We start from the raw sequence: 56249 nt of genomic DNA, 5'->3' as shown, positions 1-56249 counted from the left end.
CGCCTCGCCGAGCAGGAACCAGCCCGGGGCGTAATGGCCGGCGCAGGCCACCGCCTCGGCCAGCAGTTCCGCCGCATCGGCGGCGTTGCCCTCCTCCATCAGCGCGCGCGCCCAGTCGATCCGGCGATCGACCGTCGGGTCGCCGGAGGAGAGAATAAGCCGGCCGTTGGCCATGGCGGGAAACTCGCGAAAAATGGGCAGCGGCGCCCTATATAGGTTCCACGATGCGCCCGGAAGAGCTTCTCCACACCACCCCACAGGGGCTTTACTCGCCGGCCGGCGATTTCTTCATCGACCCGACGCGGCCAGTGGCGCGGGCGCTCATCACCCATGGCCATTCCGACCATGCCCGCGCCGGCCATGGCCGCGTGCTGGCGACGCAGCAGACGCTCGACATCATGGCCATCCGCTATGGCGAAGCCTTCGCCGGCACGACGCAAGCGGCGGCCTATGGAACGCGCGTCGAGGTGAACGGCGTCGGCGTCACCTTCCACCCCGCCGGACATATTCTGGGCAGCGCGCAGATCGCGCTCGACTGGCGCGGCTGCACCATCGTCGCCTCCGGCGACTACAAGCCCGGCGCCGACCCCACCGCCCTGCCCTTCGCGCCGGTGCCCTGCCATGTCTTCATCTCGGAGGCGACCTTCGGCCTGCCGGTGTTCCGCCATCCCGCCCCGGCGGTGGAGATTGGCAAGCTGATGGATTCGCTGGCGCTGTTTCCCGAGCGGGCGCATCTGGTCGGCGCCTATGCGCTCGGCAAGGCGCAGCGTGTGATGGCGCTGCTGCGCGCCGCCGGGCACGACCGGCCGATCCTGCTGCACGGCGCGATGGAAAAGCTGACCGCCTATTACCGCACCCAGGGCATCGACCTCGGCGACACCCGCCCCGCACGGGACGCCACGCCGGCCGAACGCGCGGGCGCCGTGGTGCTGTGCCCGCCCGGCGCGCTGGCCGATGTGTGGTCGCGGCGCTTTCCCGATCCCGTCACCGCCTTCGCCTCGGGCTGGATGCGCATCCGCGCCCGCGCCCGGCAGAACGGCGTCGAACTGCCGCTGATCCTCTCCGACCATGCCGACTGGGACGAATTGGAGGTCGCCATCCGCGCCACCGGCTGCGAGGAACTCTGGGTCACCCACGGTCAGGAAGACGCGCTGGTGCATTGGGCGACGCAGCAAGGGCTGCGCGCCCGGCCGCTGCACATGGTCGGCTATGGCGAGGAGGAGGGCGAGGGCGGCGCCGCGCCCGATGCCCCCGCTACGGAAGCGGCGCCAGCACCGGAGGCGGCGCCGTGAACCGCTTCGCCGCCTTGCTCGACCGCCTCGCCTATGAGCCGCGCCGCAACGGCAAGATAAGGCTCATCGCCGATTATTTCCGCCACACGCCCGACCCGGAGCGCGGCTGGGCGCTGGCGGCGCTCACCGGCGCGCTGTCCTTCCGCAACGCCAAGCCCGGCCTCATCCGCCAGCTCATCGGCGAGCGCACCGACCCGGTGCTGTTCGCGCTTTCCTATGATTATGTCGGGGACCTCTCGGAGACGGTGGCGCTGATGTGGCCGGCGCCGCATGGGCTCAACGACACCGAGCCGCCGCCGCTTTCCGCCATCGTCCACGCCTTCACCCATATGGGCCGCGCCGAGATGCCGGCGGTGCTCGCCGCGCTGCTCGACCGGCTGGACGAGACCGGGCGCTGGGCGCTGTTGAAGCTCATCACCGGCGGGCTGCGCATCGGCGTGTCCGCCCGCCTCGCCAAGACCGCCGTGGCGGCGCTGGGCGAGCACGCACCCGACGCGATCGAGCTGGTCTGGCCGGGACTGGCACCGCCCTATGAAGAGCTGTTCGCCTGGGCGGAAGGGCGCGGGCCGAAGCCGGAAACCGAAGACCCCGCCCCGTTCCGCCCGGTGATGTTGTCCCATCCGCTGGAAGAGGCGGATGTCGAGAAGCTCGCCCCCGCCGAGTTCCGCGCCGAGTGGAAATGGGACGGCATCCGAGTGCAGGCGGCCCGCGCCGCCGGACCGGACGGGCGGCATGTCACAAGGCTCTACAGCCGCACCGGCGAGGATATTTCCGGCGCCTTCCCCGATCTTGCCGAGGCCCTCGCCTTTGACGGGGTGGTGGACGGCGAATTGCTGATCCTGCGCGAGGGGCGGGTGCAGTCCTTCAACGTGCTGCAGCAGCGGCTGAACCGCAAAGCGGTCTCGGCCAAGCTCATGCTGGAGTTCCCCGCCCATATCCGCGCCTATGACCTCTTGGTCGAAGCGGGCGAAGACCTGCGCCATCTTTCCTTCGAGGCCCGCCGCGCGCGGCTGGAGGCGCTCATCGCCGCCCATCCGGCGGAGGGGCGGCTGGACCTTTCCCCGCTGGTGCCGTTCCCAAGCTGGGAAGCGCTGACGGCGGCCCGCGCCGACCCCGCCGCCCATGGCGCGGGCGAGGATGCGGAAGCGGTGGAAGGGGTGATGCTCAAGCGCGCCGACAGTGCCTATCTGCCCGGCCGCCCCAAGGGCCCGTGGTGGAAATGGAAGCGCGACCCGCACAGCGTCGATGCGGTGCTGATGTATGCCCAGCGCGGCCATGGCAAGCGCTCCTCCTATTATTCCGACTACACCTTCGGCGTTTGGACGGAAGCGGGCGAGTTGGTGCCGGTCGGCAAGGCCTATTTCGGCTTCACCGACGCCGAGCTGATCGAGATCGACCGCTTCGTGCGCCGCCACACGGTGAACCGTTTCGGCCCGGTGCGCGAGGTGGTGCACACGCCGACGGAAGGGCTGGTGGTGGAGGTCGCCTTTGAGGGGCTGGCGCGCTCCACCCGCCACCGCTCCGGCCTCGCCATGCGCTTTCCCCGCATCGCCCGGCTGCGCTGGGACAAGCCGCCGGGCGAGGCCGACCGGCTGGAAACGCTGGAGGCGATGATCGGCGATGAAAGCCACGCTCCCCGCCGGCCCACCGCCGTGCTAGGGAAGCAGCGTTCGCCTGCCGGGGAAAAGTGAGTCATGGCCGATAATCAGCTTGCCCGCTGGATGGGCGGTTCGCCCTTCTGGGTTCTCATGCGGCTCGTGCTGCTCTCGGTGGTGGTCGGCGTCATCCTCGCCGCGCTGGGGCTCGATCCGCTCAACATCCTCGCCAGCCTGGAAAGCCTGGTGCGGCATCTGTTCAATTTCAGCTTCGAGGCGATCGAGCGGCTGTGGCGCTATTTCGTGCTCGGCGCGGTGATCGTCATCCCGCTCTGGCTCATCCTGCGCATCGCCAATCGCGGACGCTGAGGCCGTGAGCCTCGCGGCCGCCGGCCGGGTGGAGGTCACCTCCCGGCGCTTTCTCGCCATTGCACTGCCGGCGACGCTGGCGCAGATGACGACGCCCGTGCTCGGGCTGGTGGCCACCGGCGCCATCGGCCGGCTGGGCGACGCGGTGCTGCTCGGCGCGGTGGCGGTGGGCGCGCTGCTGTTCGATTTCGCCTTCTGGATCTTCGGCTCGATCCGCATGGGCACGGCCGGGCTGACCGCGCAGGCGCTGGGCCGCGGCGAGCGGGTAGAACTGCGCGCGGTGCTGATCCGGGCGCTGCTGATCTCGGCCGTCATCGGGCTCGTGCTGATCGCCGTGCATGGGCCGCTGGCCGACCTCGCCTTTCTCGCCATGGGCGCGAGCGAGGGCGTGCACGCGGCGGCTACGCTGTATTTCTCCGTCCGCATCCTTTCCGCCCCGTTTGCCATCGGCAATTTCGCCCTGCTCGGCTGGCTGGTCGGCATCGCCCGCACCGATATCGGGCTCGGGCTGCAGATCCTCATCGCGGCGGTAAACGCGCTCGCGACGGTGCTGCTGGTGCTGTGGTGGGATTTCGGCATTGCTGGCGCGGCGAGCGCCAATGTGCTGGCGGAAATCACCGGCACGCTGTTCGGCCTCATTGCCGCCGCCCGGCTGGTCGGGCGCGACTGGCATGTGCCGTGGCGAGCCCTGCTCGCCCGCACGCGGCTGATCGAGACGCTGGCGGTCAATCGCGACATCATGATCCGGACCGCGCTGTTGATGAGCGTGCTGCTGTTCTTCACCGCGCAGGGCGCCCGGCAGGACGACGTGACGCTCGCCGCCAATGCGGTGCTCTACAACATCGTCATGGTCTCGACCTTCTTCCTCGACGGTTTCTCCACCGCCGCCGAACAGATGTGCGGGCAGAGCATCGGGGCGAGGGACCGGGCGGGCTTCCGCCGCGCGGTGCGGCTGGTGCTGGGCTGGGGCGTCGGCTTCGCCGCCCCGGCCAGCGCCCTGCTGATGCTGGGCGGCGGGCCGCTGATCGACCTTCTGTCGGCTAACGAACAGGTGCGCGAGGTCGGCCGCGCCTTCCTGCCGCTGGCGGCGCTCACCCCGCTGCTGGGCGTCGCCGCCTTCGCCTATGACGGCATCTATGCCGGCTCGACCTGGGCCCGCGACATGCGCAACATGATGATGCCGGCGGTGGCGCTGTTCTTCCTCGCCTGGTGGCTGACCCTGCCGCTGGGCAATACCGGCCTGTGGCTCGCCTATCTCGCCTTCATGGGCGGGCGCGGCGTGTTCCTGGCGCTGCGGATGCCAGGGCTGGAACGGGCGACGTTCAATTAGCCGGGAAACGGCTCGGCCACCTTTACCGCCGCCTTGCGGCCGGTGAGCGCGGCGAGCGTCGTGTTCTCGCGCGCAAGCTCGGCGACCAGCCCCTGCTTGATCCGCTCCACCAGCCCTAGCCCCTCATAGACGAGAGCGGAATAGAGCTGGATGAGGCTCGCCCCGGCCTCGATCTTGGCCCGAGCGGCGGCGGGGCTGTCGATGCCGCCGACGCCGATCAGCGGAAAGGCGCCTTCCGCCCGCACATAGGTTTCCGCCAACATGCGGGTGGAGAGGGCGAAGAGCGGCCGGCCGGAGAGCCCGCCAGTCTCGCTCTTGTGCGGCGAGCGCAGGCCGGGCGGGCGGGAGATGGTGGTGTTGGAGACGATCAGCCCGTCGATCCTGCGCCGGCGTGCCACCGCGACCACCCCATCGAGATGCGGCAGAGCGAGATCGGGCGCGATCTTCAGCAGCAGCGGCACGCCGGGCGCCGCCTCGTCGCGCGCCGCGATCACCCGCGCCAGCAATTCGTCGAGCGCGCGCTCCTCCTGCAAATCGCGCAGGCCCGGCGTGTTGGGCGAGGAGACATTGGCGGTGAAATAGCCGGCCACCCCGGCAAAGGCGCGGATGCCGGCGACATAGTCGGCAGCGCGGTCGGTGCTGTCCTTGTTCGCCCCGACATTGACCCCGACGATGCCCGGCGCCCGGCGCTTTGTCCGGGCGGAAAGCCGCGCCAGCGCCGGGCCATGGCCGCCGCTGTTGAAGCCATAGCGGTTGATCACCGCCCGGTCCTCGACGAGGCGGAAATTGCGCGGGCGCGGATTGCCCGGCTGCGGGCGCGGCGTGATCGTCCCGACCTCGACAAAGCCGAAGCCGGCGCCGAGCATCGCGTCCGGCACCTCCGCCTCCTTGTCGAACCCCGCCGCCAGCCCCACCGGGTTCGGGAAGGTGAGGCCGAAGGCGGAGACCTTGAGGCGGGAATCGTCCACGGGCGCGGCGCGCGGCGGCAGGCAGGCGAGCGCGCGAATGGAGAGTCCATGCGCGGTCTCCGGGTCCATCAGCCGGGCGAAAGGAAGGGCGAGGTCGAGCAGGCGGCTCATGAGATCACCCTTCCAGGGCCGGGAACAGATGCCGCCCATGCGGGCCGAGCGGCAGTTCGCGCACATAGGCTACCGCCTCAAGGGCGAGCGGGCCGTAGAGATGCGGGAACAGATCGCCCCCGCGCGAGGGCTCCCAGCGCAGCAGCTCCGCCGGCAGATGCTCCACCCGCACCGCCACCAGCAGCAGGTCGTCCTGCCCGGCGAAATGCTTGGCCGCCGTTTCCGCCACCTGCCCGGCGGTGGAGAAATGGATGAAGCCGTCCGCCACATCCACCGGCGCGCCAATGAACCGCCCGGCGGCCTCCGCCGCCTGCCACAGCGCGCGCGGCGCGATCTTGTAGATGAGCCTCGCCTGCGCCGCCGCCATGTCCGTTTCCCGCCTTGTATCGTCGGCCCGTCCTACAGGGCCCCGGCCGCCGAGGCAACGCGGCGCCAGGCGCGGAGGATGGCGTCGGCCGAGAGATGGATGTCTTCCTCGGTGGTGGAAGCGCCAATCACCGAGAGCCGCATGATCCAGCGCCCGCGCCATGCCGCGCCGGCGGCAAAACAGGTGCCCTCTTCCTGCACCGCCGCGATGGTGGCGCGCGTCAGCGCGTCGCCCTCCGCCCCCTCCGCCGCGCCGCCGAAGCGCACCGCCACCTGGTTCAGCACCACCTCGTTCAGCACGGCTATGCCGGGCTCCGCCGCAAGACGGCCCGCCAGAGCCCGCGCCAGCGCGCAATGGCGCTCCACCATGGCGGCGATCCCGTCGCGGCCGAAATGGCGCAGCAGCGCCCAGGTGGAAAATCCCCGCGCGCGGCGCGACAGTTCGGGCACGTAATGCGAGGGGTCGCGCTCATGCTCGCTCACCGGCGGCAGATAGCTCGCCGCGATGGTCATCGCCCGGCGGTGGGCGTCGGCGTCGCGCACGATGGCATAGCCGCAATCGAACGGCGTCTGCAGCCATTTATGCCCGTCGGTCGCCCAGGAATCGGCCGCTTCGACACCGGCGGCACGATGCGCGCGCGTCGGGCAGGCGCGCGCCCACAGGCCGAAGGCGCCGTCCACATGCACCCATCCCGCCCGCGCCCGCGCGAGCGGCACGAGCCGCTCATGCGCGTCGGTGGCGCCGCTATGTATATGCCCGGCCTGCGTCACTACAATCAGCGGCGCGCCCTCGGGCACGGCCCGCGCCAGCAGATCCTCGAAAGCGTCGGGCCGCATCACGCCCTGCGCGTCGGCCGGCACGCGGATCAGGCTCGCCTTGCCGAAGCCGAGATAATGCAGCGCCGAGAACACGCTGGCATGGGCCTCCTCGCCGATCAGCACCCGCACCGGTGGGGCGCCGAACAGGCCCTGCGCCTCCACATCCCAGCCCGCGCGCCGCAGCACCTCGCCGCGCGCGGCGGCGAGGGCGACAAAGCTTGCCATGGTGGCGCCGGTGACGAAGCCGACCCCGCTCTCCGGCGGCAGGCCCAGCACCTCCAGCAGCCAGCGCGCCGCGACCGTCTCGGCGGCGGCGGCGGCGGGCGCGGCGAAGTGGTTGGCGGTGTTCTGGCCCCAGGCGGCGGTCAGCCAGTCGGCGGCGACACCGACCGGGTGGGAATTGCCGATCACCCAGCCGAAGAAACGCGGCCCGACGGAAGCGCGCAGCCCCGGCTCAGCCCGCGTCACCAGCGCGTCGAGCACGTCCGCGCCCGGCACGCCGGCCTCGGGCAGCGGGCCGTCAAAGGCGGCGAGGCAGGCGGCATAATCCGTCGCCGGCGGGTGCGCCGTGGGGTCCGCACGGTAGGCGATGGCCCGGCGCGCCGCCGCCAGCAGCAGGGCCTCGGTGTCGTCCTGTGGCGTCTCGTCCCTGTGCATGTCGGCCCCTGCCCGAAAGGGCGGCCATCCTAGGCGGGGCGGGCGCTCTGTCCAGCCACGGGTGCGGCGGGCGCGCCACGCCGGGCAAAGCGGCTGGACAGCGGCGACATTAGGGTATAATTCCTAACTATCTGACAAAAATCCGGGCACGAATCATGCTCAGCCATGCCCAGATCTGGCGTGCTTTGGACAGGCTGGCGGAGCGGCTGGACCTTAGCCCCTCGGCCCTCGCCCGCCGCGCCGGGCTGGACGCCACAACCTTCAATCGCTCCAAGCGCGAGGCGGCGGACGGGCGTCCGCGCTGGCCCTCCACCGAGAGCATCGCCAAGGTGCTGGCCGCCACCGGCACCAGCCTCGACGATTTCATGGGGCTGGTGAATGGCGGCACCGGCGGGCGCCGCGCCATTCCGCTCATCGGCTTCGCGCAGGCGGGAGAGGGTGGTTATTTCGACGATGCCGGCTTTCCCGTCGGCGGCGCCTGGGATGAGATCGCCTTTCCCAATGTCGGCGACGAGCACGCCTATGCGCTGGAAATCTCCGGCGATTCCATGCTGCCGCTCTACCGCGACGGCGATGTTGTCGTCGTTTCGCCGGCGGCACCGATCCGGCGCGGCGACCGGGTGGTGGTGAAGACCCGCGAGGGCGAGGTGCTGGCCAAGGAACTGAAGCGCCAGACCAATCGCACGGTGGAACTGCGCTCGCTCAACCCCGACCACCCCGACCGCCTGCTGCAGGAGGCGGACATCGCCTGGATCGCCCGCGTACTGTGGGCAAGCCAGTAGCCACACACGAAAACGGCCCCCGCCGGGGGCCGCCTCGTTCGGCCGTTCGCTTAAGGCGCTGCGGTCAGCAGCGCGCCGGCACGCGCCGGCCATAGCGGTCATAGGCCCAGCAGTCGCCCGGCGAGGTCGCCGCGCCGATCAGCGCGCCGGTGCCCGCGCCCACGCCCGCGCCGATCGCCGCGCCAGTGCCGCCGCCGGCAATGCCGCCGATCACCGCGCCAGTGCCGCCGCCGATGAGCGCGCCGCCGGTGGCACGGCGCTCCGTGGTGGTGCAGGCGGCAATGCTGAGCGTGGCCAGCGTGAGCACAACGATCTTGAGCATGATCCCTCTCCTTTTGAGCGTGCCGGACCTGCCCGGCAGATCGTGACGGAAAATCTGACAGGCGCTCGCCGCGTCGGCGGGCGCGGCGCCCGTCGGGTAACGTGCGCTCGGGCCACGGGTTCCACCGTCAGGGGAGAGTGCGGATTCGCCGCCGACTTCCGCGCGGGCGCATCGGCGCCAAGGCGGAGACGCGAGCCTTGTCTCGCATGCGCGACACGCCCGGCCAGGGCGCAGCGGCTCAGGGGGTCAGCGGCTTGCGGTACTGGATGAAGCCGGTGCGCTCGGCGAGGCTGTTATAGAGCCGCTGCGCCGTGAGATTGGTCTCGTGGGTCAGCCAGTAGACCTTCGGGCTGCCCTTGGCCGCCGCATCGGCCGCCACATGGTCGATCAGCCGGCGGCCGAGGCCCTGGCCGCGCTGGCTGGCGTCGACATAGAGGTCGTTGAGATAGCACACATCGCCCACCCACCAGGTGGAACGGTGGAACAGCCAGTGGGTGAGGCCCACCGCCTGCCCGGCGGCATCGAAGGCAAGCGCGCCATGCACCGGCTCGGCGGGATCGAGCAGGCGCTGCCAGGTGGTCGCCGTCACCTCGTCCGGCAACGTCGCCTCGTAGAAGGTGAGATAGGCCTGCCAGAGCGGCAGCCAGTGGGCGTGGTCGTCGGCGTTCAGCGCGCGTATGTCCGTCATGTCACCACCCTGCCTGCGGTCAGATCGCTGCCGCGCAAGAACTCGTCCGCCGGCATCGCCCGGCTACCGGCCTTCTGCACCTCGACAAGCCGTACCGCGCCGTCTCCGCAGGCGATGGTGAGCGCGTCGTCGAGCACCGTACCGGGCGCGCCGGCACCCGCGCCCCGCGTCGAGCGCAGCACCTTCACCCGCGCGCCGTCGAGCTCGAACCAGGCGCCGGGAAAGGGCGAGAGACCGCGAATATGGTCGTGCACCGCCTGCGCCGGCCGGGTCCAGTCGATGCGGGTCTCGTTCTTGTCGATCTTGGCGGCATAGGTCACGCCCTCGATCGGCTGCGGTGTGAAGCCGAGCGCGCCGCGCTCCAGCGCCGCCAGCGCCCGGCCCATCAGGTCGCCGCCGACGATCATCAGCCGGTCGTGCAACTCGCCCGCCGTCATGTCCGGCCCGATGGCGACGCGCTCCACCAGCCCCACCGGCCCGGTGTCGAGCCCGGCCTCCATCTTCATGACAGCGACGCCCGTCTCCGTGTCGCCGGCCATGATCGCGCGCTGGATCGGCGCCGCGCCGCGCCAGCGCGGCAGCAGCGAAGCGTGCAGGTTGAGGCAGCCGAGCGGGGGAAGATCGAGGATCGCCTGCGGGAGAATGCGCCCATAGGCTACCACCACGGCGGCGTCGGCTTCATGCGCGGCGAAGGTCGCGGCCGCGTCCTCGTCGCGCAGGCTGGACGGGGTCAGCACGGGAATGCCCAGCCGTTCCGCCGCGCGGTGCACCGGCGAGGGCACGAGATCGAGCCCGCGCCGCCCGGCCGGCGCCGGGGCGCGCGTATAGGCCGCGACCACCTCGTGGCCGGCACCGACAATCTCCACCAGCGTGGAAACCGCGAAATCGGGCGTGCCCATGAAGACAATGCGCATGTGGCTCCCCGCGAGAATGTGGAAGACGAGGCGTCGGGCGGCGGGGTCAGGCCCGCTCCTTCTTCGCCAGCTTGGTGAACTTGGTGATCACCCGGTCGCGCTTGAGCTTGGAGATGTGGTCGATGAACAGCACGCCGTTGAGATGGTCGATCTCGTGCTGCACGCAGGTGGCGAGCAGGCCGTCGGCGTCCATTTCCTGCGTCTCGCCATTGAGGTCCATATAGCGGACCCTCACCCGCGCCGGGCGCTCGACATCGGCGTAATATTCCGGGATCGACAGGCAGCCCTCGGCATAGACCGACATCTCCTCCGACGAGGCGATGATCTCCGGGTTGATCAGCGCCAGCGGGTGCTTCTCGCGCTCCGCCTCCTCGTCCTCGGCGCCGTCCGCCTGCGCCTGGCGCGGGCCGACATCGACGGTGACGATGCGCTCGGGAATGCCGACCTGGATCGCCGCCAGCCCGATGCCAGGGGCGTCATACATGGTCTCGAACATGTCCTCGACGATGGCGCGCACGCGCGCATCCACGCGCAGCACGGGATCGGAGAGCTGGCGCAGGCGGGTATCGGGGAGGATCACGAGCGGACGTATCGACATGCCGTCCAGATAAGCGCCACGCCGGATTCCGTCAACGCGGGGTTTACCCTGACAGCGACGGATGTTCACTCTCCGTTCGCGCCAACGCCAGAATCTGTTAGAAGACGGCGATGGATCAGATCGTGTTCACGCTTGGCACCCAGCCGGTGACGCTGGCGCAGACGCTGGCCGGTGCCGCTGCGCTCGTCTTTTTGCTGCTGCTCGCGGTACTGCGCGCCGTCTCGCGCAGCGCCCGGCAGAACGCCTTCGAGGCCGACGAGCAGGCCCGCCGCGCCGATGAACTGGAAGAGCGCCTCGCCGATCTCGCCCGCACCCAGGCGGAAACCATCGGCCGGGTGCAGTCCATGACAGAGGTACTGGCCCAGCGCCAGGGCGACCTCGCCCGCGCCGTGGCCGAGCGGCTCGACGCCTCCTCGCACCGCATGGGCGAGAGCCTGGCAAGGGCGAGCGAAGCCACGCACGAAAATCTCGTGCGGCTGAATGAGCGCCTCGCCCTTGTCGATCAGGCGCGGGCGAGCCTGGGCGAACTCTCCGGCCAGGTGATGAGCCTGCGCGAGACGCTGGCCAACAAGCAGGCGCGTGGCGCCTTCGGCGAGGGGCGGCTGCAGGCGATCGTCGCCGACGCCCTGCCGCGCGACAGCTTCGCCTTCCAGCACACGCTGAGCAATGGCCGCCGCGCCGATTGCGCCATCTTCCTGCCCGGCGACCGGCGCCCGCTGCTGGTCGATTCCAAATTCCCGCTGGAGGCGATCACCGCCTGTCGCGAGGCGCAGACGGCGGAGGCGCGCAAGCCGGCCGAGGCGCGGCTGCGCACCGATGTCGGCCGGCATGTGAAGGACATCGCCGAGCGCTATCTCGTCAGCGGCGAGACGCAGGATGTGGCGCTGATGTTTGTGCCTTCCGAATCCGTCTATGGCGAGTTGCACGAGCATTTCGACGACCTCATCCAGCAGGCGTTCCGCGCCCGCGTCATTCTCGTCTCGCCCTCGCTGCTGATGCTGGCGGTGCAGGTGGTACAGGCCATCTGCAAGGATGCGCGCATGCGCGAGCAGGCCGACCTCATCCGCACCGAGTGCGGCAAGCTGGTCGCCGATGTGGTGCGCCTGCGCGACCGGGTGGGCAATCTGCAGCGGCATTTCGGCCAGCTCAACGAGGATGTGGCGCAGGCGCTGACCTCCGCCGACAAGATCGCCCGGCGCGGGGAGCGCATCGAGCAGCTCGAATTCGAGGCGGACGGCCCGGCGGGCGCGCCCGCGCCGTCCGATCTCTTTGCGGCGGATACGCTGCCCACACCGCCGCTGCGGGGGGCGGCCGAGTGAGCGAGGGCGACGGGAGCGGCGTCTTTAATCCGTCCAATTCGCAGGATGATGCTTTGCTGATAGTTTGATAGAACGTTTCTATCGTTGCCTCTCAGGAATCGTCCCGCGTGATCGACCGCTTCGAACTTCTGCTTGCCCTCGCCAAGGAGCGCCATTTCGGCCGCGCGGCCGAGGCCTGCGGCGTCACCCAGCCCACGCTGTCAGCCGGCCTCAAGCAGTTGGAGGAACAGCTCGGCGTGCGGCTGGTGGAACGCGGCTCGCGCTTCATCGGCTTCACCCCGGAAGGGGAGCGCGCGCTGCAATGGGCGCGTCGGGTCATCGGCGATGTGCGTGCCATGCGCCAGGAAATCGCCGGCATGCGCAAGGGGCTTTCCGGCCATCTGCGCATCGCCGCGATTCCCACCGCCATGCCGATGCTCTCCGAGCTGACAACGCCTTTTCACAGCAAGCACGCCGATGTGCGCTTCACGCTGATTTCCGCCTCATCCAACGAGGTGCTGCGGCTGATCGAGAATCTGGAAGCCGACGCCGGCATCACCTATCTCGACAATGATCCGCTCGGCCGCGTGCAGACCGTGCCGCTCTACCGCGAGGGCTACCGCTTTCTCACCTCCGTCGATTCGCCGCTCGGCGACAGTGCCAAGGTGACATGGGAGGAAATCGGCCAGGTGCCGCTGTGCCTGCTGACCCCGGACATGCAGAACCGCCGCATCGTCGACAAGCAGCTCGCCGAGGCGGGCCATGCGGTGACGCCGAAGCTGGAGGCCAACTCCACCCTCGCTCTGTTGTCGCATGTTCGCACCGGCCAATGGGCGAGCGTGGTGGCCAACACCCTGGCGGATGTGTTCGCCTTTCCCGCCAGCATCCGCTCCATCCCCATCGAGGGGCCGGAAGTGCTGCACCAGATGGGCCTTGTGGTGCTCGACCGCGAGCCGATGACCCCGATCGTCACCGCCCTGCTGGCGGAAGCCCGCGCCGTCGCGCCCCTGCTCGCCGCGCGGATGTGAACGGCCACGAACGCTTCAGTTCGGGGAGGCGGGCGCCTCCGTACCGACTTGGGACGAAACCGGCGGGTAGACCGGCCCCTTTTCGAGGATCACCATCGAATCATGGATGTGGATGCCCGTGCAGCGCGCGCTGACGGCGGGGTGCACCAGCTTGTGGCGGTGATACCAGCGATGCATGTCGGCGATGATGCCGTCGACATAGCGGAAGAAATTGCGCCGGCTGCCATAGCCGCCGCCATATTCGCGCCAATAGGCGGTGTGCAGATCCTCGACCATGTAGAGGCCGCCATCCGACAGCCGGCCGAATAGCGCCTCCAGCGTCACCGGAAGATGCTCCATGAGATGGCTGCCATCGTCGAGGACGATATCCACGCCGCCCATTTCATCCACCACGCGGTGGAGGAACGCCACATCGACCTGCGAGCCGATCCGAACCTGACCGGCCACGCCATCATAGGCTGCGCAGGCCGGGTCGATATCAATGCCGTAAATGACCGCGTCCGGGCCGAAATAGCGGCGCCACATCCACAGGCTGCCGCCCTTGCTGACGCCGATCTCCAGCAGCCGCACCGGCCGGCCGCGATAGGGCGCGAAATAGCGCTCATAGAGCGGGATGTAATGGTGCCATTTGTGGACGACACCCACATCGTGGCCGGCGAAATAAGTGAGCATGTCGCCCACCTCACCATATTTGCGGGCGATATCCTCGCGCACCTCGCGCGCATCGCTGTAGACGAACGCCTGGATCGGATGCGGCGGCGCGAAGCGCGCGCGGATGGCGCGCAGGCGCGCCAGCACAGCCGGCGGCACACAAGATTTTACCCAGTTTCGCAGGCTCATGCGCCCCAATACCCCGCCAGCACCCTGCCCATCCTAGCTGCCCCCCATCGGACGGCAAGTCGGCGCCGGCCATCCCCCCGGTGCCGGGGGAACCCTCGCCCGCCTCAGCGGTTGTCCCGCCACACGGCCACGGCCGTTTCGCCGGGTCGAGTCAAGTGGAGGCTTACATGCTGGGTTGGGCGCTGACCTTTCTCGTGGTGGCACTGATCGCCGCCGTGCTCGGTTTCGGCGGCATCGCCGGGACCGCGATCGAAATCGCCAAGATCATCTTCTTTGTCGCCATCATCCTGTTCCTCGTGTCGGCGGTGGTCGGCTTCATGCGCCGGGGGCGGGCGCCCTGACGGGCGACGCCCGCCAGCCGAACCGCGCAAAACGCCCCCGGCGCAAACCGGGGGCGTTCCCGCGTGAGGGCACGGGGCTGAAAAGGCGCGAGTGAAGGGGGGATAGGTCGTCCGGCCGGCGCCGGTTCAGGTGCGCTCGGCGGCGAGAACCGCCCGCGTGGTCTTGTCGGGACCGAAATCGCTGGCATCGTCCAACGCCAGCATCTCGCCGAGCCGCTTGCGCGCCCGGTTCACCCGGCTCTTGATGGTGCCCACCGCGCACTCGCAGATATCGGCGGCTTCCTCATAGGAAAAACCGGACGCGCCGACGAGCACCAGCGCCTCGCGCTGATCCGGCGGAAGCTGGTCGAGCGCGGCGCGGAAATCCTCGAAATCCAGATGCGTGTTCTGGTCGGGATTGCTGGTCAGCGTCGCCGCGAAGGCGCCATCGGAATCCGGCACCTCCCGCCGCCGCTTGCGATATTCCGAGCGGAACAGGTTGCGCAGGATGGTGAACAGCCAGGCCGGCAAATTGGTGCCGGGCCGGAAGCTCGAAATATTGGCGAAGGCCCGCAGCAGCGTTTCCTGCACCAGGTCGTCGGCACGGTCGACGCTGCCCGAGAGCGAGATGGCGAAAGCTCGCAGATTGGGGATGGCGGCGATGATCTCGTCGCGCAGGGTCGGGTCAAATCGGCTCACTGGCGCCCCCCGCCCCCATCGGACGAGGTGTCCGCCTTGTCGAGCTTGGACAGCAGGTCCATGAACCGGTCGGGCACGCCCTGGCGCACCACATCGTCATACATGGCGCGCAGATGCTGGCCGATCTTGGCCTGGATCTCGTTGCCGAGCGCGGTGTCCTTGCCGCCTCCGAGAGGCGAGGAGGACAAACCGTCCGCTGCGGCGGCGGCGCCCTCCGAATGATCGTCACTCATAATTTTCTTTCCCGACATTGAGCCCCCGAAAGGTCGAGAGGGAAGACGGCTCCGTCGCTGCATACGAGGTCACAACGAGCCAAAGCCAAAACGGTTCCGGGAATTGTAGTGCGTGCAAGAAATTTTTGACCTACTCCGGAACCGGGCGGTCCATGATGCGTTAACAGCCGCTTCACAATTTGCAGCTTCGGGGAGACGCGAGTGAGCACTTCTCAACTTGTCGCGCAGCACCTGCCCTTTCTGCGCCGCTATGCGCGCGCGCTGAGCGGCAGCCAGTCGGCCGGCGACGCCTATGTTACGGCCCTGCTCGAAACGTTGATCGCCGACCCCTCGACGCTCGACCGTTCGATTGATCCTCGCGTCGCGCTCTATACCCTGCTCACGCGCCTGTGGGATTCGGTGACACTGAACGCCCAGGTCGACGCGACGCCCGCGCCGCTCCAGGGCGAGCGGCGTCTCGGCCATATCACCCCTGTGGTGCGCCAGGCGTTTCTGCTGGTGTCGCTGGAAGGTTTCTCGGAGGAAGAGGCGGCCAGCATCCTCTCCATCGACGTTCCAACACTGCGCAATCTGGTCGAGGATGCCGGGCGGGAACTGGCGGCGGAAATCGCCACCGACGTGCTGATCATCGAGGACGAACCCTTCATCGCGCTGGATCTCGAAGGCCTCGTCGAGGGTCTCGGCCACCGCGTCACCGGCATCGCCCGCACGCATACGGAAGCGGTGGATCTCGCCCGCCGCAAGGCGCCCGGCCTCATCCTCGCCGACATCCAGCTGGCGGACGGCTCCTCCGGCCTCGATGCGGTGAACGAGCTGATCGAGAACACCGAGGTGCCGGTGATCTTCATCACCGCCTATCCCGAGCGCTTCCTCACCGGCGTGCGCCCCGAGCCGGCCTTCCTGATCGCCAAGCCGTTCCAGCCCTCGACGGTCGCCGCCGTCATCAGCCAGGCGCTGTTCTTCGAACGACGCGCCCGCCCGCGGGAGCAGCGCGCCACTGCCTGAGCGCCCCTAAATGCTCGACATCGCTCTCGTCGACAACGCCGCGCGCTGGACCACCGTTCTGGCGTCGCTGGCGATTTTCGTCGCTCTGGTGCGCCTGCTCTACCTCAGGCCCAATCTGTCGCTGCGCACCCGGCTGCTGGGCCTGCTGCTCGCGACGCTGGTGCTGCTGTTCGGCGTGCTGTCCCTGCTGGTGATCTTCGACTTCGGCAGCACCTTTCCGCTGCTGCCGATGGGGGTGCGCATCGGCATCGCCCTGCTCAACCTCACCGGCGCGGTGGCGCTGTGGTCGAATTTCGCCGCGCTGATCGACATGCCGGCGCCGCGCCATGTGATCAGCGAGCAGCGCCGGCTGACGTTGGAACTGGCTACGGCACTGCAGCGCTACGAGATGGCGCTGCGCGGCTCCAATGTGGCGATCTTCACCCAGGATCGCGACCTTCGCTACACCTCGGTGAGCAAGCCCCTGTTCGGCTTTCCCGTGGAGCGGGTGCTCGGCTCGACTGATGCCGAACTTCTCGGTGAAGGCCACGCCCAGGCGCTCACCTTGCTCAAGCGCGACGCCGTCGCCACCTCCGCCTCGCGCAAGGGCGAGATCGAGATCGAGGAAGCCGGACGCAAATGCTGGTACGACATCCATATCGACCCGCTGCGCGACCTCGCCGGCACGACGGTCGGGCTCACCGGCGCTGCCGTCGATGTGACCGAGCGCAAGGAGAATGAGCAGCATCTGCGCCTGCTGATGCGCGAACTCACCCACCGCTCGAAGAATCTTCTGGCGGTGATCCAGGCGATGGCGCGCCAGACCGCCCGCCACGCTGGCTCGATCGACAATTTCGTCGAGATTTTCAGCGCGCGGCTGCAGGCGCTGTCGAAGTCGCACGACCTGCTGGTGCAGGAAAGCTGGTACGGCGCCTCGCTCAACGACATGGTCCGCTCCCAGCTCGGCCATCATCTCGACCGCGAGAACAGCCAGTTCACCATTGACGGCCCGAGCCTCTTCCTGAAGCCCGAGGCGGCGCAGAATATCGGCCTCGCCATCCACGAGCTTTCCACCAACGCCGCCAAATATGGGGCGCTGTCGGTGCCGGGCGGCCATGTCGACATCACCTGGATGAGGCGCACGCCGGAAGCCGGCGGCGGTTTCGAACTCACTTGGCGCGAGCGCGGCGGCCCGCCCGTGTCGAAGCCAGCCGGGCGCGGCTTCGGCTCTCTGGTGATTGAGCGCAACCTCGCCCGCGCGCTCGACGGCAAGGTCGAACTCGACTTCGCCCCCACCGGCCTTGTCTGCACCGTCAGCGTGCCCGAAAGCCACCTGACGCCCGAGCGCTGAGCGCGCCCTCCGCTCATTGTCGCGAACATGGTCCGGCCCGCCGCGCACGAAAACGTGAATGCGCGCGGGAACGGGAAACCCTTTACCCGCGTTAACCCTGCGATCGCGGCGACAGCGCTCGCCGCACCAGGTTCACCGAAACAAATCGTCTGCGGAAAAGCTCCGGCAGCGGCGTGAGGCGCCGCGCGAGCGAGGGCGGCTGCCTGCGGACGGGCTGGAAGGGGAGACAGTGATGCCGGGCACCGACAGCGTTTTCAAAACCTCCGCCTATCTGTTCGGCGCCGCCACCGGCGTCGCCCTGATGGTGCCGCTCACCGCCGGCGCGCTGGCCACCGGCTCGATGACGCGCGCGGCGCCGCAGCCCGTGGCGATCGAGAGCTTCGGGCCAGAGCCGGGTGCGCGGCAGGCGCATCTCGTCAACCGCACCGGCAAGGGCGCGCGCCTCGACATCGCCGCTCCGGCCCACGCCGCCACCGCAGCGGACACGCCTCTCGCCACCTCGGACCGGACGCCGACCCCCGCCATCGTCAACAGCCAGCCGGAACCGGCTCCCATCGCGCCGAGCCGCGCGACACGCACTCCCAAGGGATGCCTGTCGGCCCTCGGAGTGACCAAGTCCAGTCTCTCCACCGAAGAACTCACCGTTTGCGTCGCCGACGCCTCGATGATCGGCCGAAGCTGACGCAGTCATAAGCCATTACCATTGGCGAAAAACCTGGTCCGCTTGGAACTTCTTCCACTCTACTTCGTTTTTTCTGCGGACGGCCGAGAGATCGGTCCGATTTCAGAAATTCCAAACCTGACGGAGAAGACGATGACCAGCAAGCTTGCGACACTCACCGCCGCCGCTGCCCTGGCGCTCGCCCCGGCGGTCGCCTTCGCCCAGAGCCCGGCTCCCGAGACCACCACCCCGCCGGCCGCCAGCCCGGTGCAGCCGGATGCCGGCAACCCGCAGGCTCCGGCCGCCGAAATGCCGGCGACCACCCCGACGCCGGGCACCGCCGGCTCGACCGACAGCGCCGCTCCGGCCGCGTCGGCCGCCGCGACCCCGGCCGCGCCGAAGTTCATCAGCGCGCAGAGCGCCGGCCAGTGGCTCGGCTCCGATCTGATGGGCACCGAAGTCGTCACCGCCAATGACGAGAAGCTCGGCTCGATCAGCGACGTGATCGTCGAGCGCGAAGGCGAAATCATCGCCGTGGTGATCGACGTGGGTGGTTTCCTCGGCATCGGCGCCAAGCCGGTCGCGGTCTCCTTCGAGTCGCTGACCGCCACCCCGACCGATGACGGCGAGAAGGTCGTCGTGTCGCTGACCAAGGAAGAGCTGAACTCGGCCCCGGAATTCAAGAGCCTTGAGCAGGCTCGTTCGGAGACCCCGAGCACCGGCACCGCGCCGGCCACCACCACTAACTGATCACGACCTCACGGTTCGGCCGCCTTGCGCGGCCCTCTTGTAGCGACCGCCGGCGTCAGCCGTGCCGTCAGGATGGACATGCCCGCCCCTCGTGGCGGGCATGTCTTGTTTGAACCCCTTGCCCGCCCCTCGTGGCGGGGCGGGCATGTCTTGTTTGAACCCCTTGCCCGCCCCTCGCGGCGGGGCGGGCATGTCTTGTTTGACCCCCTTGCCCGCGCGGCAGCGCACGATGACGCGGGGCGGCGGATCGGGTAAAGCGGATATCCGACCAGCCGGACCCTGCCATGACCGAACCCCGCCGCCGCCCCGACCATCCCTTCAAGGAACTGTTCGACATCGACGCCATGCGGGCCGAACTCGGCACGCTGGCGCGCGAGGTGCTGGGCACCAGCCGCTCTGGCCGCGAGATCGAACTGCGCACGCAGATGGCCCGCCGCCTGAAAGCCGCCTATCAGCACGGCCATATGGTCGCCGAGCGCTGGCTGATGGAGGACGGTTCCGGCCGGCGCTGTGCCGAACGGCTCTCGCGCCTGCAGGACGAGATCATCGCGCTGGTGCACGAACTGGCGGTGAAGACGCTCTACCCCTCGGACAACCCCTCCACCTCCGAGCGCATGGCGATCGTCGCCGTCGGCGGCTATGGCCGCGGCCTGATGGCGCCGGGCTCGGACACCGACATTCTGTTCCTGCTGCCCTACAAGCAGACCGCCTGGGGCGAGAGCGTCGCCGAAGCCATTCTCTATGTGCTGTGGGACATGGGGCTGAAGGTCGGCCACTCCACCCGCTCGGTCGATGAGTGCATCCGCCAGGCGCGCGGCGACATGACCATCCGCACCGCGCTGCTGGAAGCCCGCCTGCTGATCGGCGACAAAAACCTGTTCGACGAGTTGACCGCACGCTTCGACAAGGAGGTGGTGCAGGGCACGGCCGCCGAATTCGTCGCCGCCAAGCTCGGCGAGCGCGAGGAGCGGCTGAAGCGCGCCGGCCAGTCGCGCTATGTCGTCGAGCCGAATGTGAAGGACGGCAAGGGCGGCCTGCGCGACCTGCACACGCTGTTCTGGATCGCCAAATATGTCTATCGCGTCCACGAGACGCGCGAACTCGTCGCCAAGGGCGTCTTCACGGCGGAGGAAGCCAAGATCTTCCGCCGCTGCGAGAATTTCCTCTGGTCGGTGCGCTGCCACCTGCATTTCCTCGCCGGCAAGGCGGAGGAGCGCCTGTCCTTCGACCTGCAGCGCGAAATGGCCGAGCGGCTCGGCTATGTCTCCCATCCCGGGCTGAAGGATGTGGAGCGCTTCATGAAGCACTATTTCCTCGTGGCCAAGGATGTCGGCGACCTCACCGCCATCGTCTCCGCCGCGCTGGAAGAGCGCCACGACAAGCCGGTGCCGCGGCTCGACCGGATGATCGCGCGGCTGCGCCGCTCCGGCCGGCGCACGCTGAAGGAAAGCGCCGACTTCATCGTCGACAATGACCGCATCAATGTCGCCGATTCCAGCGCCTTCGGCCGCGACCCGCTGAACCTCATCCGCATCTTCCATCTCGCCGGCAAGCACGGGCTGAACTTCCACCCGGACGCGATGCGTCTCGCCACGCGCTCGCTCAAGCTGATCGACCACAATCTGCGCGAGAACCCGGAAGCCAACCGGCTGTTCGTCGAGATCCTCACCTCGAAGGAAAGCCCGGAAATCGTGCTGCGGCGGATGAACGAGACCGGCGTGCTCGGCCGCTTCATCCCCGAATTCGGCCGCATCGTCGCGATGATGCAGTTCAACATGTACCATTCCTACACGGTGGACGAGCACCTCATCCGCTCCATCGGCGCGCTCTCGCGCATCGAGCGCGGCGACCGGCCCGATTACGGCCTCGCCAACGAACTGATGCCGACCATCAAGAACCGGCAATTGCTCTACATCGCGGTGCTGCTGCACGACATCGCCAAGGGCCGGCCGGAGGACCATTCCATCGCCGGCGCCCGCGTCGCCCGCCGCCTGTGCCCGCGCTTCGGCCTCAGCCCGGTGGACACCGACACGGTGGCCTGGCTGATCGAACAGCACCTCACCATGTCCACCATCGCCCAGTCGCGCGACCTCTCCGACCGCAAGACGATCGAGAATTTCGCGAGCGTGGTGCAGAATCTGGAGCGGATGAAGCTTCTGCTCATCCTCACCACCGCCGACATCCGCGCCGTGGGGCCGGGCGTGTGGAACAATTGGAAGTCGCAGCTTCTGCGCACGCTCTATCACGAGACCGAGCCGGTCATCACCGGCGGCTTTTCCGAGAGCAACCGCAACCAGCGCGTCGCCCGCGCCCAGCAGGAGCTGCGCGGCGCGCTCGGCGACTGGGACAGCGCCGAGCTCGATGCCTATCTCGGCCGCCACTACCCCACCTACTGGCTGCAGACCGACCGCGAGCACCAGATGGAGCATGCCCGCTTCATCCGCGAGACCGAGGCGCAGGGCAAGGCGCTCGCCACCCGCGCCGTCACCGATCCCAGCCGCGGCATCACCGAGCTCACCGTCTTCGCCCCCGACCACCCCAAGCTGCTGGCAGTGATCGCCGGCGCCTGCGCCAGCGCCGGGGCGCATATCGTCGACGCCCAGATCAGCACCACCACCGACGGGCGCGCGCTCGACACCATCTCGCTGACCCGCGCCTTCGAGCAGGACGAGGACGAGCTGCGCCGCGCCGACCGCATCGCCGCCGCCATCGAGAAATCGCTTTCCGGCGAGATCAAGCTGCCGGAGGTGGTCGCCCGCCGCATCCCGAAGCGCCCGCGCGCCTTCACCGTCGAGCCGGAAGTGACGCTCAACAATTCCTGGTCGAACCGCCATACCGTGATCGAGGTGTCGGGGCTCGACCGGCCCGGCCTGCTCTACGGCCTCACCCAGACGCTGTCGCGGCTCAATCTCAACATCGCCTCCGCCCACATCGCCACCTTCGGCGAGCGGGCGGTGGACGTGTTCTACGTCACCGATCTGATGGGGGCGAAGATCATGGGCGCGGCGCGCCATTCCGCCATCCGCCGCGCGCTGCTGCAGGTGCTCGACGCCGATGACGAGGCCAATGCCGCCTGAACGGCCGCGGCGCCTTGCGCCGGCGGCACGCGGTCAGGACACTCGCGCCCCGCGCAGGCTTGGAAGCAGGAAAGCCAGCAGGCCGAAGGCGGGCAGGAAGGCGCAGGCCTGATAGACCGCGTCGATGCCATGGCGGTCGGCGAACACGCCCAGCGCCGCCGCCGCCAGCCCGCCAAGGCCGAACACCAGCCCGTAGAAGAACCCGCCCACCAGCCCGATGCGGTGCGGCATCAGCTCGATCGCATAGACCAGGATGGCGGCGAAGGCGCTCGACATGATGAGATTGATGACGACGGTGAGCACGGCGGTCCCGGCGAGCCCGGCATAGGGCAGCGCCAGGGTGAAGGGCAGCGCGCCGAGGATCGAGAACCAGATGATCTTGTTGCGCCCGATCCGGTCGCCCAGCATGCCGCCGAACAACACCCCCGCCGCCGAGGAGACGAGGAACAGGAACAGCATGAGCTGCGAGGCCTGAACCGACACGCCGAAACGCTCGATCAGGTAGAAGGTGTAGAAGGAGGTGAAGCTCGCGGTATAGGCGGTCTTCGAGCACAGCAGCACGATCAGCACCGCCAGCGGAAACGCCACGTCGCGGAACGGACGGTGCGCCACGTCCGGCTCACCCCGATGCCCGGCCGGCCGCGTCGGCACGGCGAGCGCGCTGTGGCGGGCGGTCCAGGTGAGCAGCGGCATGGCGATGAGCGCGGCGGCGCAGAACCAGGCGAGACTCGACTGGCCGTTCGGCACGATGATGAAGGCGGCGAGCAGCGGCCCGATGGCGCCGCCGGTCTGCCCGCCGACCTGAAACAGCCCCTGCGCGAAGCCGTGCCGCCCGCCCGAGGCCTTGCGCGCCATGCGCGTCGCCTCCGGATGGAAGATCGACGAGCCGATGCCGACAAGGGCGGCCGAGACCAGCAGCAGCGGATAGGTGCCGGCATGGGCGAGGCCGATGAGCCCGACCAGCGTGAACCCCATTCCCGCCACGGTGGAATAGGGCAGCGGGTGCCGGTCGGTATAGAGCCCGATCAGCGGCTGCAGCAGCGAGGCGGAAATCTGGAAGGTCAGGGTGATGATGCCGATCTGCGCGAAATCGAGCGCATAGGCGTTCTTGATCAGCGGGTAGATCGCCGGGATCAGCGACTGGATCATGTCGTTGAGGAAATGGGCGGCGCTGAGCGCCACCAGCACCGGCATGGCGGTGCGGCGCAAGGAATCGGCGGGCACGGAAAGGGTCATGGCACGCTGCTTGGGCGGGGGACGCGGCATCCTCTCTAGGACAAAATGCCGCGCACGACAAATGCCGCCAGAGTGGGGGAGGCCCCGCCTTTTTACAACCCTCCGGCCCATGGCACGGCGCCGCGCGCGGCGCTATAGCTGGCCCGCGCCCGCGAGCCCGGCGCGCAAGGGAGCCCGCAGCATGAACGATGCCTCGACCTTCGTTCTCGATCCGCGCCTTGAGGGCGACAGTTTCCCGGTGATCGACCTCGCCCTCGCCAGCGTGCGGCTGATGGACGACGCGCGGTTTCCATGGGCAATCCTGGTGCCGCGCCGGCCGGGCCTCGCCGAACTGGTCGACCTCGACGACGCGGCCCGCGCCACGCTGTGGGGCGAGATCGACGCGGTGAGCCGGGCACTGAAAGCGCTCACGCAATGCGACAAGCTCAATGTCGCCGCACTCGGCAATATGGTGCGCCAGTTGCACATCCACGTCATCGCCCGCTTCGAGCGGGATACCGCCTGGCCCGGCGCGGTGTGGGGCGCGGGCGGCGAGCGCCAGACCTATGCGGCGCCGCAGGCGATGCAACTTGTGGCGCGGCTGCGCGGGGCGCTGACGGCATGAGCGGCCTTGCCCCCGCCGACGACGCGCTCGGCCTGTGGCCGCATCTCGGCTATACCGGCTCCCGGCTCGACCGCGCCGGGCTGCGGCGCGGCGAGATGGAGAGCTTCCGCGCTGATCCCCGTGCCCACGCCTGCCTGATGTCAGGCGAAAGCGTCGTGCTGCGCCGCCTGCCCGGCTTCATCACCGGCATGGAAGAAGGGCCCGGCTCCTGCACCGCTCTGTTCCCGCTGGCAGAAGCCGTCTCGATGGGCGGGCGGCTGGATGAGGCCTGCCTGCTCGGGCTCGACGGCGAGGTTCCACATATCGCCCTGCCCCTGCCCGCCGCCGCGCTTGGCGCCCTCACCGAGCGGCCCGAGGCACGCCCGGACCTTCTCGTCATCGACCTGCGCGCCATCGCGGTGCGCGAACTCACCAGCGTCGAGGAGACCGGGCAGCTCGCCACCGCCAAGGCGATGCTCGCCTGGCATGCGCGGCGCAGCTTCTGCTCCAATTGCGGCGGCCGGCTCGCCATGGCCGAGGCCGGCTGGCGGCGCGACTGCCCGGCCTGCGGCGCGCAGCATTTTCCGCGCACCGATCCTGTCGTGATCATGCTCACGGTGGATGGCGACGAGTGTTTGCTCGGCCGCTCCGCCCGCTTCGCGCCCGGCATGTGGTCCTGCCTCGCCGGTTTCGTCGAGCCCGGCGAGACCTTCGAGGACGCGGTGCGGCGCGAGACGCTGGAAGAGGCCGGCATCGCCACCGGCGCGGTGCGCTATCTCTGTTCTCAGCCCTGGCCGTTCCCGATGTCTGTCATGACCGGCTTTCACGCGCAGGCGGCGTCGCGGGAGATCGCGATCGACCCGAACGAGCTGGAAGCCGCGCGCTGGTTCTCGCGCGAGGAAGCGCGGCTGCTGCTCACCCGCACCCACCCGAACGGTTTGATCGCCCCGCCCCGCATGGCGATCGCCCATCATCTGCTGCGGGCGTTCGTCGAGGGGAAAGACCCGCCGGCGGGGTGAGGCCGAAAGGCTGCCACGCCGGCGTGGGACGGCCATGGATGAACGCTGGTGAGAAAGCGCTTGACCTGGAGTGCGCTCCAGCACCTAGACCCATGTGCGTCGTAACCTTTCAGGACAGAGATGAAGATCGGCGAACTGGCCCGGCGCACGGGATTGAGCCTCGACACCATCCGCTACTATGAGCGCATCGGCCTGCTCCCGCCCGCCGACCGGAACGCGGCGGGCCAGCGCGATTATGACCCGTCCATCCTCACCTGGATCGCCTTTCTCCGACGGCTGAAAACCACGGGAATGCCGATCCGCGACATGGTGCGCTATGCCGCGCTTCGGGCGCAGGGGGAGGAAACGGCTGCGGAACGCGGCGCCCTGCTCCGGCATCACCGCGAAGCGGTGCAGGCGCATGTCGACGAACTTCACGCCTGCCTGGCTGTCCTCGACACCAAGATCGCCGGCTATGCCGGCACCACCCATGAGGACGTGAACCATGACCCCGACGATGAACAACCCGGCCCCGCGCACGGCGCCAGACCCCGCCGGTAATACCGATACGCGCTATGCAGCCGGATGGGCAGCGCTGGCACGGATCGACGGCGAGGCCGGCACGCGGGTGGTCGACCAGCTCAGCGACATCGCTCCGGATTTCGGCCGGCTGCTGATCGAGTTTCCCTTCGGCGACATCTACACCCGCCCAGGGCTGGATCTGCGCCTGCGCGAGGTGGCGACCATCGCCGCGCTCGCCGCGCTGGGCAATGCCGCGCCGCAGCTAAAGGTGCATATCGAGGCCGGTCTCAATGTCGGCCTCAGCCGCGAGGAAATCGTCGAAATCCTCATGCAGATGGCCGTCTATGCCGGCTTCCCCGCCGCTCTCAACGGGCTGTTCGCCGCCCGCGAGGTGTTTGCCGCGCGTCCCGCCTGACGGCGCTCACTCCCGCGTCCAGGCCTTGAAATGCTTGGAGAGCTTCAGCCCCTGCGCCTGATAATTGGAGCCGAGGCCCTCGCCATAGAGGGTGCGGGGGCGCTCCAGCATGGTCTCATAGACCAGCCGGCCGACGATCTGCCCGTCTTCGAGAATGAACGGCACCTCGCGCGAGCGCACTTCCAGCACCGCGCGCGCCCCTCGGCCGCCGGCGGCGTCATGGCCGAAGCCGGGGTCGAAGAAGCCGGCATAATGCACGCGGAACTCGCCCACCAGCGGGTCGAACGGCACCATCTCCGCCGCATGGCCGGGCGGCACATGCACCGCTTCCTTGGAGGCGAGAATGTAGAAAGCGTCGGGGTCCAGCACCAGTTCGCGCCGGCCGCGCGTGACCAGCGGCTCCCAGAAATCCTCGACCTCGCAGGCGGCGCGGCGGTCGACATCAATGACGCCGGTATGGCGCTTGGCGCGGAAGCCGAGCAGCCCGCCAAAGCCCTCGCCGGAGAGATCGACGCTGACCGCGATGCCGCCGCCCGCCACATCCGCCTCGGCGCTGTCGACCAGTCGCTCGGCGGCGTTCAGCGCCGCGATGCCCGCTTCATCAAGCCGCGCATCGCCGCGGCGGAAGCGGATCTGCGACAGGCGCGAGCCCTGCCGCACCAGAATGGGGAAGGTGCGCGGGCTGATTTCCAGATAGAGCTTGCCGGCATAGCCGGCGGGCACGATGTCGAAGGCGCGCGAACGGTCGGCGATGACGCGGGTGAACACGTCGAGCCGGCCGGTGGAGCTTTTCGGGTTGGCCGAGGCGGCGATGTCGGCGGGCAGCGCCAGCGCTTCCTCCAGTTCGACGAGATAGACGCAACCCGTCTCCAGCACCTCGCCGCCGGTGAGGTCGAGCTGGTGCAGGCCGAGCCGGGTCAGGCGATCCGCCACCGTCTCGCCGGGGCCGGGCAGGAAGCTGGCGCGGATGCGCCACGCCACCGGGCCGAGCCGCAGATCGAGGCTCGCCGGCTGCACCTGATCGGCATCGAAGGGGCGGGCGCTGCGGATGGCGCCGCCCGCGGCCAGCGCCTCGATGGCGTGGCCGGGCAGAATGCCCTCGCCGCTCAGACCTGACTCCGCCACTCTGCCGCTCCGTCGCTGCGCGCTAACCGTGCCATGGCTTTAGCGGACGCGCCCGACGGCGCCAAGCCGCATGTGGAGTCCGCTTGACGCGCCGCCCGGCACGGGAGTAAGCGAAAGGCATCGACGTGGTCATTTGAGCCGGCCGGCTTGCCGCCACGCTAAACAAGGTTGCTAAAAAGGCCGGGGCCGCGCGTGAGCGCGAGCGACCCCGGTTCACTGCACGAGACCGGAGCCGCAGATGACCGACACGCCCAAACTCTCCCCCGCCGACATCGCCGCGCTGCGGCCCGAGACGCGCCTCGTGCAGGGCGGCATTCTGCGCTCGCCCTTCGGCGAGACGGCGGAAGCGCTCTACCTCACCCAGGGCTATGTCTATGAGAGCGCCGAGCAGGCCGAAGCCCGCTTCAAGGGCGAGGATCCCGGCTTCATCTACACCCGCTATTCCAACCCGACGGCGGCGATGTTCGAGAGCCGCCTCGCGCTGCTGGAAGGGGCGGAAGTCGCCCGCGCCACCGCCTCCGGCATGGCCGCCGTCACCGCCTCGCTGCTGTGCCAGCTCAAGGCCGGCGACCATGTGGTGGCGGCGCGGGCGCTGTTCGGCTCCTGCCGCTATGTGATCGAGGAATTGCTGCCGCGCTTCGGCATCGCCTCCACCCTGGTCGACGGCACCGACCTCGCCGCCTGGAAGGCGGCGGTGCGGCCGGAAACCAAGGTCTTCTTCCTGGAAAGCCCGACCAACCCGACGCTGGAACTGGTCGACATCGCGGCGGTGGCGGACATCTCCAAGGCCGCCGGCGCCTGCCTCATCGTCGATAACGTCTTCGCCACGCCGATGCTGCAGAGCCCGCTCAGCCTCGGCGCGGATGTGGTGGTCTATTCCGCCACCAAGCATATTGACGGTCAGGGCCGCTGCCTCGCCGGCGTGGTGCTGTGTTCGGAGAAATTCCTCACCGACCATCTGCAGACCTTCCTGCGCCAGACCGGGCCCTCCGTCTCGCCCTTCAATGCCTGGGTGATGCTGAAGGGGCTGGAGACGCTGCCGCTGCGGGTCGAGCGTGCGCAGGCGAGCGCCGCCACGCTGGCCGACCGGCTGGCGGGGCTCGCGGGCATAAGCCGCGTGCTCTATCCCTGGCGCGCCGATCATCCCCAGCACGCGCTGGCGACGCGGCAGATGCGCGGCGGCGGCACGCTGGTGACCTTCGAGGTGGAGGGCGGCAAGGCCGGCGCGTTCCGTTTCCTCAACCAGCTCAAGGTGGTGCGCATCTCCAACAATCTCGGCGACGCCAAGAGCCTCGTCACCCATCCCGCCACCACCACACATCAGCGTTTCACGCCCGAGGCGCGCGCCGAAATGGGCATTCTCGACGGCATGGTGCGGCTTTCGGTCGGCCTCGAACATGTGGACGACCTCACCGACGACATCGCCCGGGCGCTGAAGGCAGTGTGAAACGGTAAGCGGCGGCGGCACAAAACGCAGGCGTTACCCGCCGCCGCCTTGCCCTCCGGCACCGAAGGCCTTTCATTAGTGGGACTTGGGCGATTCGGGGGGCCGGGAGAGCGGGCATGTATCGGGCGACGACGAAAGGCGTGCAGGTGACGGTGACGCCGCGCTTTGCGCCCGAACGCTCCGATCCCGAGCGTAGCCAGTATTTCTGGGCCTATACGATCGAGATCGTCAATCTCGGCCTCGACACGGTGCGCCTGCTCACCCGGCACTGGATCATCACCGACGCGCTGGGCCGCGTGCAGGAAGTGCGCGGCGCCGGCGTGGTGGGCGAACAGCCGGTGCTGCCGCCGGGCGCGCATTTCGAATATACCAGCGGCGTGCCGCTGCCGACCTCCACCGGCATCATGGAAGGCCGCTACGGGCTGCAGACCGCCACGGGCGAGAGCTTCGAGGCCGAGGTGCCGGCCTTCTCGCTCGACGTGCCGGGCGAGGCGCGGACGCTGAACTGACGGGATGGCCCGCGCGGGCGGCTTCCGGCCCTGCGTTGAAGCGGCTATGCTGGCGCCAGCTTTCCTTGGCGGGTCCCCCGCCGCGCCGAACGGTCTCCTGATCCCGTGATCGACTTCCGCCCGATCGCCGCCATTCTCGGCGTCCTCCTCGCCGTTCTCGGCACGACGATGATGATTCCGGCGATGGTCGATCTCGTCGCCGGCGGCGGCGATGTCCTCGCCTATGCCGCCTCCTCCGTGATCACCGTCTTTGTCGGGCTGTCGCTGTGGCTGGCCGGCCGCTCCAGCGAGGTTCAGAAACTGTCGCTGCGCCAGGCCTTCGTGCTCACCGCGCTGAGCTGGGTGCTGCTATCGGCCTTCGCCGCCATTCCTTTCATGTGGGCGGAAACCGACCTGTCGCTGGCCGACGCCTATTTCGAGGCGATGAGCGGGCTCACCACCACAGGCGCCACCGTCATTGGCGGGCTCGACCACCGCCCGCCGGGGCTGCTGATCTGGCGTGCCTTCCTGCACTGGTATGGCGGCATCGGCATCATTGTCATGGCCATTGCGCTGCTGCCGATGATGCGGATCGGCGGCATGCAGCTTTTCCGCGCCGAATCCTCCGACAAGTCAGAGAAGCTGCTGCCGCGCGCGGCGCAGATGGCCAAGGGCATTCTCGCCTCCTATCTGTTCCTCACCTTCGCCTGCGCCCTCACCTATGGCTTTTGCGGCATGAGCGTGTTCGACGCCGTCGCCCATGCCATGGCGACGATCTCGACCGGCGGCTTCTCCACCCACGACGCCTCGATCGGCTATTTCAACAGCCCGGCCATCGACTATGCGGCGATCGTGTTCATGCTCTCGGGCTCGCTGCCCTTCGTGCTCTATGTCCGCGTGCTGGCCGGCGATTTCAGCCGGCTGTTCGCCAATGCCGAGGTGCGGCTTTTCCTGTCGCTGGTGGCGCTGTTCGCCGTCGTCTCCACGATCCAGCAGGTCAGCGGCGGCATCAACCAGGGCGAGACGGCGCTGCGCTTCGCGCTGTTCAACGTGGTGTCGCTGATGTCCACCACCGGCTTCGTCACGGTGGACTTCACCCATTGGGGCCCGCCGACCGAGGCGCTCTATTTCGTGGTGATGTTCCTCGGCGCCTGCACCGGCTCCACCGCCGGCGGCATGAAGAGCTTCCGCATCGCCATTCTCGGCTCGTCGCTGAAGCAGCACCTCAAGCGGGTCATCTATCCCCATGGCGTTTTCCCAGTGCTCTATGGCGGCAAGCCGATCGGCGACGATGTGGTGGCCTCGGTGCTGTCCTTCGCCTTTCTCTATCTCGCCAGCTTCCTGCTGGTCGCCATCGCCATCAATCTGCTGGGCTTCGATCTCATCACCGCTTTTTCCGCCGCCATCACCGCGCTGGCCAATGTCGGTCCCGGCCTCGGCCCGGTGGTGGGGCCGGCGCAGAATTTCGCCAGCCTGCCCGATCATGTGATCTGGCTGCTGTCCTTCGCCATGCTGCTGGGGCGGCTGGAATTGTTCACCGTGCTGGTGCTGTTCCTGCCGAGTTTCTGGCGGCGCTAGTTTGGCGGCGCAGCATAAGCCTCTATGCTGGCGGCCTATCGAGACGAGGATTCCCCCATGCTTGCCGTACGGACGACGACCGAGGAATTGCTGGCCTATCTGGTCGCCTTCGACACGACGAGCCGCAACTCCAATCTCGACCTCATCGCCTTCGTGCGCGACTACCTCGCCGCCTTCGGCATTGAGGGCACGATCATCCCCAGCGAGGCCGGCGACAAGGCGAGCCTGTTCGCCACCATCGGCCCGTCCGGCGTCGGCGGGGTCTGCCTCTCCGGCCATTCCGACGTGGTGCCGGTGGACGGCCAGCCCTGGAGCACCGACCCGTTCACCCTGACGCCGCTCGACGACAAGGTCTATGGGCGCGGCTCCTGCGACATGAAGGGCTTTCTCGCCTGCTGCCTCGCCATGGTGCCGGATATGGTGGCGCGCCCGCTGGCGACTCCCATCCATCTTCTCGTCTCCTATGACGAGGAAGTCGGCTGCACCGGCGTGGTGCCGGCGGTGCGCCGGCTGGGGGTGGATCTGCCGCTGCCGCGCGCGTGCATCGTCGGCGAGCCCACCTCGATGCGGGTGGTGGACGCGCATAAATCCGGCATCGCCTATGTCACGACCGTCACCGGGCGCGAGGCGCATTCCTCCATGCCCCAGCTCGGTGCCAATGCCATCTTCGCCGCCGCCGAACTGATCGGCGAACTCGACCGCGCGCGCGCCGAACTGGTCGCGGCGGGCGATGCTTCCAGCCGCTTCGACCCGCCCTCCACCACGGTGCAGGTGACGGTGGTGGGCGGCGGCACCGCCGGCAACATCGTGCCGCGCGAATGCCACCTGCGCTGGAATGTGCGCGGCCTGCCCGGCTTTGACGAGGACGCGCTGCTGGACCGCTTCACCCGCTTCGCGGAAAGCGTGGTGCTGCCGAAGCTGCGCGAGACGGCGCCGGAATCCTCGATCACCACTGATTTCATCTACAAGGTGCCGCCGCTCAGCCCCCAGCCGGGCTCGCCGGCGGAAACGCTGGCGCTGCGCCTCGCCGGGCAGAATCGCACCCATACCGTCTCCTACGGCACCGAGGGCGGGCATTTCCAGGCGCAGGGTATCCCGACCATCATCTGCGGGCCGGGCTCGATCGACCAGGCGCACAAGCCGGACGAATATATCGAGATCGCCCAGCTTCGCGCCTGCGAGCGGTTTCTCGCCGGGCTCATCGCGGAATGCGCGGGGTAGGCGGCGTGCGCTGAAGCGCCATGGTGCCCGGCCAGGGGCCGAGCACCATGGGTTCATGACGTTCCGAGCGGGCGAAACGGTGGAAGATCGCGGCGGGGCTCAGCCCTCGGGGCTCAGCCTTGCGCCGCGTCCCCCGCCTCGCCGCTCTCGACGACTTCCTCGGCCTTGAAGTCATAGGTGCGGCCGCAGAATTCGCAGGTGACGCCGATCTTGCCGTCTTCGACCAGGCTGTCGCGCTCTTCCCGCGTGAAGCTGGAGAGCACGTTCATCACCCGCTCGCGCGAGCAGGAGCATTTGGCGACCACGGCCTCGGTGTCGAACACCCGCACGCCGCGCTCGTGGAACAGGCGGAACAGCAGCCGCTCGCTGGACAGGTCGGCATCGACCAGTTCCACATCCTCCACCGTGCCCATGATGGAGAGCGTCTCGACCCAGGCGTCGTCCTCGTCCGTCTCGGGCAGTTCGGTGCCTTCCGGCGCATCGCCGGGATGCAGGTCGACCGGGCGCACCCGCCCGCCCTCGGTCGGCAGGAACTGCACCATCAGCCCGCCGGCCCGCCAGGAGGACGGCGCGCCGCCCGGGTGCATCTCCTCCGCCACCGCGAGGCGCACCCGGGTGGGGATCTGTTCCGACTGGGTGAAATACTGGTGCGCCGCGGCTTCCAGCCCCTCGCCATCCAGCGCCACCACGCCCTGATAGCGGTTAACGCTCAGCCCCTGGTCGATGGTCATGGCGAGATGGCCATGGCCGAGCAGCGCGCCGCTGTCGAAGCCGGCGCCGGACGGCAGCGCCGCCTGCATCGCCTCCAGCCGCTCCGCATCGAAGCGGGCATAGGCGCGCACATCCTGCGGCGCGGCGAAATCCACCACCAGCAGGTCGACCGGCCCGTCGGTGCGGGTCTGCAAAATGAAGCGGCCCTGAATCTTCAGCGTCGAGCCGAGCAGCACGGTGAGCGCCACGGCCTCGCCGAGCAGACGCTTGACCGGGGCGGGGTAGTCGTGATGCGCGAGCACGGCGTCGAGGCTGGTGCCCAGACGCACGACGCGCCCGCGCACATCGAGCCCGTCAATGTGGAACGGGGTCACGCGGTCGTCGACCGCGCGGGGATCGGGCCCACGAGAGGCCGGGGAGGGAGAAGCGCTGTGTGTTGTCATGTCGCCCGCCCATATAGGAGCGCCGCCGGGAATGTGCGAGGGGGCCGGAGGACGCCCCGCAGGTGCTGTCATCCCGGACGGCGGCAGGCCGATCCGGGAGCGGCTTCAGGATGGACAGCCATCCCGGCACGACGCTGCGCTTCGGCCGGGATGACGCTTGGCGCTAGGCCACCGCGCCTTCGAGGCACCAGGCGAGGATGCCCTTCTGCGCGTGCAGCCGGTTCTCCGCCTCGTCGAACACCACCGATTGCGGACCGTCCATCACCTCGTCGGTGACTTCCTCGCCGCGATGCGCCGGCAGGCAGTGCATGAACAGCGCATCCTTCGCCGCCCGCCGCATCAGCGCGCCATTCACCTGGAAGGGTTTCAGCAGATTGTGCCGGCGTTCGGCCTCGGCATCGCCCATCGACACCCAGGTGTCGGTGACGACGCAGTCCGCGCCTTCCACCGCCGCTTCCGCTTCATGGCCGAAGGTGACCTTGGCGCCGGTCTCGCGCACCCAGTTCACCAGCGCGGGACGCGGGGCCAGTTCGGGCGGCGTGGCGACGTTGAGCGCGAAGTCGAAGCGCTGCGCCGCATGCACCCAGGACACCAGCACATTATTGGCGTCGCCGGTCCAGGCGACGGTGCGCCCGGTGATCGGCCCGCGATGCTCCTCGAAGGTAAGCACATCGGCCATGATCTGGCAGGGATGGGAATCGCGCGTCAGCCCGTTGATCACGGGGACGGTGGCATGCTCGGCGAGTTCGGCCAGCGCCGCGTGGTCGAGAATGCGGATCATGATCGCGTCGACATAGCGCGAAAGCACGCGGGCGGTGTCGGCGATGGTCTCGCCCCGCCCGAGCTGCATCTCCGCGCCGGTCAGCATCAGCGTCTCGCCGCCAAGCTGGCGCATGGCGAGATCGAAGGAAATGCGCGTGCGGGTCGAGGGCTGATCGAACACCATCGCCAGCGCTTTGCCGGCAAAGGGCCGCTCCATCGCCACTTCGCGGCGGCGGCTCTTCAGGCTCTTCGACAGCTCCATCACCGCGCGCAGTTCGTCCGCCGGCATCTGGTCAAGGTCGAGAAAGTGCTTCACCGCACCCCGATGATGCGCGTTCATGCCGCCGCTCCCTTCGCGGCCGAGGCCTTCAGCACTGCCTCGATCCGCGTGCAGGCGGCGTCGAGCTTGTCGAACGCCGCGTCGATTTCCGCCTCGCCAATGGTCAGCGGCGGCAGCAGGCGCACCACATTCTCCGCCGCCGAGGGGGCGAGCATGCCTTCCGCGCGCATGGCGGCGATGAAATCCGTGTTCGGCACCACGGTGCGCAGGCCGAGCAGCAGCCCCTCGCCGCGCACTTCCGCGATCACCGCCGGGTGGCGGTCCTTCAGCTCGGCGAGGCGCTGGCGCAGCCGGGCGGAAGTGGCGAGCACGCGGTCGAGGAAGCCGTCTTCCAGCACCACGTCCAGCACCGCATTGGCGACGCTCATCGCCAGCGGGTTGCCGCCATAGGTCGAGCCATGCGTGCCGGCGGTCATGCCCTTGGCGGCGTTCTCGGTGGCGAGGCAGGCGCCGACGGGGAAGCCGCCGCCAATGCCCTTGGCCACGGCCATGATGTCCGGGGTGATACCGGCCCATTCATGGGCGAAGAACTTGCCGGTGCGCCCGACGCCGCACTGCACCTCGTCGAGGATGAGCAGCAGGCCATGCGCGTCGCACAGCGCGCGCAGCTCGCGCAGGAACGCCCAGGAGACGGCGCGCACGCCGCCCTCGCCCTGCACCGGCTCGATGAGAACGGCGCCGGTCTCCGGGCCGATCGCCGCCTTCACCGCGTCGAGATCGCCGAACGGCACCTGGTCGAAGCCGGGCATGGCCGGGCCGAAGCCCTCCAGATATTTCGCATTGCCGCCGGCGGCGATGGTCGCCAGCGTGCGGCCGTGGAAGGCGCCCTCGAAGGTGATGATGCGGGCGCGCTCGGGCTGGCCGCTGGCGGAATGGTACTTCCGCGCCATCTTGATCGCGCATTCCAGCGCCTCCGCACCCGAGTTCGTGAAGAACATGGTGTCGGCGAAGGTCGCTGCGGTGAGGCGCGCGGCGAGGCGCTCGCCGCCTTCGATGCGAAAAAGGTTGGACAGATGCCAGAGCTTGCCGGCCTGTTCGGTCAGCGCCGCCACGAGATGGGGATGGGCGTGGCCGAGCACGTTCACCGCGATGCCGGCGGTGAAGTCGAGATATCGCTCCCCGTCCTTGGTGAACAGCCAGGCGCCCTCGCCCCGATCGAAGACGAGGTCGACACGGTTATAGGTCGGCAGGATGGGGGTGATCACCTCGCCCCTCCCTCTCTCAACATGAAGCGCCGCACAGGATCAGCGCCCGCCCAAAACGAAACGTGCCGCCCTTGCGGGGGCGGCACCCGATGGCGGCAATTCTAGCGAAAGGGGCGGTGCGGTCAATATTCGCCCGCCCGGCGGGCGCGAATTGCCGCCGGGCCGCGCGCCTTAGCGGCGCTATTCCTGCTCGGCCTCGAAAATCCACAGTTCCAGCGTCGGTTGCGGGCGGCCCGCATCGTCGGTCATGCCGAGAAAAGCCGGGAGGCGGCGCTTCTGCTCCACGCTCAGCGTGGCGACCAGCGGCTTCAGCGCCGCGACGATCGAATTGAGGTCGGAGGCTCGGGCTGCTTCTGCCGCGGCGAGACGCTCCAGCACGTCGAGAAAATCCTGTGCCGGCTCAGCTTCTGCCCGGTCCGCGGCGCGACCGGCGGCGTTCCTCGCCGCGTGGCGGATCGCCTCCTCCACCGGCGGCCACAGCTTCTCCTGCTCCGGGGTCAGGCGGATGACGGTCTTCAGCGCCACCAGCCGCGCATCCAGCGTCGCCTGCGCGTCCTCCTCACTATAGAGGTCGACGAGAGGCTGCGCCGCCTCGGCGGAGGGGGGCGGCGCGGCGGGTGCCGGGCTCTGCGCCTGCGCGACATTGCCCATCGCAAGCACGGTGGCGAGCGTCGCCAGTCTGAGGAAAGAGGTCATGGTCTGTCTCCGTGCGTGCAAGGGCTCAGGCATTCGGCTCAGGGCTTCCAGCCGCCGCCGGGCAGCGGGCCGTGATAGGGCGTGTCGCGGCAATGACCCCACGGCCCGCGCCAGAAGCCGGGCGGGCAGCCATTGCCGTAATAGACCGGCGCGCCGGGCGGGCCGGCATAGCCGCCGCCGGGCAGCGGCCCGGTATAGGGCGTGTCGCGGCACCCGCCCCACGGCCCGCGCCAGGCGCCGGGCCCGCAGCCCTGGGCCACCGGGGTGAGGCCGGGGTCCGGACGCGCGCCCGCCAGCGGCGCCGTCGCGGGAGAGCCGGCCGGCAGGGCAATGGCCGCGCCGGCGGAGAGGGCGAGAAGGCTCAGGCAGGCAAAGGCGGCGGCAAGGCGCGGCATCGGCATCTCCCTCGGTTGCGGCACACGGCGCCGGCCTTCTCCCAAGGGATCGGCACGTCCCTGCGCGTGCGGCATAAACCTCGGGAAACCCGGGGAGTTCCCCGTCTCGCGCAGGGCCGATCCGCGTGAGGATCCGCCCTGCGCCCACCGGCCGCGCGATGTGTCGCCGACCAAGTACTTGATCCGACTCGGCTTCGTCGGCGAGTGTTGCAGTGCGGACTCTAGCTGGGGAAAACGATCGTTTCGCCCCTGAACCTACTCGCCCCGAGTCCACGCATATTGTAGCCTCCCCCCAGTGAGATACGACATCTCGTGCGGCGGCAATTCCCTGTTGCGTTTGCGGGCGTTGGGTTCGGCAGGCTCGGTCTGCCGGAGGGGTGAGGGATTCCGCCTCGCGGTCGGCACGAAGGAGGCCAAGCGATGAACTGGACCGACGAACGAGTCGAGCTGCTGAAGAAACTCTGGTCGGAAGGCCTCTCGGCAAGCCAGATCGCGGCAGAACTCGGCGGCGTCACGCGCAACGCGGTCATCGGCAAGGTGCACCGGCTGGGCCTGTCCGGCCGCGCCAAGGCGCCGGCCGCGCCGGCGCCGCGCCCGCGCAAGCCGCGCCCCGCGCCGGCGGCCCAGGTGGCGCGGCCGATGGTGCAGGGCAACACCGTCCTCGCCCCGGTCATGGCGCCCGTAGCCGAGCCGGAGCCGGAAGTGGTGCCGGACGCGGTCGCCAAGGTGATCCCGATGGGCGAGCGCTGCACCATTCTCGACCTCACCGAATTCACCTGCCGCTGGCCGGTGGGCGACCCCGGCAAGGGCGATTTCCATTATTGCGGCAGCCGCTCCAAGACCGGCCTGCCCTATTGCGCCTATCACGCCCGCATCGCCTATCAGCCGGTGCAGGACCGCAACCGCCGCCGCGTCGCCCGTTAGGTCATCCTCGGACGACGCGCTGGCCGGCTCCCGCTCCCGTCTGGTGCATCCGCGCCGGCGGGTGCCATAATGGGGACCCATTTTCCCGGCCGGTTGTCGCATGCTCTTCCGCGCCCTCATCCCCGCCCGCCGCAAGACCCCGGCCGCGCCCGAGCCCAGCCATTTCCGGCTGCGGCTCACCGGCGAGGACGTGCTCGTTCAGTTGCGCCGCAATCCGCGGGCGCGGCGCTACACGCTGCGGGTCCGCGCCGCCACGCGCGACGTGGTGCTCACCCTGCCGGCGCGCGGCACGCTGAACGAGGCGCTGGACTTCGCCCGCCGCCATGCCGGCTGGGTGGAGCTGCGGCTCGCGCGCCTGCCGGACACTGTCGCCTTCGCCCCCGGCGCGCATCTGCCGCTGCGCGGCACCCCGCACCGCATCGTCCATGTGCCGCAGGCGCGCGGCACGGTGTGGGCGGGACTTGAGGAAAACGAGCCGGTGCTGTTCGTCGCCGGCGAGGCGGCCCATGTCGGCCGGCGTGTCAGTGATTTCCTCAAGCGCGAGGCCCGCCGCGATCTTGTCGCGGCCGCGCGGCGCCATGCCGGCGCGCTCGGCGTGACCATCACCCGCATCACCCTGCGCGACACGGCGAGCCGCTGGGGCTCCTGCTCCAGCACCGGCGCGCTGTCCTTCTCCTGGCGGCTGATCCTCGCCCCGCCCGCGGTGCTGGATTATCTCGCCGCGCATGAGGTGGCGCATCGGCGCGAGATGAACCACGGCCCGCGCTTCTGGGCCACTGTGGACGGCCTGTTCCCCGAGCGCCACGCCGCCGAGGCCTGGCTGAAGACGCACGGCGCCAGTCTCCACCGCTACGGGGCGGAGTAGCCGGTCCTCCGACGGATGCGCGACCGCGCCTCCCTCACCCGCTGCCAAACAGCTTGTCGAGCAGCCAGTTGTCGAGGCCGGGTCGCGGGGCGGCGGGCGCGCGCGAGGGGCCACCGGTCACCACCGGCTCCTCGGGCACGTCGCCGGGCGGCAATTGCCCGCCCCCGGCACTGACGGGCACCGCCGTGCCCGGCAGCGCGACGACCGGCTGGTCCTTGTGCGCCGCCTTCATCACCTGGCTCCAGATCTCCACTGGCAGACCGGAGCCGCCGGCCTTCCTGGTCGGCGAGGAATCGTCATTGCCGAGCCAGACGCTGGTGATGAAGCGGCCGGTATAGCCGACGAACCAGGCGTCGCGATAATCCTGGCTGGTGCCGGTCTTGCCGGCAGCGGGCCAGCCCGGCAGGTCGGCGCGCCGCGCGGTGCCGGTGATCAGCACGTCCTGCATCATCCGGTTCATCATCGCCACATGCGGCGGCGCCATCACCATGCCGCGCCCGGCCTCGGCATAGGTGTAGAGGATGGCCCCGCTCCGGTCGCGCACCCGCTCGATGACATGCGGGGTGACGCCGACGCCGCCATTGGCGAAGGGCGCATAGGCGCTGGCCATTTCCAGCACCGAGACTTCCGAGGTGCCGAGCGCGATCGAGGCATTGGGCTCCAGCTTGGAATTGATGCCGAGCCGGTGCGCGGTCTTCACCACCTCGTCCGGCCCCACTTCCAGCGCGAGGCGCACCGCCACCGTGTTGAGCGACAGCGCCAGCGCCGTCTTCAGCTCGACCGCGCCGCGATAGTCGCGGGAGAAATTCTCCGGCTTCCAGCCCTTGAGCTGGATCGGCGCGTCGGCGCGCACGCTTTCCGGGGTCAGCCCGCGCTCCATGGCGGTGAGATAGACGAAGGGCTTGAACGCGGAGCCGGGCTGGCGCCGCGCCGTCACCGCGCGGTTGTATTGGCTCTCCTCATAGGAACGCCCGCCGACCAGCGCCCGCACGCCGCCCACCGTGTCCATCACCACGAGCGCGCCCTGCTCGACGCCGAGCTTCTTGCCGGATTTCGCCAGCGCGTCCTTCAGCGCCTTGTCGGCGGCGGTCTGCACGGCGGGGTCGATGGTGGTCTGGACCACGAGGTCCTGCGTCACCGGGCCGACCAGCGTCTTCACCTGATCGAGCACCCAGTCGGCGACATAGCCATAGGAATCCGGCCCCTGCGCCTTCGCCACGGTGGCGGGGCGATTGAGCGCGGTCTGGCGCATTTCCGGGGTGATGAAGCCGGCCTCCTGCATCGCCGCCAGCACCACCTCGGCGCGCGCCTGCGCGCCCTCCAGGTTGCGGGTGGGGGCGAGGGCGGAGGGCGATTTCACCAGCCCGGCCAGCATCGCCGCCTCCGACAGCGTCACCTGCCGGGCGGACTTGCCGAAATAGCGCTGCGCGGCGGCTTCCACCCCATAGGCGCCGGCGCCGAAATAGACGCGGTTCATATAGAGTTCGAGGATCTCGTTCTTGGTGTACTTGGTCTCCAGCCAGATGGAGAGAATGAGTTCCTGCACCTTGCGCGACAAAGTGCGCTCCTGGGTGAGGAACAGATTCTTCGCCAATTGCTGGGTCAGCGTCGAGCCGCCCTCGCGCACCCGCCCCCGGGTCAGGTTCACCACCACGGCGCGGGCAAGGCCCAGCGGATCAAGCCCGAAATGCGAATAGAAGCGCCGATCCTCGATGGCGACGAAAGCCTGCGGCAGATAGGGCGGCAGCGCCCGCAGCGGCACATTGGTGCCGCCCATCTCGCCGCGCGTGGCAATCGCTTGCCCGTCCGCCCCCTGGATGATGACGGTCGGCGGCCGCTCGGGAATGGCGAGGTTCTGGATCGGCGGCAACTGGCTCGCCTCGTAGAAGATCAGCCCGGCAAGGCCGATCGCCCCCCACAGGCCGAGAACGACGCCCCAATAGACCAGCCGGCCGATCAGCCCGCGGCGGGGCGGGCGGCGGCGCCCGCTGCTGCGGCCGCGCTCCCGTACGCGCTCCTCATCCTGTCGGCGGTTCCGGCTTGTCCTCGCCACGCGCGGCTCGTCCTCCCACTCGGCCTCCTCGGCCTCCTCCCATTCGTCATGCCGGCGGCGGGAGACGCGCGGCGGCGGCAGCGCCTTCGCTGCCTTGCGGCTGCGCGCGCGGTCCGGCGCGGCCGGAGGAAGCGTCGGCCGATCATCGGCGCTGAGGCGCAGATCGCCATCGAAGCCGGGCGTTCCCAGCACCGGCTCGCGCCTCTCCCTGTCGCCGCGTCGTCCGAACATGAACCTCCGCCCCGCAGGGCACCTGTGTGAGCCGGTAAACGAACCCTAAATCAGGGCCTTTAAGCGGGGGTTAAGGGGAGAGACTGCGGCATGGGGAGGGCGTTTCCTCCCAGGGTTAACGCCGCCGCACAGGTCCCGGCCCGCGCCCAAACCTCACCGCTGACGGCGAGGCTCCCTCTCAATTCAGGGAGGCAGCGCCGCCGCCCGTCATCGGAGTAGAGTAGCGGGTGAGTCGGCCCCGCGCCGGCGCCTCTAACCCAACCAGCACGGCCCCCATGAGCGACCTGCGCACCCTCTATCCGCCCATCGAACCTTTCGAGACCGGCATGCTCGATGTCGGCAACGGCCATTGCATCTATTGGGAGCGCGTGGGGACGAAGGGCGGCAAGCCGGCCGTGTTCCTGCATGGCGGGCCGGGCGGCGGCATCGTGCCCGCCCACCGCTCGCTGTTCGACCCCAGCCGCTATGAGGTGGTCCTGTTCGACCAGCGCGGCTGCGGGCGCTCCACCCCCTATGCTGCGCTGGAGCACAACACCACCTGGGACCTGGTGGCGGATATTGAGCGGCTGCGCGAGGCCTTCGGCTTCGACACATGGCAGGTCTTCGGCGGGTCCTGGGGCTCGACGCTGGCGCTCGCCTACGCTGAAACCCATCCCGAGCGGGTGAGCGAACTGATCCTGCGCGGCGTCTACACCCTCACCCAGGCGGAACTCGACTGGTATTACCGCTTCGGCGTCTCCGAGATGTTCCCGGACAAATGGGAGCGCTTCCTTGAACCGCTGAAGACGCCGGAACAGCGCGCCGACCCCGTCACCGCCTATCGCGCTTTGCTCACCGGCGCGGACGAGGCGGTGAGGCGGGAAGCAGCCAGGGCGTGGTCGAGCTGGGAAGGCGAGACCATCACCCTGCTGCCGGATGCCGGCTATTCCACCAGTTTCAGCGACGGGCATTTCGCCCTCGCCTTCGCCCGCATCGAGAACCACTACTTCTTCCACAAGGCCTGGCTGCGCGAGCGCCAGCTTCTCGACGACGCGCACCGGCTGCGCGGCATTCCCGGCGTCATCGTCCATGGCCGCTACGACATGCCCTGCCCGGCCCGCTATGCCTGGGAACTGGCGAAGATCTGGACCGATGCCGAGTTCCACCTGATCGAGGGCGCCGGCCACGCCTTTTCCGAGCCCGGCATTCTCGACCGGCTCATCCGCGCCACGGACACATTCGCCCGTTAGGGCGGGGTGTCCGTGCCAAGGAGCCTCGCATGATCACATTGTCCCGCCGCGCCGTGCTCGCCTCGGCGCTGCTGCCGCTCGGCGCCGCCATCGCGCCGGCCCGCGCCCAGAGCGCCAAGGCTGCGCCCGATTTCGGCAAGGTCGCGGCGCCCATCTTCACCGCGCTCGCCAAGGCCAACGGCATTCCCGGCCTCGTCGTCGGCCTCACCCGCAACGGCCAGCACGAAATCCTCGCCATCGGCCAGACCGCCCGCACCGACGGCAAGCCGGTGGATGGCGACACGCTGTTCGAGCTCGGTTCGGTCAGCAAGACGTTCAACGTCACGCTGGCCGCGCTGGCGGCGGAGCGCGGGCGGCTCGACCTCGACGCGCCGCTGGACAAGGTCGCGCAGCGGCTCACCGGCACCGCCTTCGGCGCGCTCACCCCGCTCGACCTCGCCACCCATGCGACGGGCGGCATGCCGCTGCAGGTGCCCGACAGCGTGCGCAACGAGAAGGAACTGGTGGAGTGGCTCGCGGCCTGGAAGCCGGCGGCGCCCCCGGCGACACGGCGCGCCTATTCCAACATCAGCATCGGCGTGCTCGGCCTCGTCACCGCCACCGCGCTGGGCACCAGCTTCCCCCGCGCGGCGGAGAACGACCTGTTCCCGGCGCTCGGCCTCTCCAGCACCTATATCGAGGTGCCGGAGAACGAGATGGCCCGCTACGCAATGGGCTACACCAAGGCCGACAAGCCGGCCCGCGTCAGCCCGGGCCTGCTGGCGCCGGAAGCCTATGGGGTGAAATCGACAGCGCTCGACATGCTCACCTTCCTCGACGCCAATATGGGCGTCGGCACGGTCGAGCCGGAGATGGCGCGGGCGCTGGCGCGCACCCATACCGGCTATTACCAGACCGCCGACTATGTGCAGGAAATGGTGTGGGAGCGCTATCCCTGGCCGGTGAAGCGCGACCGGCTGCTCGCCGGCAATTCGCTCGACATGGCGATGAAGCCGCAGCCGATCAAGAAGCTCGATCCGCCCTCCCCGCCAGCCCCAGTGAGCTTCATCAACAAGACCGGCTCGACCAATGGCTTCGGCAGCTATGTCGCGATGATCCCGGCGGAAAAGCTCGGCATCGTGGTGCTCGCCAACCGCAACTATCCCAATGAAGAGCGGGTGAAGGCGGTCTATGCGCTGGTGGAAGGGCTGCGCGGCGCCGGCTGACCCCCTTGGCCGGCGCTTTCCGGCGCGGGCGCCCTCAGGCCGGCCGGGCGCCGGCGCGGCCGAGCCAGATGAAGGGCGCGCCCGCCAGCAGCACGCCGACCCCGACCAGCGCGCCATAGCCGGTATAGGCGATGCTGGCATAGAGTAGATAGGCGCAGGTCAGGCAGAACAGCGCCGGGGTCAGCGGATAGAGCGGCGCGCGGAAATGGCCCGCCTGTCCGCTCTCGCGCCGGCGCAGTATGAAGAAAGACGCGCCCACCAGCAGCAGGAACAGCCAGAACACCGGCGCGGTATATTCCACCATCGCCTGGAAGCCGACGCGGGTGCTCGCGCCGAACAGCACGAGGGCCAGCGCGATGCCGCTCTGCGCCAGAATGGCGTTGACCGGCATATTGCTGCGCTCCTCCCACAGGCCGATGCGGCCCAGAAGCGGGAGTTCGCGCCCCAGCGAGTAGTACAGCCGGGCGCCGGTGAAGATGGTGGCGTTCATCGTGCTCAGCGCGGCGAAGCACACCAGCAGCGCCACCGCCAGCGCGGCGCCGGGGCCGAAGAGACGCTGCAGCGTGTCGGCCGCCACCACATCGCTGGCGCGCAGCCCGTCAAGGCCGAGCACGCTGAGATAGGCGAGGTTGACGAGGAAATAGAGCCCGGTGATGACCGCCACGCTCGCCACCAGCACGCGCGGCATGTTACGGCGCGCATCCTTCATCTCGCCGGAGAGATAGGCCACCTCGTTCCAGCCGCCATAGGTGAGCAGGATCAGCACCATGGCGAGGCCGAACGCCCCGCTGGCCGAACCGGCGCTGCCGGTCGTCGCCTCTGCCGGCGCGCTGCCCAGCGCGAGGCCGAAGCCGGCAATGGCGAGCACGGCGAGCAAAGTGAGGATGGTGAACACCAGTTGCAGCGTCCGGCTCTGCCGCGAACTCGTCAGGTTGATCGCGGTGAACAGCAGGATCGCCCCCGCGGCATAGAGCGCCGGGCCCCAGGGGCCGAGAGGCAGGATGCCGTGAGCGTAATCGCCGAAGACGAAGGCCACCGCCGCGATGGCGCCGGTCTGGATCACGGTGAGCCGCGCCCAGGCGAAGAGCAGCGCCACCGGCCGGCCGAGCGCGCGGCGCAGATAATGATACTCGCCGCCGGCATGCGGATAGGCCGAGCCGAGTTCGGCATAGACGAAGGCGCCGATCAGGGTGATGGCACCGCCGATCACCCAGAAGCCGACAAAGGCCCATTCGCTGGACACGTTGAGCGCGACGATCTGCGGCGTGCGGAAAATGCCGATGCCGACGACGATGCCGATCAGCATGGCAATGCCGTCCAGCGCGGAAAGGCTCGGCTTCGGCGCGCCCTGCGCCCGGACGGCGCCGGCGGCCACAGCGGAATCGCGCGCGATCGCGAGGGGCTTCACGGGGATCTCTCCGATTGGGGGGGGGAAGGAAGATGCGCGGCAGGGCGCGCCCGCCCGCAGGGCGGGCGGGGGAAGTCGCGGCGAACAGGAAGGCGAATTTAGCTGCGCACCGCCGTCCAGTTCCTCACCGGCCCGCCGGAAGCGGTGCCGGACAGGCTGTCGCCGACCAGCGCGCCGACATAGTCGATCCCGCCGGCGGAAAAGTGCAGTTCCTTGCCGACGACGCGGCCCTTCTCAATCGGCGTGCCGCCGAGATCGCCCGACACGTTCTGGTAGGTCTGGGTCAGGCGCAGCGTCTGCTCGCCCAGCCGCCACTCGCCCTCCACCTTGGCCGGCACGATCCACATCAGCGCCGTGCACCAGCGGCTGCAATCATCGGCGAGGCGGTCGATGCGGTCGGCCTCCCAGTCGCCCATCGCGAAGCTGTTGGAGACGACGCGCGTGCCCGGCTCCATGTCCAGGATCTGCGGGCGCAGCCGCTCATTGAGCTGCGGCAGCAGAAACAGGGTGAGCACCTGTGCCTTGGTGAAATCGGTCTCGAAAATATCCGCCTGCTCGAAGCTGGCGCGGTCGGCCACCCCGGCGGCCTCGGCGCGGCGCTTGGCCAGCGCGACCAGCTCCGGATTGTACTCGATGCCATGGGCGCGCAGCCCGCGCTTGGCCGCCGCGATCACCGTGCGCCCGTCGCCGGAGCCGAGATCAACGAGATAGTCCTGCGGCGTCACCTGCGCCATGTCGAGCATTCGGTCGACCAGCGCATCGGGCGTCGGCACCCACACCACATCCTTGCCGGGCTGGCCGGATTGGGGGGCATAGGCTTCCTCGGCCGAGGTCGTGACCTCGGGCGGGGAGTTCACCGGCGGTGCCGTCTGCGCCGTGGCCGGGCCGGCCAGTGTGAGCGCGCCCGCGGCGAGAAGCGCGGCGAGCCCAGCGCTGGCGCCGTATCTCCGCCGCGCCGTGCGTTCAGGACGCCGCGCCGCACCGATGAGCGATGAATCGGCGACTTGCGACGACTGATGACAATCAGATGAATTTTCGTCGAACGCTCGTAGCAACTTACCTCTCCTTCGGTTGATACTTTCTCACTCGACTCTATTGAGACTTTACGTTTGGTAACATTCACTCTTCATCGCGCCCACTCAATTAACCTTGACGCCGCAACGGTCACAACGCTTTGAGCCGGGGCTTTCCGCAGCGCAGCGACGCCCTAGGCGCCCACAAACGGCCATGATACAAATTCGTTATCATACCCCCCTTGGACACGCGACGCCTTGAATATATCCATGGTGATGACGTAACTGCTCAGGCAATACAATCACCCAAAAACCTTCTTAAATTGGACGAAATATATGATTAAGCCAAAAGTTGGGGAAGAAGGCGTATACGATATTGGGATCTTTAATCCCATCGCATCTTCATTACCTCGCGATGAGGGAGCAGATTTTGTTTTCTATATTAACAATTTGATTAATCTAAATTCGTTGCTAAACGATTTCATAAATGCAGTATCTTTGTTTGAGATAATTGAAATTCAAGAATATAATTTCATTAAAGAAATTGATAAACTAAATACTATTTCAAAAAATAAAATATGTGGAACTATAGATGGATGGAAAAACATAGCCGCCCGAGATGCAGGAATGACCGTTTTTGGGATAAGGGAAATAATATCTTATTTGCAATCGTATTTACACAAAGTACCTTATCTCAATAGCGTTGCAAAAAGTGACGAATTGGATAGAGCATTAGTTGAATTCGACAATAAATTTAATAATGCAAAACTATTGAGAAATGCCATTGGACATCGATGTGAAATAACATTTTCACCTAAAGAAATAATGCGACATACAGTAGATAATAGGATAATTATCCCCCACATAGATAAGAGAGTCTATAGATTAACATTCAAGAAAATGAATCTATCTCTCGAAATATCAAAAGATAATCATATAAATTTAGCAGAAATAATAAATTTGGTTTATAGTTCGTACCCGAATATTGTCCATCTGCTACCTCCAATTTCCGTGCCGAAACGAGACTGATGCGCCCTCTTGCATCCCCCGCGCATCTGGACGATATAGGCGGCGGGAGGTTGGCGGTGGACGAGCCACTCGCCAACCGGGTCAGGTCCGGAAGGAAGCAGCCCCAACGAGCCCGGATCGGGTCTCTGTCCAGCCTCCCACCTCACGACCCATGCCACGCCCCGCACCGCCCGTTCCGGCGCCCGCCGGGCGAGGCCATGCCGGCGAATGCACCCAAAATCGGCAGGGATAGGGGCATGAAGCGCCCTGCCCCGGGTTGCTCCTTACGGCGCCTGCCGCCATTTTCGCTACTCCGAAACAGCGGAGGGCGAGCATTGAAGCGGGGCAGGCGGGAGCAGCGGCGCGGAGCCGCTCAGACCGGGCAACGGGCGGCAGGTCCGATCGCGGCGGTGCTCGGCGCGCTTTTCCTCGCCCCGGCGGCGCAGGCCCAGTCGGTCTGGGACCCCCTCCTCAGCAACAGCAACTGGTATGTCACCGTCCCGCAAATGCTGGCCTATGCGGCCCCGGACACCAGCTTCGCCAATCCGCTGCCCATTGGCGACCAGACGCTGTGGGCGCTCGGCACCTCCACCGACGGCGTGTTCACCGGCACCAGCACCGGCACGCTGGCCATCGGCCCCATCGTTTCGACCTCGGAACTGACCATCCAGGGCACGGTCACGCCGGCCGGCCAGATTTCCATGGTGTTCACCTCCACGGATGGCGGCCCCAGCACCATCGGGCTCGGGCGAATGGTGCCGATCGGCGACACGATCAGCATGGAAATGCAGATGATCATCGGCACCGATCTGCTGGTGAGCCACTGGGCCTATATGCTGCCCTATGATCCCGCTGTCTTCACCCCGCCGGAAGCGCAGGTGGTGCCGAGCAATCTCTCGCCGCAATGGGCGTGGTCGCAGGGCACGCCATGGCGGATCGTCAGCCCGGAGGCGTTCGGCACCGCCCAGCCCGGCACCTTCATCATCACCGGCTACAAGAGCGGCTATTTCTGGGGCGAGGGCCTGCGCCCGGACGGCACCGCCTTCACCCTGCTCGGCTCGATCACGCCGGAAGGGCGGGTGCTGTTCAACACGATCACCGATGGCGAGCTCGCCAGCCTCTATGGCGGCATCGAGGGCGACGCCTCGGACGCGCAGATGCTGCTCGGCACCTATGATTCCTCAGCCGTCTTCACCGGCGACATCACCCAGACGACCGTCGTGCGCCCCTATGTCGAGACAGTGGCGGCGACCGGCACCGCCGCCGCCCTCGGCGCCGCCCGCACGCTCTATGCCGTCGCCGGCACCACGGACGGGCTGTTCGGCGCGATGGCGCCGGTCACGCTCACCCTCAACGATCTCGGCGGCCCCGCTCTGTCGGGCGCGATCAGCCAGACGCTGCCGGTGCTCGCCGGCGCCGCCACCGAGGCGACCGCGAACATCCAGCGCATGCTCGGGCAGGTCGTGACCGAGCGGCTGGACGCGGCGCCGGAGACCAGCCGGGCCTGGGTGCGCCCGCTCGGCGGCGGCGGCCATCAGAGCGCCATCGGCGGCGTGCCGGGCTACAGCTTCGATGGCGGCGGCGCCGCCTTCGGCGTCGACCGCAGCTTCGACGGGGCGTTCCGCGCTGGCGCGCTGTTCGCCTTCACCTCCACCGGCGTTTCCGCCGACACCGATGCCGCGCGGGCCAATCTCGCCACCGGCACCGCCAATCTGCGCTCCTATACGCTCGGCGCCTATGGCTCCTACGCGCTGGGCGAGGGGCTCGACCTCAGCGCGCTGGTCAATGCCGGGCTGGTCGACACCGACACCTCGCGCACTATCGGCTTCATGGGCACGCAGGCGCAGGGCGATTACCAGAGCCGCGTGCTCCAGCTCGGCGCGCGGCTGCGCGGCACGCTGCCGGCCGGCGGCGGGCTGACGCTGATGCCGGCGGTACGGCTCGATTTCCTCGGCGTCGACGCGGACAGCTACAGCGAGACCGGCGCCGGCCCGCTCAACCTCGCGGTGGACGGCCAGACCTATCGCGAACTCTTTCTCTCCGGCGAACTCGCCTTGCGCTATGCGCTGACCGAGACGCTGGCACTGACGGCGCGCGGCAGCGTCGGCTATGATCTCATCGGCGACACCGGCGGCGTCACCGCCGCCTTTGCCGGCGGCGGCGATCCTTTCGTCACGCCCGGCGCCGACCTGTCGCCCTGGCTGTTCACTGCCGGGCTCGGCCTCGTCGCCCAGCGCTCCGAGACGCTGAGCTTCGAGGCGCGCTACGATGTGCAGGCGAGCCCCTCCGCCTATCTCAACCAGACCGGCTCGCTCGCGGTGAAATGGCGGCTGTAGCGCGCGCTCCGGCCTCCCGCCGTCCCCGGAAATTTGTCCGCCCCGTCGTCGCCGCGTTGCGCGATCCGCCGCCGGCGATGCTATGAAGGGGCCATGAGCGCCGACACCCCCGACAGGCATGACCAGACGCCCGCCGACGACACGCCGGGCTTCGACCTCGGCATCGCCCCGGCGGTGCCCGCGCTGGCGCCGGCCGCCGCGCCCGCGCCTTATCGCGTGCTGGCGCGCAAATACCGCCCGCAGACCTTCGCCGACCTGATCGGCCAGGAGGCGATGGTGCGGACGCTGGGCAATGCCTTCGCCTCCGGGCGCATCGCGCAGGCCTATATCCTCACCGGCGTGCGCGGGGTAGGCAAGACCACCACCGCCCGCATCCTCGCCCGCGCGCTCAATTACGAGCCGGCCGACGGCCCCGCCGGTGGTGGCGCGCCGACGCTGGACATGCCGGTGCTCGGCCGCCATTGCCGCGACATCATCGAAAGCCGCCATGTCGACGTGCAGGAAATGGACGCCGCGTCCAATACCGGCATCGGCGACATCCGCGAGATCATCGAGGCGGCGCGCTACAAGCCGGTGCTGGCGCGCTACAAGGTGTTCATCATCGACGAAGTGCACATGCTCTCCACAGCGGCCTTCAACGGCCTGCTGAAGACGCTGGAAGAGCCGCCCGAGCATGTGAAGTTCATCTTCGCCACCACGGAAATCCGCAAGGTGCCGGTCACGGTGCTCTCGCGCACCCAGCGCTTCGATCTGCGCCGGGTCGAGGCCGGCACGCTGGCGCGGCACCTCCAGGGCATCTGCGCATCGGAAGGGGTCGGCATCGACGCCGAGGCGCTGAGCCTCATCGCCCGCGCGGCGGAAGGCTCGGTGCGCGACGCGCTCTCGCTTCTCGACCAGGCCATCGCCCATTCCGGCGGGCAGGCGACGGGGGGCATGGTGCATGGCGAACAGGTGCGCGCGCTGCTCGGCCTCGCCGATCGCGGCCGGGTGATCGACCTGTTCGAGGCGCTGATGAAGGGCGACATCGCCCTGGCGCTGACCGAACTGCGCGAACAATATGATTCCGGCGCCGATCCGGCGGTGGTGATCGCCGATCTCGCCGAGTTCACCCATCTCGTCACCCGCATGAAGATCCTGCCCGAGACGGCGGACGATGCGGCGCTGGTGGAGGCCGAGCGCCTGCGCGGGCGGGAGTTCGCCCGCGGCCTGTCCATGCGGGTGCTCTCGCGCGCCTGGCAGATGCTCACCAAGGGCCTCGGTGAGGTGCAGCAGGCGGCCAAGCCGATGCAGGCGGCGGAAATGGTGCTGGTGCGCCTCGCCTATGCCAGCGACCTGCCAACCCCGGACGAGGCGCTGCGCCGCCTGCGCGACGGCGCGGCGGATGCGCCCGCCGGCCGGCCTTCCGGTGGTGGCGGCGCGCCGATGGGCAACGGTTCTGGAGGCGGCGGGTCCGGTGGCGGCGGTTCGGCGATGGCGGCGACCGCCCCGCGCAGCTTCCCCGCGCCTTCGCACGCCCCCTCGGCGGCGCCGACCGCCGCAAGTCACCTCTCCGTCGCCTCGCGCGCCACGCCGCGCCCGGCCGCACCGGCGCCCGCGCCCACACCCGGCCTCGCCGTGGCGAGCTTCGAGGACCTTGTCGCCCTCGCCGCCGCAAGGCGCGACCTCAAGCTCAAATTCGCGCTGGAAAACAGCGTGCGCCTCGTCGCCTTCGAGGACGGGCAGATGGAAGTCGCGCTTGCCCCCGGCGGCGCGCCGAACCTCATTCAGGAACTTCAGTCCAAGCTGTCGGAATGGACCGGCCGGCGCTGGCTGGTCGCCCTGTCGCGCGAAGAGGGCGAGCCGACGCTGGCCGAGAAGGCCGCCGCCCAGCGCGACGCGATGATGACCGGCGTGCGCGCCGACCCGCTGGTGGCGGCGGCGCTGGCGCGGTTTCCCGGCGCCACCATCGTCGATGTGCGCTCCCTCGCCCCGGAGGAGCCCGCCGGCTTCACCGGCGATGCCGACATGACCGACGCCGATCTGATGGCCGCCCGCGACGACGGGCCGGGCGCGGATGACGAGATCGAATTCTGACACAGGAGTTTCCCGATGAAAGACCTTCTCGGCATCATGTCCAAGGTGAAGGAGATGCAGTCGAAGATGGAGCAGCTCCAGGCGGAGCTTGAAGCCATCGAGGTCGACGGCGCCGCCGGCGGCGGCATGGTCACGGTGCGCGTCTCCGCCAAGGGCGCGCTGAAGGCGATCCATATCGACCCGAGCCTGCTCAACCCGGACGAAGCCGAAATTCTGGAAGACCTGATCGTCGCCGCCCATGCCGACGCCCGCGCCAAGGGCGAGCGCATCGTGCAGGAGAAGACGCAGGCGATCACCGCCGGCCTGCCGATCCCTCCCGGCATGAAGCTGTTCTAGAATGCAAAAATGATCGAATCAGCTTCACCCCTGTTTTCGAGTGACGCTTTTCTGGGCGCGGTGGTTGGCGGGTTCCTCGCCGCCGCCGGCTCTATTATTGCTCTTTGCATCCAGCAGTTCTTACAGGGGCTGGAACGCAGGAAGACGGCGAAAGCTGTATTTCTTGAACACGGACAGCACTTTCAGCAGCTTCTGGAAAAAATAGTAAATCATCATCAAGCACGAGGAGAGATTTGGTTTGAATACGTAAATCAAGTTGATATTGTGTTCGGGATAGTTAATAGAAATCTTGAATGGATCGCATTGCTGAAAAAATCAGATTCGAAATCTGAATTGAGATCATACTTCTCAGAGGCCTATTACGCGACAAAAAGAGCGCAATTTTTGCAGACTAGATTTTACGAAAAAAGCGAAATACTGAAAAAATCAATAGACGATGATAAATCAGAAATAATATCCGAGATCAGAGACATAAATACTGAAATAAGAAATGCAATAATTGAAATAAAAAGAATACACGTCGACCACAAATTACTATTTAGTAATTAAATAATGATTATATATTCCTAATTATCGAAATTACGCTTTCGGCGATGGCCTCCGCCTGCGCCGCCAGCGGGCCTTTTATCCGGCCATAGAGCGCGAACACCGCCGGCTGCACCACGCAGCCCAGCGCCAGCGCGCTCGCCAGCGTCACCCGCGCCGGCGGCACACCGGCCCCGCGCAGCATCTGCGCCACCGCTTCCACCACATTCTCCTCCGGCGCCTCCGGCACGCCGCCGAGATGTTCGTGCTGGTGGATGAGCAGATAGGCGAACAGCGCCGGCTCGGAATCGAACAGCTCGCAGGCGAGCCCTACCACCGCCCGCAGCTTGGGCTCAAGTTCCGGCTCGGCGGCGTCGATGGCGCAGATCTCCGCCGCCAGCCCGGCATAGCGGGTGAGGAAAAGCTCGCGCGCCAATTGCTCCTTGGAGGGGAAATGCCGGTAGAGCGCGCCCTCGCTCACCCCGACGCCAAGCGCGATGTCGCGCACCGAGGTGGCGGCGACGCCCTTCTGGGCGAAGAGTTCCAGCGCCACCGCCTCGATGCGCGCGCGCGTATCCGCCCCGTCGCGGCCGCGCCGGGCGGGGGCACTCATGCCCCCTCCCCGGCCGGGGCCCGCGCGGCCAGCATTTCCAGCGCGATGGCGCGCGCCCGGGTGAAGTCCACCTTGCCGGAGCCGAGCAGCGGCAGTTCGTCCATGCGCAGGATCTCGGCCGGGATCATCAGCTCGGTCACGCCGCGCTCGCGGCCATGCGCCTGCAGCGCGGCGCGGGTCAGGTCCGGCGCGGTGGTCATCAGGATGATGCGCTCGCCGCGCCGCGCATCCGGCACCGCCACCGCGACATGCTCGGCATCGGGCCGCAGCGTCGCCACCATGGCGTCGACGGCGGCGAGCGAGATCATCTCGCCGGCAATCTTGGCGAAGCGCTTCACCCGGCCGCGAATGGCGACGAAGCCCTCCTCGTCGAAGCTGACGATGTCGCCGGTGTCGTACCAGCCGTGCTCCGGCGGCTCGATCACGCCGGGCTTCTCCGCGCGGAGATAGCCGAGCATCACATTGGGCCCGCGCACCTGCAGCCTGCCGCCTTCCTCGATGCCGGCCATGGTCTCCAGCCGGTGATGGATGCCCGGCAACATGCGCCCCACCGTGCCGACGCGGTTGAACATCGGCGTGTTCACCGCCAGCACCGGCGCGCATTCGGTGACGCCATAGCCTTCAAGGATGCGGTGGCCGAACTTCTCCATCCACACCCGCCGGGTTTCCATCTTCACCGGCTCGGCCCCCGCCACCACGAAGCGCAGCGAGCGGAAATCATAGGGGTTGGCGGTGCGGGCATAGCCCATGAGGAAGGTGTCGGTGCCGACAATGGCGGTGGCATTGGTGGCGTAAACCAGCTCCGGGATGATCCGGTAGTGCAGCGGAGAGGGGTAGAGATAGGTCTTCAGCCCCGACACCATCGGCAACACCAGCCCGCCGGTGAGCCCGAAGGAATGGAACACCGGCAGCACGTTGAACATGATGTCGGCGGGCGAGAAGTCGATGCGCGCCGCCACCTGCGCCACATTGGTCAGGATGTTGCGGTGGGAGAGCACGACGCCCTTCGGCGTGCCTTCCGAGCCTGAGGTGAACAGCACGAAGGCCGGATCGTCGGGATGGGCGGGCTTGGGCGCGGGCAGCGGCAGCAGGGCGCGCAGCTTGTCCGGCGTGGTGACCGAGGCGCGGATATCCTCGCTCATCAGCACCCGCACATGCTTTTCCAGTTCCGCCACCTCCGCCTCCAGCCGCGCCTTTTCGATGAAGGCGCGCGAGGCGACCACCAGCTTCACCTCCGCCGCCTTGCAGGCGGTGACGAGATTGGTGGCGCCGGCGGTGTAGTTCAGCATGACAGGCACGCGGCCATGGCGGGAAAGGCCCATCAGCACCACGGCGATGCCGGCGGCGTTGGGCAGCAGCACGCCCACCTTCTCGCCCGGCGCGGTTTCCTTCGCCAGCTTGTCGCCGAGGATCTTCGCCCCCAGCAGCAGCTTGCGATAGGACAGGATGGTGCCGAGCGGGTCTTCCAGCACGATGCGCTTCATGCCGAGCCGCACCGCCGCGTCCTCCACCGCCTGATAGACGGTGACATTGGTGTGGCTGGTCTCGAAGACGAGATCGCTCATCACGTCATAGAGCGCCGCGCCCGCCGCGCGCCGGCGCTTGCGGCCGAACAGCTCCTTGTCGACCTTCAGCTTGCGCGGCGGCAGGATGGTGACGCGCACCTTCGGGAACAGGCGCTTGCGGGTCTGGTGGCCGTCGAGGCGGGAGAAATAGGTCTGCTCCAGCCCTTCGATCCGCACCGGCACCACGGGCGCGTCGGCCTTGTCGGCGATCAGCGCCGAGCCGTCATAGATCTTCATGATCGAGCCGGTGACGGTGATGCGCCCCTCGGGGAAGATCACCAATTGCTCGCCCTGCTGCACCTGGCGGATCAGGTCGCGGGTCGCCATCGGCTTGGTCGGGTCGAGCGGGAAGGCGCGCACCAGCTTGAGGAAGGGCTTCACCCACCAGGCCTCGGCGATGGTGCGGTCGACGGCGAAGACCGGGTCATTGTCGAGCAGCGCCATGATCAGCGGCGCGTCGAGGAAGCTCACATGGTTGATGGCGATCACCGAGCCGGGGCCGGCGGCCTTCAGATGCTCCGCCCCCGTCACCTCGACGCGGAACAGCACACGGAACACCAGCTTGATCAGGTCGCGCATCACCTGCCCCTGAAAGGCGCGGCCGGCGAGGATGGCGACGATCAGGCTCGCCGCGCCGATCACGCCCAGCAGCGCGGGGGCGGTGAAGCCGGCGAATTGCAGGCCGGCGACGATCACCGCGCCCGCCACCATGAAGGCGGCGTTCAGCACATTGTTGCCGGCGATCACCCGGGCGCGGCGGTCCTCGCCAGCGGCGGCCTGCACGAAGGCGAAGGTCGGCACCACGAAGGCGCCGCCGGCGGCGGCAAGGCCGATCAGCCCGATGGCGGCATGCACGCCGGCGCCGGAGGTGAGGAATTCGTCCCAGCCGATCGGCTGGGCGGCGGGGGCGAGCGTGCCCATCAGCCAGGCGAGATCGAGCGCGAACACGCCCATCAGCAGCCCCGCCGCCGGCACCAGCGCCAGCAGGATGCGCCCTTCCGACAGTTTCGCCGCCAGCGTCGAGCCGATGGCGACGCCGATGGTGAACAGCACGAGGAACAGGGTGACGACGCTTTCCAGCCCGCCGATATTGTCCTTCACCAGGGTGGGCAGCAGCGAGAGCACCACGCCGCCGACCAGCCAGAACCAGGAGACGATCAGCGCCCCGCGCCAGATCGGCCGCTCGGCGCGGATGTCGGCGAGCAGCGTCATCGTGCTGCGCCAGATGTTGCGGTCGATTTTGAGGTCCGGCGCGCCGGGCAGCGTCGGCGGAATGGCGCGGGCGGAAAGCCAGGCGATGACGGCGAGCACGAAGGTGAAGCCGGCCACCGCCCATTCGCCCGTGTGGGTGAAGGCCAGCGCCCCGCCCACCGTGCCGCCGAGAATGGCGGCGAAGGTCGCCATCTCGATCAGCGCATTGCCGGAGACCAGTTCGTCCTTGGCGAGGTGATCGGGCAGGATGCCGTATTTCACCGGCCCGAACAGCGCGCTCAGCGTGCCCATGAGGAACAGGCCGAGGAACAGCAGCGGGATCGACTGGATGACGAAGCCGGCGCTGGCGATGAGCACGATCCAGATTTCGGCGAACTTCACCCGGCGGGCGATCAGCGCCTTGTCGTAGCGGTCGGCAAGCTGGCCGCCGAGCGAGGAGAACAGGAAGAAGGGCAGGATGAACACGCCGCCCGCCAGCGTCACCAGCGCGCCTCCATTCACATGGGCGATGCCGTAGAGGATCAGCAGCGCCATGGCGTTCTTCACGAAATTGTCGTTGAACGCCGCGAAAAACTGGCACCAGAACAGCGGCGCGAAGCGCCGTGCCGTCATCAGCCGCGTGAACATGCCTGATCCCTCACCGCAATGTCAGTGAACGATCACTTACATAAACCGTCGCGGGCGTCAATATCGCACAGAGGTCCGTCTCGCGGATCGGCCTGCGGCCGTCCGGGATGACGCGCGAGGAAAGCTAGATCAGCACGCCGGCGAGCGCGGCGGCGAGCAGCGCGCCGTCATGGGCGGCGAGCTGCAGCCGGTTGGGCGTGCCGGCGCCATGCAGCATCAGCGTGGTGGCAAGGCTCGCCAGCGCCCAGCCGGCGCCGACCACGAGAAAAGCGAGCGAGATCGTCACCGCCTCGCTCGCCTGCGTCACCGCCACAGCCGCGCCAAGGCACAGCGCGAGGGCGAGCAGCGCCAGTGGCGTCGCGCCGATCCGGCGCACCAGCATCCCGCCGGCCAGCGCCGGCGCGTACATCGCCACCACATGCCAGGCGACGACGCCGGAAATCAGCGGCACACCGACCCCGCAGCCGGCCAGCGACAGCGGCGCACCGGCCATGGCTGACGTCATCGCCCCCCAGGCCAGCGCGCCGATCAGTGTCGGGGCCACCAGCGCCCGCCAGGCCAGCGGCGCCGGGCGTTCCTGCGGCTGCGCCATAGCCTCGACCGTGAGATCGGCATGCGAGAAGCGCGCCTCGGGCAGCAGCACGGCGAAGGCCAGCGCGCCGAGCTGCGCCAGCGCGGCGAGGATCAGCGTGCCGGCGAAAGTATAGGGGGCGAAGGCCGCTTCCGCCGCCCCGGCGAGCAGCGGCCCGGCGAGGCCCGCCAGCGCCCCGGCGCCGATGAGGCGTGCCACCATGCCCGCCCGCGCCCCG

54 protein-coding genes, 1 other RNA gene and 1 riboswitch (2 of these 56 only partly in view) are annotated in these 56249 nt (G+C 68.5%); of the genes, 31 read left to right on the top strand and 24 right to left on the bottom strand.

All coding sequences use genetic code 11. The annotated features are described in order from the left end of the window. A protein-coding gene (locus AAC979_RS20755) for a class I SAM-dependent methyltransferase (protein ID WP_371348789.1) crosses the window boundary here: on the bottom strand, positions 1-174 show its start. Its footprint begins 753 nt before the window's first position; the window shows 174 of its 927 coding nt (coding positions 1-174); the start codon lies at positions 172-174; its stop codon lies beyond the left edge, outside the window. Between the two features lie 50 nt (positions 175-224). Between AAC979_RS20755 and AAC979_RS20750 the strand changes: the two genes are divergently transcribed. Genes AAC979_RS20750 through AAC979_RS20735 form a run of 4 tightly spaced genes read left to right on the top strand, consistent with a single transcriptional unit; the run spans position 225 to position 4586 of the window. Then, positions 225-1292, top strand: a complete 1068-nt coding sequence (locus AAC979_RS20750) for a ligase-associated DNA damage response exonuclease (RefSeq protein ID WP_371348788.1) — start codon at positions 225-227, stop codon at positions 1290-1292. Then, on the top strand, positions 1289-2983 hold the full coding sequence (locus tag AAC979_RS20745; RefSeq protein ID WP_371348787.1) for a cisplatin damage response ATP-dependent DNA ligase: 1695 nt from the start codon (positions 1289-1291) through the stop codon (positions 2981-2983). Before AAC979_RS20750 ends, AAC979_RS20745 begins: the two co-directional genes overlap by 4 nt. Before the next feature lie 3 nt (positions 2984-2986). Next, positions 2987-3256, top strand: a complete 270-nt coding sequence (locus AAC979_RS20740) for a DUF6460 domain-containing protein (protein WP_371348785.1) — start codon at positions 2987-2989, stop codon at positions 3254-3256. A gap of 4 nt (positions 3257-3260) precedes the next feature. Next, the gene (locus tag AAC979_RS20735; RefSeq protein WP_371348784.1) at positions 3261-4586 is read left to right on the top strand and encodes an MATE family efflux transporter; all 1326 of its coding nucleotides are present in this window, start codon (positions 3261-3263) and stop codon (positions 4584-4586) included. On the opposite strand, the gene AAC979_RS20730 is transcribed toward AAC979_RS20735, so the two are convergent. The 3 genes from AAC979_RS20730 to AAC979_RS20720 are packed head-to-tail and all read right to left on the bottom strand — an operon-like array spanning position 4583 to position 7507. Beyond that, positions 4583-5665 carry a quinone-dependent dihydroorotate dehydrogenase gene (locus AAC979_RS20730; protein WP_371348783.1) on the bottom strand — a complete coding sequence of 361 codons (1083 nt, stop codon included), beginning with the start codon at positions 5663-5665 and terminating at the stop codon, positions 4583-4585. The two genes, AAC979_RS20735 and AAC979_RS20730, sit on opposite strands and share 4 nt — an antisense overlap. Before the next feature lie 4 nt (positions 5666-5669). Further along, positions 5670-6032: a DUF952 domain-containing protein gene (locus AAC979_RS20725; protein WP_371348782.1), complete on the bottom strand. Its 363-nt coding sequence runs from the start codon at positions 6030-6032 to the stop codon at positions 5670-5672. A gap of 32 nt (positions 6033-6064) precedes the next feature. Next, a complete protein-coding gene (locus AAC979_RS20720; RefSeq protein WP_371348781.1) occupies positions 6065-7507 on the bottom strand; it encodes an aspartate aminotransferase family protein in 1443 nt (480 codons plus the stop codon). Between the two features lie 155 nt (positions 7508-7662). Between AAC979_RS20720 and AAC979_RS20715 the strand changes: the two genes are divergently transcribed. Further along, on the top strand, positions 7663-8289 hold the full coding sequence (locus tag AAC979_RS20715; RefSeq protein ID WP_371348780.1) for a S24 family peptidase: 627 nt from the start codon (positions 7663-7665) through the stop codon (positions 8287-8289). A gap of 64 nt (positions 8290-8353) precedes the next feature. On the opposite strand, the gene AAC979_RS20710 is transcribed toward AAC979_RS20715, so the two are convergent. From AAC979_RS20710 to def, 4 genes are all read right to left on the bottom strand, one after another. After that, a complete protein-coding gene (locus AAC979_RS20710) occupies positions 8354-8611 on the bottom strand; it encodes a YMGG-like glycine zipper-containing protein (RefSeq protein ID WP_371348779.1) in 258 nt (85 codons plus the stop codon). Between the two features lie 238 nt (positions 8612-8849). Beyond that, positions 8850-9299: a GNAT family N-acetyltransferase gene (locus tag AAC979_RS20705; RefSeq protein ID WP_371348778.1), complete on the bottom strand. Its 450-nt coding sequence runs from the start codon at positions 9297-9299 to the stop codon at positions 8850-8852. Continuing rightward, on the bottom strand, positions 9296-10213 hold the full coding sequence (gene fmt / locus AAC979_RS20700) for a methionyl-tRNA formyltransferase (RefSeq protein WP_371348776.1): 918 nt from the start codon (positions 10211-10213) through the stop codon (positions 9296-9298). Before fmt ends, AAC979_RS20705 begins: the two co-directional genes overlap by 4 nt. Positions 10214-10259: 46 nt before the next feature. Next, positions 10260-10811 (bottom strand): peptide deformylase, encoded by a 552-nt coding sequence (def, locus tag AAC979_RS20695; protein ID WP_371348775.1) that lies wholly within the window; start codon positions 10809-10811, stop codon positions 10260-10262. 110 nt (positions 10812-10921) lie between these two features. Here def and AAC979_RS20690 point away from each other — a divergent pair, with 110 nt between their 5' ends. Beyond that, positions 10922-12130 carry a DNA recombination protein RmuC gene (locus tag AAC979_RS20690; protein WP_371348774.1) on the top strand — a complete coding sequence of 403 codons (1209 nt, stop codon included), beginning with the start codon at positions 10922-10924 and terminating at the stop codon, positions 12128-12130. A gap of 107 nt (positions 12131-12237) precedes the next feature. Beyond that, positions 12238-13137: a LysR family transcriptional regulator gene (locus AAC979_RS20685; protein ID WP_371348772.1), complete on the top strand. Its 900-nt coding sequence runs from the start codon at positions 12238-12240 to the stop codon at positions 13135-13137. A 15-nt stretch (positions 13138-13152) separates the two neighbouring features. On the opposite strand, the gene AAC979_RS20680 is transcribed toward AAC979_RS20685, so the two are convergent. Continuing rightward, a complete protein-coding gene (locus AAC979_RS20680) occupies positions 13153-13977 on the bottom strand; it encodes a class I SAM-dependent methyltransferase (protein WP_371348770.1) in 825 nt (274 codons plus the stop codon). A gap of 167 nt (positions 13978-14144) precedes the next feature. Between AAC979_RS20680 and AAC979_RS20675 the strand changes: the two genes are divergently transcribed. Then, on the top strand, positions 14145-14318 hold the full coding sequence (locus tag AAC979_RS20675) for a DUF1328 domain-containing protein (protein ID WP_371348769.1): 174 nt from the start codon (positions 14145-14147) through the stop codon (positions 14316-14318). A gap of 126 nt (positions 14319-14444) precedes the next feature. On the opposite strand, the gene AAC979_RS20670 is transcribed toward AAC979_RS20675, so the two are convergent. Continuing rightward, complete coding sequence (locus AAC979_RS20670; RefSeq protein WP_371348768.1) at positions 14445-14996, bottom strand: sigma-70 family RNA polymerase sigma factor; 552 nt, start codon at positions 14994-14996, stop codon at positions 14445-14447. Then, complete coding sequence (locus AAC979_RS20665) at positions 14993-15229, bottom strand: NepR family anti-sigma factor (protein ID WP_371348766.1); 237 nt, start codon at positions 15227-15229, stop codon at positions 14993-14995. The genes AAC979_RS20670 and AAC979_RS20665 overlap by 4 nt, the downstream gene beginning before the upstream one ends. Positions 15230-15430: 201 nt before the next feature. Here AAC979_RS20665 and AAC979_RS20660 point away from each other — a divergent pair, with 201 nt between their 5' ends. The 5 genes from AAC979_RS20660 (at position 15431) to AAC979_RS20640 (ending at position 22052) form a co-directional block, all read left to right on the top strand. Beyond that, positions 15431-16234, top strand: a complete 804-nt coding sequence (locus tag AAC979_RS20660) for a response regulator (RefSeq protein ID WP_371348765.1) — start codon at positions 15431-15433, stop codon at positions 16232-16234. 10 nt (positions 16235-16244) lie between these two features. Beyond that, complete coding sequence (locus AAC979_RS20655) at positions 16245-17564, top strand: sensor histidine kinase (protein WP_371348764.1); 1320 nt, start codon at positions 16245-16247, stop codon at positions 17562-17564. A 232-nt stretch (positions 17565-17796) separates the two neighbouring features. Beyond that, positions 17797-18246, top strand: a complete 450-nt coding sequence (locus AAC979_RS20650) for a hypothetical protein (RefSeq protein ID WP_371348763.1) — start codon at positions 17797-17799, stop codon at positions 18244-18246. Between the two features lie 132 nt (positions 18247-18378). After that, entirely contained in the window at positions 18379-18975 is a 597-nt protein-coding gene (locus tag AAC979_RS20645) for a PRC-barrel domain-containing protein (protein WP_371348762.1), read from the top strand. A 284-nt stretch (positions 18976-19259) separates the two neighbouring features. Further along, positions 19260-22052, top strand: coding sequence for a [protein-PII] uridylyltransferase (locus tag AAC979_RS20640; RefSeq protein ID WP_371348761.1), 2793 nt, complete (start codon positions 19260-19262; stop codon positions 22050-22052). A gap of 33 nt (positions 22053-22085) precedes the next feature. On the opposite strand, the gene AAC979_RS20635 is transcribed toward AAC979_RS20640, so the two are convergent. After that, positions 22086-23288 carry an MFS transporter gene (locus AAC979_RS20635; RefSeq protein ID WP_371348760.1) on the bottom strand — a complete coding sequence of 401 codons (1203 nt, stop codon included), beginning with the start codon at positions 23286-23288 and terminating at the stop codon, positions 22086-22088. 181 nt (positions 23289-23469) lie between these two features. Between AAC979_RS20635 and AAC979_RS20630 the strand changes: the two genes are divergently transcribed. The 4 genes from AAC979_RS20630 to AAC979_RS20615 all read left to right on the top strand — a co-directional run bounded on the left by AAC979_RS20630 (position 23470) and on the right by AAC979_RS20615 (position 25806). After that, a complete protein-coding gene (locus AAC979_RS20630) occupies positions 23470-23892 on the top strand; it encodes an HIT domain-containing protein (protein ID WP_371348759.1) in 423 nt (140 codons plus the stop codon). Further along, complete coding sequence (nudC, locus tag AAC979_RS20625; protein ID WP_371348758.1) at positions 23889-24890, top strand: NAD(+) diphosphatase; 1002 nt, start codon at positions 23889-23891, stop codon at positions 24888-24890. The genes AAC979_RS20630 and nudC overlap by 4 nt, the downstream gene beginning before the upstream one ends. A gap of 120 nt (positions 24891-25010) precedes the next feature. Continuing rightward, the gene (locus AAC979_RS20620; RefSeq protein WP_371348757.1) at positions 25011-25430 is read left to right on the top strand and encodes a MerR family transcriptional regulator; all 420 of its coding nucleotides are present in this window, start codon (positions 25011-25013) and stop codon (positions 25428-25430) included. Next, the gene (locus tag AAC979_RS20615; RefSeq protein ID WP_371348756.1) at positions 25375-25806 is read left to right on the top strand and encodes a carboxymuconolactone decarboxylase family protein; all 432 of its coding nucleotides are present in this window, start codon (positions 25375-25377) and stop codon (positions 25804-25806) included. Before AAC979_RS20620 ends, AAC979_RS20615 begins: the two co-directional genes overlap by 56 nt. Before the next feature lie 6 nt (positions 25807-25812). Here AAC979_RS20615 and AAC979_RS20610 read toward each other — a convergent pair whose 3' ends face one another. Continuing rightward, positions 25813-26931: a 2'-deoxycytidine 5'-triphosphate deaminase gene (locus tag AAC979_RS20610; RefSeq protein ID WP_371348754.1), complete on the bottom strand. Its 1119-nt coding sequence runs from the start codon at positions 26929-26931 to the stop codon at positions 25813-25815. A 115-nt stretch (positions 26932-27046) separates the two neighbouring features. Further along, a riboswitch (SAM riboswitch) is annotated at positions 27047-27127 on the top strand. A gap of 42 nt (positions 27128-27169) precedes the next feature. Between AAC979_RS20610 and AAC979_RS20605 the strand changes: the two genes are divergently transcribed. From AAC979_RS20605 to argE, 4 genes are all read left to right on the top strand, one after another. Next, positions 27170-28378 (top strand): O-succinylhomoserine sulfhydrylase, encoded by a 1209-nt coding sequence (locus AAC979_RS20605; RefSeq protein WP_371348753.1) that lies wholly within the window; start codon positions 27170-27172, stop codon positions 28376-28378. A 116-nt stretch (positions 28379-28494) separates the two neighbouring features. Beyond that, on the top strand, positions 28495-28887 hold the full coding sequence (apaG, locus tag AAC979_RS20600) for a Co2+/Mg2+ efflux protein ApaG (protein ID WP_371348752.1): 393 nt from the start codon (positions 28495-28497) through the stop codon (positions 28885-28887). A 105-nt stretch (positions 28888-28992) separates the two neighbouring features. Beyond that, on the top strand, positions 28993-30444 hold the full coding sequence (locus AAC979_RS20595) for a TrkH family potassium uptake protein (RefSeq protein ID WP_371348750.1): 1452 nt from the start codon (positions 28993-28995) through the stop codon (positions 30442-30444). 57 nt (positions 30445-30501) lie between these two features. Further along, on the top strand, positions 30502-31665 hold the full coding sequence (gene argE, locus AAC979_RS20590; protein WP_371348749.1) for an acetylornithine deacetylase: 1164 nt from the start codon (positions 30502-30504) through the stop codon (positions 31663-31665). Between the two features lie 113 nt (positions 31666-31778). On the opposite strand, the gene AAC979_RS20585 is transcribed toward argE, so the two are convergent. From AAC979_RS20585 to AAC979_RS20565, 5 genes are all read right to left on the bottom strand, one after another. Continuing rightward, positions 31779-32819, bottom strand: a complete 1041-nt coding sequence (locus AAC979_RS20585; protein ID WP_371348748.1) for an Hsp33 family molecular chaperone — start codon at positions 32817-32819, stop codon at positions 31779-31781. A 163-nt stretch (positions 32820-32982) separates the two neighbouring features. Next, on the bottom strand, positions 32983-33921 hold the full coding sequence (gene argF / locus AAC979_RS20580) for an ornithine carbamoyltransferase (RefSeq protein WP_371348747.1): 939 nt from the start codon (positions 33919-33921) through the stop codon (positions 32983-32985). Beyond that, a complete protein-coding gene (locus tag AAC979_RS20575) occupies positions 33918-35126 on the bottom strand; it encodes an aspartate aminotransferase family protein (RefSeq protein ID WP_371348745.1) in 1209 nt (402 codons plus the stop codon). The genes argF and AAC979_RS20575 overlap by 4 nt, the downstream gene beginning before the upstream one ends. Positions 35127-35306: 180 nt before the next feature. After that, complete coding sequence (locus tag AAC979_RS20570) at positions 35307-35822, bottom strand: Spy/CpxP family protein refolding chaperone (RefSeq protein WP_371348744.1); 516 nt, start codon at positions 35820-35822, stop codon at positions 35307-35309. A 38-nt stretch (positions 35823-35860) separates the two neighbouring features. Continuing rightward, positions 35861-36217: a GCG_CRPN prefix-to-repeats domain-containing protein gene (locus tag AAC979_RS20565; protein WP_371348743.1), complete on the bottom strand. Its 357-nt coding sequence runs from the start codon at positions 36215-36217 to the stop codon at positions 35861-35863. A gap of 420 nt (positions 36218-36637) precedes the next feature. Here AAC979_RS20565 and AAC979_RS20560 point away from each other — a divergent pair, with 420 nt between their 5' ends. After that, a complete protein-coding gene (locus AAC979_RS20560; RefSeq protein ID WP_371348742.1) occupies positions 36638-37141 on the top strand; it encodes a GcrA family cell cycle regulator in 504 nt (167 codons plus the stop codon). Between the two features lie 100 nt (positions 37142-37241). Then, positions 37242-38006, top strand: a complete 765-nt coding sequence (locus AAC979_RS20555; RefSeq protein ID WP_371348741.1) for a M48 family metallopeptidase — start codon at positions 37242-37244, stop codon at positions 38004-38006. 34 nt (positions 38007-38040) lie between these two features. Here the strand turns inward: AAC979_RS20555 and AAC979_RS20550 are convergent, their stop codons facing one another. Next, positions 38041-40290, bottom strand: a complete 2250-nt coding sequence (locus tag AAC979_RS20550; RefSeq protein ID WP_371348740.1) for a transglycosylase domain-containing protein — start codon at positions 40288-40290, stop codon at positions 38041-38043. Positions 40291-40565: 275 nt separating this feature from the next. On the opposite strand from AAC979_RS20550, the gene pip reads away from it, so the two are divergent. Next, entirely contained in the window at positions 40566-41519 is a 954-nt protein-coding gene (gene pip / locus AAC979_RS20545; RefSeq protein WP_371348739.1) for a prolyl aminopeptidase, read from the top strand. A gap of 29 nt (positions 41520-41548) precedes the next feature. Then, complete coding sequence (gene ampC / locus AAC979_RS20540) at positions 41549-42724, top strand: class C beta-lactamase (protein WP_371348737.1); 1176 nt, start codon at positions 41549-41551, stop codon at positions 42722-42724. A 34-nt stretch (positions 42725-42758) separates the two neighbouring features. On the opposite strand, the gene AAC979_RS20535 is transcribed toward ampC, so the two are convergent. Together AAC979_RS20535 and AAC979_RS20530 are read right to left on the bottom strand one after the other, a co-directional pair. Further along, positions 42759-44132, bottom strand: coding sequence for an APC family permease (locus AAC979_RS20535; protein WP_371348736.1), 1374 nt, complete (start codon positions 44130-44132; stop codon positions 42759-42761). 98 nt (positions 44133-44230) lie between these two features. Then, positions 44231-44989: a cyclopropane-fatty-acyl-phospholipid synthase family protein gene (locus AAC979_RS20530; RefSeq protein ID WP_371348735.1), complete on the bottom strand. Its 759-nt coding sequence runs from the start codon at positions 44987-44989 to the stop codon at positions 44231-44233. Between the two features lie 492 nt (positions 44990-45481). On the opposite strand from AAC979_RS20530, the gene AAC979_RS20525 reads away from it, so the two are divergent. The 6 genes from AAC979_RS20525 to AAC979_RS20500 all read left to right on the top strand — a co-directional run bounded on the left by AAC979_RS20525 (position 45482) and on the right by AAC979_RS20500 (position 51447). Next, entirely contained in the window at positions 45482-46174 is a 693-nt protein-coding gene (locus AAC979_RS20525) for a hypothetical protein (protein ID WP_371348734.1), read from the top strand. Between the two features lie 44 nt (positions 46175-46218). Continuing rightward, an RNA gene (ffs, locus tag AAC979_RS20520) (signal recognition particle sRNA small type) lies at positions 46219-46316 on the top strand. A 247-nt stretch (positions 46317-46563) separates the two neighbouring features. Beyond that, positions 46564-48489 carry an autotransporter outer membrane beta-barrel domain-containing protein gene (locus AAC979_RS20515; RefSeq protein WP_371348733.1) on the top strand — a complete coding sequence of 642 codons (1926 nt, stop codon included), beginning with the start codon at positions 46564-46566 and terminating at the stop codon, positions 48487-48489. A 93-nt stretch (positions 48490-48582) separates the two neighbouring features. Continuing rightward, positions 48583-50562, top strand: coding sequence for a DNA polymerase III subunit gamma/tau (locus AAC979_RS20510; RefSeq protein WP_371348732.1), 1980 nt, complete (start codon positions 48583-48585; stop codon positions 50560-50562). Positions 50563-50577: 15 nt separating this feature from the next. Then, complete coding sequence (locus tag AAC979_RS20505; RefSeq protein ID WP_244379191.1) at positions 50578-50898, top strand: YbaB/EbfC family nucleoid-associated protein; 321 nt, start codon at positions 50578-50580, stop codon at positions 50896-50898. 9 nt (positions 50899-50907) lie between these two features. Then, positions 50908-51447: a hypothetical protein gene (locus tag AAC979_RS20500; protein WP_371348731.1), complete on the top strand. Its 540-nt coding sequence runs from the start codon at positions 50908-50910 to the stop codon at positions 51445-51447. 7 nt (positions 51448-51454) lie between these two features. On the opposite strand, the gene AAC979_RS20495 is transcribed toward AAC979_RS20500, so the two are convergent. The 3 genes from AAC979_RS20495 to AAC979_RS20485 form a co-directional block, all read right to left on the bottom strand. Further along, positions 51455-52036, bottom strand: coding sequence for a TetR/AcrR family transcriptional regulator (locus AAC979_RS20495; RefSeq protein WP_371348730.1), 582 nt, complete (start codon positions 52034-52036; stop codon positions 51455-51457). Then, positions 52033-55440: an acyl-[ACP]--phospholipid O-acyltransferase gene (locus AAC979_RS20490; RefSeq protein ID WP_371348729.1), complete on the bottom strand. Its 3408-nt coding sequence runs from the start codon at positions 55438-55440 to the stop codon at positions 52033-52035. Before AAC979_RS20490 ends, AAC979_RS20495 begins: the two co-directional genes overlap by 4 nt. A 124-nt stretch (positions 55441-55564) precedes the next feature. After that, positions 55565-56249: the 3' portion of an MFS transporter gene (locus AAC979_RS20485; protein WP_371348728.1), read on the bottom strand. Its footprint extends 467 nt past the window's final position; the window shows 685 of its 1152 coding nt (coding positions 468-1152); its start codon lies beyond the right edge, outside the window; its stop codon occupies positions 55565-55567.

The sequence above is a fragment of the Ancylobacter sp. IITR112 genome (genome assembly GCF_041415945.1).
In the GTDB taxonomy this organism is placed as follows: Bacteria; Pseudomonadota; Alphaproteobacteria; order Rhizobiales; family Xanthobacteraceae; genus Ancylobacter.
The sequence above is the reverse complement of the archived record's forward strand: the minus strand, read 5'-3'. Positions and strand labels throughout refer to the sequence as shown.

Bases quoted from the DNA above. Each gene is read 5' to 3' on its own strand.
- AAC979_RS20750 (WP_371348788.1), top strand. From the start codon at position 225: ATGCGCCCGGAAGAGCTTCTCCACACCACCCCACAGGGGCTTTACTCG.
- AAC979_RS20740 (WP_371348785.1), top strand. From the start codon at position 2,987: ATGGCCGATAATCAGCTTGCCCGCTGGATGGGCGGTTCGCCCTTCTGG.
- AAC979_RS20730 (WP_371348783.1), bottom strand. From the start codon at position 5,665: ATGAGCCGCCTGCTCGACCTCGCCCTTCCTTTCGCCCGGCTGATGGAC.
- AAC979_RS20725 (WP_371348782.1), bottom strand. From the start codon at position 6,032: ATGGCGGCGGCGCAGGCGAGGCTCATCTACAAGATCGCGCCGCGCGCG.
- AAC979_RS20720 (WP_371348781.1), bottom strand. From the start codon at position 7,507: ATGCACAGGGACGAGACGCCACAGGACGACACCGAGGCCCTGCTGCTG.
- AAC979_RS20715 (WP_371348780.1), top strand. From the start codon at position 7,663: ATGCTCAGCCATGCCCAGATCTGGCGTGCTTTGGACAGGCTGGCGGAG.
- AAC979_RS20710 (WP_371348779.1), bottom strand. From the start codon at position 8,611: ATGCTCAAGATCGTTGTGCTCACGCTGGCCACGCTCAGCATTGCCGCC.
- AAC979_RS20705 (WP_371348778.1), bottom strand. From the start codon at position 9,299: ATGACGGACATACGCGCGCTGAACGCCGACGACCACGCCCACTGGCTG.
- fmt (WP_371348776.1), bottom strand. From the start codon at position 10,213: ATGCGCATTGTCTTCATGGGCACGCCCGATTTCGCGGTTTCCACGCTG.
- def (WP_371348775.1), bottom strand. From the start codon at position 10,811: ATGTCGATACGTCCGCTCGTGATCCTCCCCGATACCCGCCTGCGCCAG.
- AAC979_RS20690 (WP_371348774.1), top strand. From the start codon at position 10,922: ATGGATCAGATCGTGTTCACGCTTGGCACCCAGCCGGTGACGCTGGCG.
- AAC979_RS20680 (WP_371348770.1), bottom strand. From the start codon at position 13,977: ATGAGCCTGCGAAACTGGGTAAAATCTTGTGTGCCGCCGGCTGTGCTG.
- AAC979_RS20675 (WP_371348769.1), top strand. From the start codon at position 14,145: ATGCTGGGTTGGGCGCTGACCTTTCTCGTGGTGGCACTGATCGCCGCC.
- AAC979_RS20665 (WP_371348766.1), bottom strand. From the start codon at position 15,229: ATGAGTGACGATCATTCGGAGGGCGCCGCCGCCGCAGCGGACGGTTTG.
- AAC979_RS20655 (WP_371348764.1), top strand. From the start codon at position 16,245: ATGCTCGACATCGCTCTCGTCGACAACGCCGCGCGCTGGACCACCGTT.
- AAC979_RS20650 (WP_371348763.1), top strand. From the start codon at position 17,797: ATGCCGGGCACCGACAGCGTTTTCAAAACCTCCGCCTATCTGTTCGGC.
- AAC979_RS20645 (WP_371348762.1), top strand. From the start codon at position 18,379: ATGACCAGCAAGCTTGCGACACTCACCGCCGCCGCTGCCCTGGCGCTC.
- AAC979_RS20640 (WP_371348761.1), top strand. From the start codon at position 19,260: ATGACCGAACCCCGCCGCCGCCCCGACCATCCCTTCAAGGAACTGTTC.
- AAC979_RS20635 (WP_371348760.1), bottom strand. From the start codon at position 23,288: ATGACCCTTTCCGTGCCCGCCGATTCCTTGCGCCGCACCGCCATGCCG.
- AAC979_RS20630 (WP_371348759.1), top strand. From the start codon at position 23,470: ATGAACGATGCCTCGACCTTCGTTCTCGATCCGCGCCTTGAGGGCGAC.
- nudC (WP_371348758.1), top strand. From the start codon at position 23,889: ATGAGCGGCCTTGCCCCCGCCGACGACGCGCTCGGCCTGTGGCCGCAT.
- AAC979_RS20620 (WP_371348757.1), top strand. From the start codon at position 25,011: ATGAAGATCGGCGAACTGGCCCGGCGCACGGGATTGAGCCTCGACACC.
- AAC979_RS20615 (WP_371348756.1), top strand. From the start codon at position 25,375: ATGACCCCGACGATGAACAACCCGGCCCCGCGCACGGCGCCAGACCCC.
- AAC979_RS20605 (WP_371348753.1), top strand. From the start codon at position 27,170: ATGACCGACACGCCCAAACTCTCCCCCGCCGACATCGCCGCGCTGCGG.
- apaG (WP_371348752.1), top strand. From the start codon at position 28,495: ATGTATCGGGCGACGACGAAAGGCGTGCAGGTGACGGTGACGCCGCGC.
- argE (WP_371348749.1), top strand. From the start codon at position 30,502: ATGCTTGCCGTACGGACGACGACCGAGGAATTGCTGGCCTATCTGGTC.
- AAC979_RS20585 (WP_371348748.1), bottom strand. From the start codon at position 32,819: ATGACAACACACAGCGCTTCTCCCTCCCCGGCCTCTCGTGGGCCCGAT.
- argF (WP_371348747.1), bottom strand. From the start codon at position 33,921: ATGAACGCGCATCATCGGGGTGCGGTGAAGCACTTTCTCGACCTTGAC.
- AAC979_RS20570 (WP_371348744.1), bottom strand. From the start codon at position 35,822: ATGACCTCTTTCCTCAGACTGGCGACGCTCGCCACCGTGCTTGCGATG.
- AAC979_RS20565 (WP_371348743.1), bottom strand. From the start codon at position 36,217: ATGCCGCGCCTTGCCGCCGCCTTTGCCTGCCTGAGCCTTCTCGCCCTC.
- AAC979_RS20560 (WP_371348742.1), top strand. From the start codon at position 36,638: ATGAACTGGACCGACGAACGAGTCGAGCTGCTGAAGAAACTCTGGTCG.
- AAC979_RS20555 (WP_371348741.1), top strand. From the start codon at position 37,242: ATGCTCTTCCGCGCCCTCATCCCCGCCCGCCGCAAGACCCCGGCCGCG.
- AAC979_RS20550 (WP_371348740.1), bottom strand. From the start codon at position 40,290: ATGTTCGGACGACGCGGCGACAGGGAGAGGCGCGAGCCGGTGCTGGGA.
- pip (WP_371348739.1), top strand. From the start codon at position 40,566: ATGAGCGACCTGCGCACCCTCTATCCGCCCATCGAACCTTTCGAGACC.
- ampC (WP_371348737.1), top strand. From the start codon at position 41,549: ATGATCACATTGTCCCGCCGCGCCGTGCTCGCCTCGGCGCTGCTGCCG.
- AAC979_RS20525 (WP_371348734.1), top strand. From the start codon at position 45,482: ATGATTAAGCCAAAAGTTGGGGAAGAAGGCGTATACGATATTGGGATC.
- AAC979_RS20510 (WP_371348732.1), top strand. From the start codon at position 48,583: ATGAGCGCCGACACCCCCGACAGGCATGACCAGACGCCCGCCGACGAC.
- AAC979_RS20505 (WP_244379191.1), top strand. From the start codon at position 50,578: ATGAAAGACCTTCTCGGCATCATGTCCAAGGTGAAGGAGATGCAGTCG.
- AAC979_RS20500 (WP_371348731.1), top strand. From the start codon at position 50,908: ATGATCGAATCAGCTTCACCCCTGTTTTCGAGTGACGCTTTTCTGGGC.
- AAC979_RS20495 (WP_371348730.1), bottom strand. From the start codon at position 52,036: ATGAGTGCCCCCGCCCGGCGCGGCCGCGACGGGGCGGATACGCGCGCG.
- AAC979_RS20490 (WP_371348729.1), bottom strand. From the start codon at position 55,440: ATGTTCACGCGGCTGATGACGGCACGGCGCTTCGCGCCGCTGTTCTGG.